Here is a 56,542-nt window from a genome sequence, read left to right on the forward strand (position 1 = left end):
GACGGTGATCACCGAGCCGCTCGCCGCGACCGGCTACGACTGCGGCCTGGTCGGCAAGCTGCACCTGGCCGCCTGCATGAAGGGCCGGACCGAGTACGCCCCGGCGGGGATGCGGGTTTTCCGTTGGGCCCACGACCCGTACCGCGGATCGTCGGAGAACGCGTACCACCGCTATCTGAAGGCCGTGCATCCCGAGCTCTACCGCCGGGCGGTCGACCGGGACGACCCACTGGGGTTCGACGCGATGCCGACCGAGGCGCACTACAGCCATTGGATCGCCGAGGAGACGATCGACTTCCTCACCGAGAGCCGCCGGCCGGACCAGCCGTTCTTCTTCATCGCCAACTTCTTCGATCCGCACCACGGGTTCGGCGCTCCGCCGGAGTACCTGGACCGCTACGACCCGGAGCAGCTGAGCCGCCCGGTCGGCAGCCCCGAGGAACTGGCGACCAAACCCGACATCTACACCGACGCGTCCAAGGAGTCCTACGGCGGTCACGCCCGCGGCTTCGCCGACTACAGCGCCGAGGAACTGCAGCAGGTGAAGGCCGCCTACTACGCGATGGTGACCCTGATCGACGACGAGGTCGGCCGGATCCTGGATTCCCTGGAGGCCGAGGGCCTGGCCGACGACACGATCGTGATCTTCACCTCCGATCACGGGGAGATGCTCGGTGATCATCAGCTGATGCTCAAGGGCCCGATGATGTACGACTGCTCGGTCCGGGTCCCGCTGCTGATCCGCTATCCCGGCCGGATCGCGGAGGGCACCGTGATCGACGACCTGGTGCAGTGGATCGACCTGTCCGCGACGATCCTCGACGCGGCCGGTGCGCCGGCGTTGCCGGAGGCGCAGGGGAGCAGCCTGCTGCCGCGCGCGACCGGGCGGACCGAGACGCCGATCCGGGACTGGGCCATCAGCGAGTACCGGAACTCCGGGCATCCGTACGATCCGCCGGTGCACACCACGATGCTGCGGCACGGCGTCCACAAGCTCGTGGTCCACCACGGCGGGCCGGCGACGAACCGGAGCCGGCAGGGGGAGTTGTACGACCTCGCCGCCGACCCCGACGAACTGATCAACCTCTACGACGACCCGGCCCACGCCGCAACTCGGCTGGCCCTGGTCGAACTCCTCCTCGACATCGGTGTCGCGACCGAGGACCGGAATCAGCCACGACTGGACTTCTGGTGAGGGCGCTCGATCTCTGAGCCGCTCTCGTACCCACCGACTATCACGACGGAGCACATCACACCATGATCGAGAACCAGGACCACCGCGCCGAGGCCGCCTACCCGCGGCCGCAGCTGCGCCGGGACGACTGGACCGACCTGAACGGCGTCTGGGACTTCGACCTCGACGACGCCGACCGTGGCCTGGCCGACGGCTGGCTCGCCGATGATCACGAGTTCGGCCGCCGGATCACGGTGCCGTTCCCGCCGGAGTCCCCGGCGTCCGGCATCGGCGATCCGGCCTACCATCCGGTGGTCTGGTACCGCCGCACGCTGGAGCTCGACCCGCCCGCCGACGGCGAGTTGATCAAGCTCCACTTCGGTGCCGTCGACTACGCCGCCGCGGTCTACCTGGACGGCGAACTGGTCGGTGATCATGTCGGCGGCATGACGCCGTTCTCGGTCGACGTGACCCGGCAGCTGCGCCGGCCAGGTCCGCACCGGCTCACCCTGCGAGTGCACGACGACCCGCTCGACGTGGCTCAGCCGCGCGGCAAGCAGGACTGGCGGACCGAGACGCACGGGATCTTCTACCACCGCACGACCGGCATCTGGCAGCAGGTGTGGGCGGAACGGGTCGGTGTCGATCATGTGGCGGACGTGGCCTGGACCAACGACCTGGACGCCGAGACGGTCACCGCCGAGCTCGACCTGGCCAGCGCCGCTGATCAGCGGGAGGCCGAAGTCACGGTGCGGGTGCGACTGTCGTACGACGGCGAGCTGCTGGCCGACCAGACCGCGACGGCCACCCGGGGCGAGCGGTCGCTGGTCCGGCTGCATCTGCCCCGGCTGGCGATGCCGATGGAACGGGAGCGGCTGCTCTGGTCGCCGGAGCGGCCGCGGCTGATCGACGCCGAGATCACGCTGACCGTCGACGGCACCGAGACCGACCGGCTGAGCAGCTACCTGGGCTTGCGCGAGGTCGCGGTCCGGGACGGCCAGTTCCTGCTCAACGGCAAGCCGTACTACTCCCGCTTGGTGCTGGAGCAGGGCTACTGGCCGGAGTCGCACCTGACCGCGCCGAACCCCGAGGCGCTGGCCGAGGAGGTGCGGTTGATCAAGGAACTCGGCTTCAACGGCGCCCGGATCCACCAGAAGGTCGAGGATCCCAGGTTCCTCTACTGGTGCGACCGGCTCGGCCTGTTGGTCTGGGGCGAGATGGCCAACGCCTTCGTCTACAACGAGAAGGCCGCGACCCGGCTGACCCGGGAATGGCTCGACGTCGTACGCCGGGATCGGTCGCACCCCAGCATCGTCTGCTGGGTGCCGCTGAACGAGAGCTGGGGCGTGCCCGGGATCTCGGTGCGCGCCGACCAGCAGCACTTCGCGACCGCGCTCTACCACCTGACCAAGGCGCTCGACCCGACCCGGCCGGTGATCTCCAACGACGGCTGGGAACACACCGAGTCCGACATCTGGTCGATCCACGACTACTCGCCGGTGCCGGAGGACCTGACCGCGAAGTACGGCAGCCCCGAGGCGTTGCAGGCCAGCCTGACCGAGAAGGCGCCGAACCGGCGCCGGGTGCTGCTCGGCGAGCGGGAGTACCGCGGCCAGCCGATCATGATCACCGAGTTCGGCGGCCTGTCCTACGCACCGTCGCAGGGGGAGCGCTGGTTCGGCTACGCCACCGTGACGTCGGCCGACGAGTTCCTGGAGCACTTCGCCAGCCTGGTCACGGCGATCACCGACCTGCCCGACGTGGCCGGCTTCTGCTACACCCAGCTCACCGACACCGTGCAGGAGACCAACGGCCTGCTCGCCGAGGACCGCTCGGCCAAGTTGCCGATCGAGGAGCTGCGCAAGATCATCACCCGCCCGGCCCGTTCGATCCCGGCGGAGGTCGTCGACGGCTTCCGCCGGCGGGCCGCCGCCGCGTCGGCCGGCGGGACCAATGGAAAGGCCCCAGCTCAAGAGAAAGGCACGGGGAAGAGCCATGTCGCTCATGAATAGAAGGACCCTGCTCGGGCTGTCCGCGGCCGGTGCCGCCGGCGTCGTGGCCGGCTGCAGCACGCCGCAGGCCGAGACGCCCGGACAGCGCACGATCACCTGGTGGGACCACAACGTCAACCTGCAGAAGGCGAACGGCGCCGCGTACGAGGCGTTCACCGCCAAGTCCGGGATCGCGGTCAAGTACACGTACCACCAGACGGCCAAGATCGGCCAGGCCCTGCAGCTGGCCAAGCAGAGCAACCAGCAGCCGGACGTGCACAGCACCGCCGGGCTGGAGGCGTCGATCCCGTCCCTGATCGCGGACGGCTGGTTCGCGCCGATCGACTGGCCGGACGACGTGAAGGAGAAGTTCGCCTCGCTCGGCGGGCTGGTCGAGGGCCTGCACTCGTTCGACGGGAAGCTCTACACGTTCCCGATCTTCGCCGACCGGCAGTACGTGGCCGCCACCTGGTTCAACCGGGACATGATCGGCAAGGCCGGGCTGGACCCGGCGAACCCGCCGAAGACGTTCGACGAGTTCCGGGCCGCCTGCCGCACGGTGCAGGACACCCAGAAGGGGGCCAGCGGGATGATCCTGAGCCTGGCCCACACCGGCCGGATGGCGGAGCATCTCAACTCGCTGGCCCACGGCGCCGGCTTCGAGGGGATCAACGGGGTGAAGTTCGCCACCGGCGAGTTCGCCTACGACGACGACGCGTACGTGGCGGTGTTCGAGTTCCTGGCCTCGCTGCAGACCGACAAGTTGATCTTCCCCGGCTCGTCCAGCCTGGACGACCAGACCGCACGGGTCCGCTGGGCCGCCGGCGCGGCCGGCTTCTACCTGGACGGGCCGTGGTGCTCAGGCACCGTGCAGACCGAGGCGAAGCAGTTCCTGCCGTCGGTCGACGTCGGCCCGATGCTGCAGCCGGAGGCCGGCCGGCCGGTCGTCGCCTACCGCGGCCAGGCGGGCGGCAACTACTTCATCTCCGGCTCGTCCAAGCTGCCGGCCGAAGCCTCCGAGCTGCTGACCGGGCTGGCCACGAAGGACTACTGGACCGCGATCGCGAACGCGATGGCCCAACCGCCGTACGACCTGTCGGTGGTCGAGGGCTCGACCGCGATCGAGCCGTGGAAGCGGCTGATCGGCTGGTACGCCGACTCGGTGTTCATCGCGCCGCAGGCCGTGCTGCGCAACCCCGACGTGCAGCGGGTCAACCGCTTCAGCAAGGTGGTCAAGCCGGGCCTCGGCGAGCTGCTGCAGGGCGTCTTCTCGGGCCAGGTCACCGACATCCGGGGCGCGCTGAAGAAGCTCACCGACGACTCCGCGGCCGATCGGGAGCAGGCGATCAAGAAGGCGGTCGCCGACGGCGCGAAGGTGTCCGCCGACGACTGGGCATTCTCGGACTGGAAGCCGGCGACCGACTACAAGAGCGCCTGATCATCGTTGCCTGAGGCTGTCGAAGGGCAGGCCGCATGATCACCATGCCCTTCGACAGGCTCAGGGCACGAACCATCTCGAACCGCACGGATGAAGGATGCAGTGACTCAACCAGAACGTCCCAATGTCATGATCATCATGACCGACCAGCAGCGGGCCGGGTTCACCGCCGGCACCGGGTTCGGCCTGGACACGATGCCGTTCTGCGACGAGCTGGCGGCGTCCGGGACGACCTTCACCGGGGCGTACACGCCGATGCCGGCATGCGTCCCGGCCCGGACCAGCCTGCTGTCGGGGCGCTTCCCGTCGGCGCACCGGATCAGGCAGAACTCCAACAACCGCAAGGAGTTCCGGGGCGAGGACCTGCTCGACGTGTTCCGTGCCGCCGGCTACCGGACCGCGTTCGCCGGGAAGCCGCACGTCTATCGGGGGCCGGAGGACTACGACCACTGGGCCGGGCCCTACATGCACACCGGGGCGCCGGACGAGACCGCCGAGCAGCGCGCGTTCACCGAGTGGCTGGTCTCGATCGATCATGGTCCGGCGTTGGAGCCGACGCCGTTCCCGGTGGAGGTGCAGTATCCGGTTCGGATCGTCGACGACGCATTGGCCCAGCTGGCCGACGACGGCGGTGATCATGACCGGCCGTGGTTGAGCTGGGTGTCGTTCCCGGAGCCGCACAACCCGTATCAGGTGCCGGAGCCGTACTTCTCGCTGTTCCCCCCGGACCAGGTGCCGGACCGAGCGGCCGGGCCGGAGGCGGCGTTGGCGAAGGGCGGGCCGTACCGCTGGCTGCGTGAGCTGGTGGAGGAGAAGCGGCCGGGCTACGACGACCTGTGGCGCCGCTACCGGGCGTCGTACTGCGGCATGCTGCGCTTGATCGATGATCAGATGCGGCGGCTCGTCACGACGATCGAGGAGCGTGCGCCGGGCCGGACGCTCTATCTGTACTTGGCCGATCACGGTGACTTCGTGGGGGAGTACGGGTTGCAGCGCAAGGGCGCCGGGCTGCCGGAGGCCCTGATGCGGATTCCGTTCTTCGTCGCGGGTCCCGGCGTTCGGTCCGGCGTCGACGATGATCATCTGGTCAGCCTGGTGGACGTGCTGCCAACGCTGGCCGAGGCGATCGGCGCCGAGATCCCGGCCGGCGTGCAGGGGCGCAGCTTCTGGCCGTTGCTGGCCGGCGGCGACGACCCGGGCGACGTGTTCGGCAGCATCTACGCCGAAGGCGGCTACGGCGGCCTGTTCTATCCGCCGGACGCCCGGCCGGAGCTGCACTACCCGTACCAGGGAACGATCTACGACGAGCTGAACACCGTCACTCAGAGCGGCACCTCGGCGATGCTCCGGCGGGGGGACTGGAAGGTGATCTTCCATTCCGACGGGCGCGGCGAGCTGTACCGCCTGGATGTCGACCCGGCCGAGCTGACCGATCTCTGGGACGATCCGGACTGCGCGGCGCGGCGGGCGGAGTTGATCACCGAGCTGCTGCGCTGGCGGCTCGAGATCGCCGACGACCTGCCGACCGGTGCCTACCGACCACTGCGCGCCGACCACAACTGGTACCGCCACCCCACGCGCCCCGAGCCTGTCGAAGGGCAGGCCCCGGTATCCCTTCGACAAGCTCAGGGAACGTCATGACCCGACCCCACCTGTTGTTGATCACCACCGACCAGCTGCGCCGGGACTCCCTCGGCTGCTACGGGGGCGAGGTGATCGAGACGCCGAATCTGGACCGGCTGGCGGCGACGTCGACCGTCTACGACAACGCCTGGACGGCCAGCCCGTGGTGCCTGCCCAGCCGGAGTTCGATCATGACCGGCTGCTACCCGCACACCCACCGGGCGTACAGCAACTTCCGCGACTGCCGGCTCACCCCGGACCGGCCGAATCTCTACAACACCCTGGGCGGGCTCGGCTATCACGTCACCCACGTCGGCAAGTGCCACTACGCCCCGGTGCCGTACGGAGAGACGATGCCGGACCGGACGCTGCCGTACACGGAGTTCCGGGACTACTACCTGAGCCTCGGCATCGACGATCTCGATCTTCAGGACGACAAGCAGGTGTCGGTCTGGTTCCGCGACGACTACGCCGAGGAACTTGATCAAGCCGGGCACCTGGAGGCCTACCGGGCCAAGGTCTGGGACAAGGACGCGGCGAAGGTGTTCACCTTCCCGGCGCCCGCCGAGTGGCACCCGGACGCCTGGGTCGGCCGCAAGGCCGTCGAGCGGCTGTCGGCGGCCGACCCGGATCAGCCCCAGTTCACCTGGGTCTCGATCTCCGGCCCGCACTTCCCGTTCGACCCGCCCGCGGAATACCTGGACCGGGTCGATCCGGAGCGGATCGAGGACCCGGTGATCACCGGTGACCTGGACGATCCGGACCGGATGCACTACTGGAGTCGGCACGGCGCGCCGGGCCGGTGGATCGAGAGCGGCCGCAACGACCGCTACGACGCCGACTACTGGCGCCGGCTCCGGACCAACTACTACGCCAATGTCGCCCTGATCGACGACGTGATCGGGGACGTGATCACCGCCGCCGAGCAGCGGTTCGGCGACGACCTGGTGGTGATCTTCACCCCGGATCACGGCGAGATGCTGGGCCACCACGGCATCTGGGGCAAGGGCCACTGCTTCTACAACGACGTGCTCAACGTCCCGTTCCTGGTCCGCCGGCCCGGGGTCGCACCCGGGCGCAGCGACGACCTCGTGTCGTTGATCGACATCTTCCCGACCCTGGTCGGGCTGGCCGGCGGCGAACCGGACGGCGTCGACGGGTTCAGCCTGGCCGGCGACCAGCGGCACCGGATCCTGCTGTCCGAGGGCGAGGGGTTCGTGACCGCGACCGACGGGCGGCACAAGCTGGCCCGGGCCGAGGCGCACGGGCGTCGGTTCGCCGAGTTCTTCGACCTGACCGAGGATCCGGACGAGTTGATCAACCGGTCCGGTGATCCCGGCCACGCGGCGGCCGAGCGGGACCTGAGTGCCGCGATCGGTGCCGCCCTGCTCTCGGCCGCACTGCCGTAGGCGACCGCACACTGAGCTCATCGAAGGGCCGGGCCGGATCTGCCCTTGCCCTTCGACAGGCTCAGGGAGCGTCGTGAGCACTGCCTGTCTAGCGTCGTGAGGAGCATCTGATCATGAGTGATCGACTCAACGTGCTGGTCGTGATGAGCGACGAGCAGAGCTGGGACACCCTTGGCTGCAACGGAAACCCGGCCGCCCGGACTCCGCACGCCGATGCGCTCGCCGAGGGCGGGACCTCCTTCGACGGGCTGTTCACGCCGTTCCCGCTGTGTTGCCCGTCGCGGACCAGCCTGATCACCTCGCAGCAGCCGCGGCACCACCACGTGCTAGGCAACTGGCGCGGGATCCGGCCGGACCTCGCCGACCAGGGGATCGGTGCCGACTTCGCCGCGGCCGGCTACCACACGCTCTACTGCGGCAAGTGGCACGTGCCCGGCACCACACCACAGCGGATGGGCTTCGCCGAGTCGGTCGCGATCCCGGCGGTCATCGACGGCAAGGACCGCGGCCGCTACATCGAGCCGTACCGTGATCATGCCGCCGCGGCCGGCTACCAGCTGGTGCCGGGCAACATCGAGAACCTGACCGAGGCCGACCGGGCCGGCCTGGCCGATCCGGCGACGCCGCACCGCACGACGGCCGCGATCGAGCTTGATCATTTCCTGGAACCCTGGCAGACCGGGCAGTTCCTGGCCGCGCTGGACCGGGCGCCGGACGACCGGCCCTGGTTCGCGGTCTGCTCGTTCAACGCGCCGCACTTCCCGTTCGTGGTGCCGCGGCCGTACGACACCCTGATCGACCGGACCAGGATCACGCTGCCGCCGACCTGGGCACTCGGCCCCGAGGCCTTGCCCGACGAGGTCGCGCAGTCCCACTTCGCGAGCAAGTTCGCCGATCTCGACGAGGCCGGCTGGATCGACGTGATCGGCCACTACCACGGCCTGTGCAGCCTGGTCGATGATCAACTCGGCCGGATCCTGGCCGAGCTGGCTGCGCGGGGCGAGCTGGACCGGACGATCATCTGCTACACGTCCGACCACGGCGACATGATGGGTGCGTACCGGATGGTGGAGAAGGGTCACCTGCTGCACTACGACGAGACCATGCGGGTGCCGCTGTTGATCAAGCACCCGGACGGTGGCGCCGCCCGGACCGCCGCCCCGATGAGCATGACCGACCTGGCCCCGACGCTGGCCGAGCTGGCCGGGGTGCCGTTCGAACGGGTCACCGACGGGCTCTCGTACGCGAGCCTGGTGGGCAACCCCGGCGCCGCGGACGTCCGTGATCACGTCGTCGGCGAATCGGTGCTGTGGGACCTCGACTCGGAGAACGCGGCGGGGGAGCACCGGGACCCGGCCGGCTTCGACCCGGCGAAGGACGCGATCAACCTCTCGCTGCGCACCCGCACCCACCGCTACAACTGGCGCTCCCGGGACCGTGACGAACTGGCCGACCTGACCGCCGTCGACCCGAACCCCAAGGAGCCGACCCCCGATCAGGCCGACCTGGTCGCCACGTTCCGCCGCACCCTGGCCGGCGAGGTCGAGGACGTCTTCCCCTGGGCCGCCGAGCAACTGGTCCGGGCCTAGCCTCCTGTCTCGGTGAATTTCCGCCGGCTCGTCGCGGCAGAAACGCCCCCGAGGTGCTTTCAGTCGAAGTAGGTCCTGGTGGTCAGCAGTTCGGTCAGGTCGCGCGGCGTGTCGAGGTCGTTGATCAACTGCGAGAACCGCCAGTACGCCCGGAACGGCTCGAACCGTGGCAGCGGCAGGATCTCCTCGTAGCCGCGGCGGAAGTCGTCCGGGCGGGTCAGGCAGGTTTCGGCCATCGCCAGCTCGAGCTCATGCGGCCCGATGACGTAGGAGTCGAGATCGACGACGCCCGCGATCCGTCCGCCGCGGTAGGCGAACTGGTTGGCCGAGAGGTCCGGCATGACCGGCGACGGTGCCCCGACCAGGTGCTCCGGTGCGGTGGGGGCGATCCGCCGCTCGAAGAAGTCGATCACGTCGGGCCGGTGGGTCCAGTAGCTGTCGAGAACGGTGGCCATGCTCCGGTTCGCCCGTGCCACCAGCCGGCCGGCATCGAACGCCTGCTGCTCCAGACTCCCGAAGCGCTTCCCGCGGTGCCCGCCCGCATGGAGCGTCGCCAGGTAGCGGCCCAGCTGCGCGTGGACCTCGGGGGAGTCGGGAAAGTCGCCCGGTTCCCACATCGTGCCGTCGATCCAGGTGAAGAGGTACGCCGTCGTGCCGTCGAACGGCGCACGGGCCACCGGCCGCGGGGCGGCGACGATCCCGGCCCGGCGGATCTGTTCCGCGAGCGGGCCGACGTGGCCGAGCTGGGTGCCGTACCGGAGGCCGAAGATGTCCCGCAGCTGCTGCCAGTACGGCGACAGCCGGTCCGGCCGGAGCAACGGCACCCGCAGTGAATACCGAACGCCGGACTCCGTCGTGAGCCGGAAGACGTGATTGGAGTTCAGCGCGATCCGGACGAACTCGCCGACCGGTTCGCCGAGCATCCGTTCCGCCATCGCCCTCGCCTCGGTCTCCATGCCCCGGACGCTACGTGCCGACGAGCCGGCCGAGCCATCGGTTTTGGCTGCGGCGGCCGCCGTAACGTGCTCTTCACAAACGGGCAACGGGAACGTAAAAGCCGACTGACACCCTCGACCGGGGTCGCCAGAACAGCACTGGCCGGCCGAGACCGAGGGGGAGACCGTTGAGCTACAAGGCCGAGTACATCTGGATCGACGGCACCGAGCCGAGCGCCCGACTTCGCTCCAAGACGAAGATCCTGGCCGACGGCGCCGAACCGCCGGAGTGGGGCTTCGACGGCTCCAGCACCAACCAGGCGCCCGGTGACAACTCGGACTGCGTGCTCAAGCCGGTCTTCTCGTGCCCCGATCCGGTCCGTGGCGGCAACCATCGGCTGGTGCTCTGCGAGGTCTGTCTGGTCGACGGCACAGCCCACCCGACCAACCACCGGGCCAGGCTGCTGCCGGTCGCGGAGCGGTACGCCGAGCAGGAGGCCTGGTTCGGCATCGAACAGGAGTACACGTTCTTCCAGGACGGCCGGCCGCTCGGCTTCCCGGCTGTCGGGTTCCCGGCGCCGCAGGGTCCGTACTACTGCGGCGTCGGCGCCGACGAGGTGTTCGGCCGGGAGATCGTCGAGAAGCACCTGGACGCCTGCCTCGAGGCCGGGCTGAACATCTCCGGGATCAACGCCGAAGTGATGCCGGGGCAGTGGGAGTTCCAGATCGGCCCGGCCGGGCCGGTCGAGGTGGCTGATCACCTGTGGATCGCCCGCTGGCTGCTCTACCGCATCGCCGAGGAGTACGACGTCGCCGCGACCCTGGACGCCAAGCCGGCCAAGGGCGACTGGAACGGGGCCGGCGCGCACACCAACTTCTCCACCCGGGCGATGCGCGAGGGCTACGACGCGATCATCACCGCCTGCGAGGCGCTCGGCGCACCGGGCAAGGTGGCCGAGCACATCGCCGGCTACGGCCATGGCATCGAGGAGCGCCTGACCGGTGATCATGAAACCGCGCCGCACGACGTCTACAGCTACGGCGTCTCGAACCGCGGTGCCTCGGTCCGGATCCCCTGGCAGGTCGAGGTGGACAAGAAGGGCTACATCGAGGACCGCCGGCCCAACGCCAACATCGATCCCTACAACGTCACCCGCCTGCTGGTGAACACCTGCTGCGCAGCGCTGGAGGAGGCCGGTCAGGCCTGATCATGGTCACGCCGGTTCGATCCGATCATGAGGAACCGGCGGCCAGGTGCAGGATCAGGTCGGCGCCGTCGATCGTCTCCTGATCAAGGGGGAAGTAGCCCTGCTCCGGCCTGGCGTCGGTACGGCTTCCGGCGGCAGGCAGCTCGTCCGGGCGGAGCAGGCCCCAGTCGTCGATCCGGGTCTGCAGGAACCGCTCGAAGGTGTCCGGCTCCGGCTGGTCGAGCTCGATCTTCGGGCTGGCGCCGAGGCTGCCGGCGATGAAGCCGTACCGGTCGCCGAGGAGTGGGGCGATGATCGAGCCGGCGCCCCACCACTCCATCCGCATCGGGCCCATCTGCATGGTGCTCTGCTGGCGTTGCAGGTGCAGGTTGTTGGCGAAGACGAGGGTCGGGCCTCGACGGGCCTCCAGGGTACGGAGCTCGATCAGGTTCCGGACCATCATGGCGTCGCGGGTGGCGCACATCCGGTTCCAGCGCGGCTCGTCGGCCGGCTCTCCCTCGGTCCAGGCTCCGGCCGCCTGTCCGTGGTAGTGCAACAGCTGCCGGGCCGCGATCAGCCTGACCTCGGTGTCCCGCCACGCGGAGACCGAGGTTTTCTTGATCAACTCCGGTGCGCGGACGTGCAGGGTCGTGATCAAGTCCTCGGTCAGGTTGCGCAGCTGGTCGGCCTCGGCCGACCCGCCGGGCGAGGCCGCGCGGTTCATCAGCGCTTCGGCCGAGTCCCAGCGTTCCTCGGGGCCGATCAGCCGATCGATCCTCGGACCAAGATCAAGTTCACGATCGAGATAGGCCAGCGCGTGCGCCAGCTGGCGTCGCGGGCTCGGCACGCTCAGGGTTTCGAACGGTACGTCGAAGCCGTACCAGGCCAGCCGGTCGGCGGGAGCCTGCTCCTGGTTGTGATCGCGCATCCAGGCGACCAGTTCGCGATTCGCCGGATGCTCGCCGAAGCCATGGCTGAAGCCTTCGGCCATCACCCGATCAAGATCACCCACCCCGGTGCGGACGAAGTCGTCGACCAGGGTTCCGGCCACCCGGTCGGACTCGAGAGCGATCGAGCGGAAGCCTCGGCCGACCAGTTGCTGGAAGAGACGATTGCGGAGGAAGCCGAAGCGGGGCTCGGCGTGAGTCGGTTCACCCAGGGCGAGCAGCTCCCAGGCCGGGCTGACGAGGTGGTCAAGAGACTGAGTCATGAGGTTCAATCGTAACTTTGAAGGAACGGTTGAAACCTCTACCGGATCTGGAGCCGCAGCCATGGAGAAAAGCCTCAAACGAGGCTTACGCCCGGTCGACCTCGCGCGGCGACACGGCCTGTCCACCCAGGCGGTTCGCAACTACGAACGGGACGGCTGCCTGCCCCCGGCGGAGCGCACCCCGGCCGGCTACCGCAGCTACACCGAGCTGCACGACGCCGCCCTCGGCGCCTATCTGGCGTTGATCCGCGGGCACGGCCATGCGACCGCCGGGACGATCATGCGGGCGGCCAACGCCGGCAACCTCGACGAGGCCCTTCGGGAGATCGACGACAGCCACGCCCGGCTGCAGCGGGACCGGGCGACGCTGGACGCGGTCCGGGACGCGATCGACCTGCTGGCCGGGGCACGGCCGGAAGCCACGGTCGGTACGGCCTCGTCCAGCATCGGAGCGGTGGCCCATCGACTCGGCGTCACCGCAGCCACGGTGCGGGCCTGGGAACGAGCCGGCATCCTCGACCCGCCCAGGAACCCGGCCACCGGCCATCGTGACTTCGGTCCGGACGACCTGCGCGACGCCGAACTGGCCCGGCTGCTCCGCCGCGGCGGCGAACGGCTGGACCGGATCGCGACGGTGATCGCCCAGGTGCGCGGCGCCGGCGGCACCGACGCACTGGCCGCCTCGCTGGCCGAGTGGCAGGACCGGCTGGTCCGGCGTGGACTCGCGATGATCGCCGCCGACGGTCGGCTGGCGAACTACCTCGACACGCTCCGCCGCGCCGCCGAAAGCGCTCGCCGTCCGCGCCACTAAGGTTGCCTCATGCCGTCCATGTCGGAGATCATCGCGGAGCGCACGGGCCTCGGCGACGCCGATCATGCCTGGCTGAAGGCCGTGGTCGCGGAGTGGCAGCTGCTGGCCGACCTCTCCTTCTCCGATCTGGTGCTCTGGGTGCCCGACACGGACGAGAACGTGTTCTGGGCGGCCGCCCAGATCCGGCCCACCACCGGACCGACCGCGCTGATCGACGACGTCATCGGCGACCTGATCGCCTATTCGCCCGAGCACCTGGTCTCCGAGGCGTACCTGAGCGGCGAGATGACCCGGACCAGCGAGGGCAAGCTGCAGGCCGGCATCCCGGTCGACGTGCACGCGCTGCCGATCCGGCGCGGCGACCGGGTGATCGCGGTGATCGAGCAGCACACCAGCCAGCTCGGCGTCCGGGCCCCGAGCTCGCTGGAGCAGTCCTACCTGAAGACCGCCGACGACCTGGCCCGGATGATCGCCGAGGGCGGCTTCCCGATCCCGGACGAGGGCGACGACGCGCTCGGCCCGCGCGTGGGCGACGGGTTCATCCGGATCGACACCGAGGGCACCGTCGAGTACGCGAGCCCGAACGCCCTGAGCGCGTACCGGCGGTTCGGGCTGATCGGCGACCTCGAGGACGAGAACCTGGCCGAGCTGACCGCCGACCTGGTCCCGGTCCCGGATCGTCCGGTCGACGACTCGCTGCGGTCGGTGCTGTCCGGCCGCAGCGCCCGCCGGGCCGAGGCGGTCGCCGGTGACGCCCACATGTTGCTCCGGGCGATGCCGCTGACCCGCGGCAAGGAGCGGCTCGGCGCGATGGTGCTCTGCCGCGACGTCAGTGACCTGCGCCGGCGGGAGCGCGAACTGGTGACGAAGAACGCCACCATCCGCGAGATCCACCACCGGGTGAAGAACAACCTGCAGACCGTGGCGGCGCTGCTCCGGATGCAGGCCCGCCGGATCAACGCGCCGGAGGCCAAGGCGGCGCTCGGCGAGGCGATGTCGCGCGTGGAATCGATTGCGATCGTGCACGAGGCGCTGTCGCAGACGTTCGACGAGTCGGTCGACTTCGACCGGGTGGTGGACGGGGTGCTCAAGCTCGTCGGCGACGTCGCATCCCCGGACGGCACCGCGGTGGCCACCCGGGAGGGTTCGTTCGGGGTGATGACCGCGACGATGGCGACCAGCCTGTCGATGGTGATCACCGAGCTGTGCCAGAACGCCGTCGAACACGGGCTGGCCGGCCGGTCCGGCGTCGTGATCGTCCGGCCGACCCGGCGGCCCGCGAGCAAGAACGCCGGGGGAGAGCTTCAGATCGAGATCCTGGACGGCGGTGTCGGCCTGCCGGAGGGGTTCGACTGGCGTTCCTCGCGGAGCCTCGGCCTGTCCATCGTCAACACCCTGGTGGCCGAGTTGCGCGGGACGCTGGACCTGGGCTCGAATCCCGACGGTACGGGCACCCGCGCCTGCGTGGTCGTACCGCTGGATCAACCGGCCCGCTAGCCCCTATCACTGGCTGGGAAAGCAAAAGCGCCGGCATCGAGCCGGCGCTGTGTGCCTTGGGGCGGTCGGTCTCAGGCGGTACGGATCCGAGCCCGAGCCGCGCGACGCTTGAGCGCACGACGTTCGTCCTCGCTCAGGCCGCCCCACACTCCGTGGTCCTGTCCGGCCTCGAGGGCCCACTGCAGGCAAGCGTCCTTCACGTCGCAACGCCGGCACACCTGCTTGGCCTCCTCGATCTGCAACAGGGCAGGTCCCGTGTTGCCGATCGGGAAGAACAGCTCCGGATCCTCGTCCAGACAAGCCGCCTTGTGGCGCCAGTCCATGGCGTCCTCTCCTTACCAGGGGTCCTGCTGGACCCGCACGTCTCATTTGATTTGGGCCGGCGGTCCACGCGAAACCGTGCCGATCGTTCAGCCCGACGTCAAGACTTTCAACTTCGAAGCATCTTTACAAGGGTTTCCCCGCGTTGGCTGCCTCACATTTCACGCACGTTACAGCCGGGGAACCGGACGCTTCCCGCCGCAGCGCCTCGGAGATATGACTGTAGGGGAACACCCAGTCTAGGTAAACCCCCAAAACGCCGTAGGCCGTAGAGTTTTCCGGTGCTCGCTCACTGGTTCACCCGGGATCGCCTGACGCTCGTGGTCGCTGCGGGGCTGATCGGCGTCGAGGCGCTGGGCGCCGCGGCCTTCGCCGTCTTCGAAGCAACCCAGATCAGATTCGACCGCGTGGTCGTCGGAGCGGGCACCGCGGTGCTGCTGTTGGGGTACGCGGCTCTGCTCGGCGCCGCGGCACGCGGCGTGTTCCTCGGCCGGCGCTGGTCCCGAGGGCCGGCGGTGGCCACCCAGCTGCTGCACCTGCCGGTCGCCTGGAGCTTCCTCGGCGGGCCGACCGACTGGGTCTGCTACCTGCTGGCCGGGCTGTCGCTGGTGGCGCTGGTCTGCCTGCTGGTCCCGCCGTCGACCCGGCACTTCCTCGCCGAAGATCCGCAGCCGCCGGCCGCCTGACCGGGAGCGCGCTCAGGATTCGAGGATCTGGGACAGCGCCGCGTCGTGCGCCGCCTCCGCCTCGGCCTGTTGCTTGACCCGGCTCAGGAAGGTCCTGGTGCGTTCCTGGGTGGGCTGCAGCAGCACCTGCTCGGGCGTACCCTCCTCGACCACGACGCCGCCGTCCATGAAGACCACCCGGTCCGAGACCTCGCGGGCGAAGCCCATCTCGTGCGTGACCACGATCATGGTCGTGCCGTCCTTGGCCAGGTCGCGCATCACGGCGAGCACCTCGCCGACCAGCTCCGGGTCGAGCGCGGACGTCGGCTCGTCGAACAGCATCAGCTCCGGCTGCATGGCCAGCGCCCGGGCGATGGCGACGCGCTGCTGCTGGCCGCCGGAGAGCTGGGCCGGGTAGTAGCCGGCCCGGTCGCCCAGCCCGACCCGGTCCAGCAGGTCCATCGCGGCCTTCCGGGCCGTCGCCTTCGGCATCCGCTTCACCTGGACCGGCGCCTCGGTGATGTTCTCCAGTGCGGTCTTGTGCGGGAACAGGTTGAACCGCTGGAAGACCATGCCGATCCGGGACCGCTGCCGGGCGATGTCGCGGTCCTTGCGGACGTAGAGCCGGCCGTTGCGCTCCTCGACGCCGATCAGCTCGCCGCCGACCCAGATCCGGCCCCCGGTCAGGGTCTCCATCTGGTTGATCAGGCGCAGGAACGTGGTCTTGCCCGACCCGCTCGGGCCGAGCAGACAGACCACCTCGCCGGGGTCGACGGTGAGGTCGACGCCCTGCAGGACGACGTTGTTGCCGAAGGCCTTGGTGACGTTGACGGCCTCGACCAGATGCCCGGTCCCGTTCTGCCCGGTCCCGTTCTGTTCGGTCACAGTCCGCCTCCCGCCATCCCGGCCGCGGGCCGCGGCGCCGAGGACGTACCGAAGCCGCGGCCGAACCGCTTCTCCAGGTACGACTGGCCGATCATCAGCACACTGGTCGTGACCAGGTAGTAGAGCGTGGCGGCGACCAGCACCGGAAAGGTCTGGTACGTCCTGGTGCCGATCGCCTGCAACTGGAAGAACAGCTCGGTGCCGACCGGGATGGCCAGCAGCAGCGAGGTGTCCTTGAGCATGGCGATCGTCTCGTTGCCGGTCGGCGGCACGATCACCCGCATCGCCTGCGGCAGGACGATCCGGCGCATCGCCTTGGCCCGGCTCATGCCCAGGGCCTGGGCGGCCTCGAGCTGGCCGCGGTCGACGCTGAGGATGCCGGCCCGGGCGATCTCGGCCATGTACGCGGCCTCGGAGGCGGCCATGCCGATCACGCCGCCGAACAGTCCGACGAAGAGCACGTTCGCGTCCAGCGTGACGAACCGCCAGCTGCCCTCCAGGCCGAGCCAGTCGATGATCAGCCAGTCGAACGGCACACCGAGCGAAAGCCCTTGCTGGAAAAGGATTCCGAGCGCTCCCATGATCGTCAGCAGGACGTAGCGGGGGATCGCGCGGAAGAACCAGGTGTAGGCCCAGGACACCGCCTTGAGCACCGGGTTGTCGGACAGCCGCATCACGGCCAGCAGCACGCCGAGCGCGATCCCGATGATCATGGCCAGCACCGTGACCAGGATGGTGCCCTTCCAGAATCCCTCGATGACAGGGTTCTGGTTCATCGCCTCGAACACGAACGGCCAGTTGAATGCCGGGTTCGTGATCACCATGTGCAGGAACATCGCCACCAGGACGGCGATCACGGCGATCGCCACCCAGCGCCACGGATGCCGGACCGGTACGGCCTTGATCAGGCCGGGCCGGTCCGCGGACGTCTTCGCCTCGGCCGGGGTCGCGGTCATGTCGGGGCCCCCGCGAAGTTGTTCGGGGGAGCGCAGCGGAGGAGAAGAACTTCGCGGGGTGACTTCATGATCGGCTCCCGCTCAGGGGTTGACGGCGAAGTCGTCGATGGCGCCGCCCTCGACACCCCAGGTGCTCAGCGCCGCCTCGTACTGGCCGCTCTCCTTGAGCTGCTTGAGCGCCTCGACGATCGCCTCGCCGAACTCGGCCTGGTCCTTCGGCAGAACGTAGCCGTAGGGCGCCGACTCGTACACGTCGCCGAGCGGGTCGAGCTTGCCGGCCGCCTGCTTCACCGCGTACGCCGTCACCGGCGAATCGGCCAGCATCGCCTCGGCGCGACCGGTCACGACGGCGTTGGTGGCCTGGTCCTGACCCTTGAAGGACAGGATGTTGATCTTGTTGCCACCGCACTTGGCCTGACGGGCGGGCAGATCGTCGGTCTCCTGGACCGTGCCGGTCTGCACCGCGACCGTCCGGCCGCACGGGTTGTTCAGGTCGAAGCCCTTCGGGTTGCCGGCCAGGGTCGCCCACTGGGTGCCGGCCGAGAAGTAGCTGACCATCGTGACCTGCTTCTTGCGCTCGTCGTTGATCGTGAAGGACGAGATGCCGATGTCGTACTTCTTGCCCTGGACACCGGTGATGATCGAGGTGAAGTCGGCGGGCTGCCAGTCGGTCTTCAGGCCGAGCTTCGCGGCCACCGCGTTGAACAGGTCGACGTCCATGCCCTGGATCGTCTTGCCGTCGGCGGCCAGGAACTCGTTCGGGGCATAGCTGGCGTCGGTGCCGATGACGATCTTGCCGGCGGACTTGATCTTCTCCGGGACCTTCTCGGCCAGCGCCGGATCGGCGGCGATCTCGGACGACGACTGCGAGGGCGGTTGTCCTTCGACCGGCGGCTGGTCCAGTGAGCTCGATCCGCAGGCTGTGGCGGCCAGCATCGCCAGCGATGCGGCCACGACGAGCAACTTTCCTCGGGTCAACACGAGATGTCCTTTCGCTTGTCCCGGTTTGTCCTTGAGAATCACTCGCGGACCGGGGTGTTCCGCATCCTGCCACGCCGACCGGAGTTCCGTGGCCAGGCACTGCGAGTGGAATGTAATCGCAACACCGTGGCCGGCGCGGCTGCGGCGGTCAGGTCAGGCGACGGGCGCCGGCCGAGGGGACACCCACGAAATGCTCCGGAGCGGCGTAGCCGGCGTCGGCGAACGCGGCCCCGATCCGCTCGGCCACGGCGTCGGAGGTGCCCTCCGGGACCAGCGCGATGATGCAGCCGCCGAAGCCGCCGCCGGTCATCCGGGCACCCAGCGCGCCGGCCTTCCGGGCGGTCTCGACCGCCAGGTCGACGGTGGGCACGGTGATCTCGAAGTCGTCGCGCATCGACACGTGCCCGGCGTCGAGGATCGGCCCGAGGTCGGCCAGCCGGCCCTGGTCCAGGACCGCGACGGCCTCCAGCACCCGGGCGTCCTCGGTCACCACATGCCGGACCCGGCGGCGCAGCAGGTCGTCGTCCAACCGGGACAGGGCCTGGTCGAGATCGGTCACGTCCCGCAGGGCCGGCACGCCGAGCAGCCGCGCCGCCTCCTCGCAGCTGGCCCGGCGCTCCGCGTACTCGCCGTCGACATGGGCGTGCGGTGTGTTGGTGTTGAGGACCAGGATCTCCAGCGAAGGATCGGCCAGTGGCACCTGGCGTACGGCATGGTCGCGGCAGTCGAAGAACAGGGCGTGGTCGGCGACGCACAGGGTCGAGGCGGCCTGGTCCATCAGCCCGGTCGGCGCGCCGACGAACTCGTTCTCGGCCTTGCGGGCCAGGATCGCCCGCTGCAGCGGCTCGATCTCGAGGTCGTTCAGGTCGGCCAGCGCGGTCAGCATCGCGCACTCCAGCGCGGCCGACGAGGACAGCCCGGAGCCGAGCGGGACGTCGGACCCGAGCGTGAGATCGGTGCCGGTCACCCGGTGGCCGGCCTCGCGGAGCGCCCAGACGACGCCGGCCAGGTAGGCCTGCCAGCCCTTCATCCCCGGCTGCAGGTCGGCGGCCTCGAACACGGCGGTGTCACCGGTGTTGATCGAGGTGACCGACCAGGTGTCGTCGGTCCGCGGACGGGCCGCGATCGTGACGTGCTGGTCCAGCGCGAACGGCATCACATAGCCATCGTTGTAGTCGGTGTGTTCGCCGATCAGATTGACCCGTCCCGGCGCCACCCAGACCCCGGCGGGTTCGGCGGAGTAACCGGTCCGGAAGGCGTTGACCACAGCTTCGTCGCGTTGCTCGAGCACGGGACGCAACCTTACAAGTCCCGGGCCGGCCGGGCCGGAGTGACCTCGTCCGGCGGCTACGCTGGCGCCGCGCGCCCGGCCAGGACGGCGGGTGGCGCCGGCGGCGGCCACCGTGCTTCGGGGACGCCGGACCGACCACCACTGACCTCGGGGGAGAAGCCGGTGATCGCGGAGCAGACGGCAGTCTCAGTGCTGCCATGGCAGGCACAGTCAGGGACCGGAGCGGTGGTCGGACGGCTGTGGCTCTCCGGCGGAACGGCCTTGGCCGGGGTGCCGATCCTGGCCCGGAACCCGGCGACCGGTGAACGGGTGACCGGCGCGACGACGGATCCGACCGGCTGGTTCGGTGTCGCGGATCTTCGGCCCGGCCTCTGGCTGATCGAGGCCGACCTCCCGAAGGAGGTCGTCGGCAAGCGCCAGGACGCGGTGGAGGTGACCGAGGACGGGGTCGTCGAAGCCTCGCTCTCGCCGCTGCTCCAGCGGCGCTGAGCCGGCGTCGGGCCCCAGCGGCCCGGAACTACGCTGAGGGGATGCTCGCCGCCTACGCCGCCCAGCTCGATCCGGCCGACCCGCTCGCGGCACTCCGCGTCGATGAGCTCGAGCCGCCGGCGCCGCCAGCCGGCTGGGTCCCGGTGGACGTACGGGCCGCGGCGCTGAATCACCACGACGTCTGGTCGTTGCGCGGGGTCGGGCTGCCGGCCGAGCGGCTGCCGATGATCTTGGGCTGCGACGCCGCCGGGACGACCGAGGACGGCCGCGAAGTGATCGTGCACGCGGTGATCAGGGATCCGGCGTTCACCGGTCCCGACGAGACCCTCGACCCGCGGCGGTCGCTGCTCTCCGAACGGCACCAGGGCACGCTGGCGGAGCGGGTCTGGGTGCCGGCGGCGAACCTGATCGACAAGCCGGCCGAGCTGACCTTTGCCGAGGCGGCGTGCCTCCCGACGGCCTGGCTGACGGCGTACCGGATGCTGTTCACCAGCTCGGGGCTGCGGCCGGGGGAGACCGTGCTGGTGCAGGGCGCGGGCGGTGGAGTGGCGACGGCGTTGATCATGCTCGGCCGGCACGCCGGGTTGCGGGTCTGGGTCACCTCGCGCGATCCCGAGCGCGGCGAGCGGGCGGTGGCGCTTGGTGCCGACCGCGCTTTTCCTTCCGGAGAACGGCTTCCGGAACGTGTGGATGCGGTGATGGAGACCGTCGGAGCGGCCACCTGGTCGCATTCGATCAACGCGCTGCGGCCGGGTGGCACCGTGGTGATCTGCGGTACCACCTCGGGCGCCGAGCCGGAGTCGGCGGAGTTGACCAAGATCTTCTTCCGGCCGCTGCGGGTGCAGGGATCGACCATGGGCACCCTGGCTGAACTGCGCCGGCTGACCGCGATGCTGGTGGCCACCGGCCTCCGGCCGCCGATCGACCGGGTCCTCCCGCTCCGCGAGGCGAGGGAAGGATTCGCGGCCATGGTCGACGGAGCCGTGTTCGGCAAGATCGTGATCGAGCCCTGACCCGGACGTCAACTCCGCCCGGTGGCAGCCTCGGCGAAATGCCGTCGCATCGACCGGGGCAGCCAGAGCAGGGCGAGTACGGCGAGCTGGAGCAGGCCGGTCGCGATGATCACCGGGGCGAACTCGGGCACCGCACTCCAGGACGCGAGGCTGCCCACGGTGGCCATGATCAGGACCACCGTGAACAGTCGGCGGGCCCAGAGCCGCGGTCGGCGGATCATGATCGCGAGCCAGACCTCGAGCCCGAGGAACCCGGCGTGCACCACGGCGATGAAGAGGATCACCGCCGCCCGCGCCGTACCGAGTTCGCTCGGGCCGAGGCCGGGCCGCTCGCGCAGCACGTACCGCTCGAGTTGGCCGCGGTCGACGAGCAGGACGACCGGCAGCGCGGCATAGAGCAGCGCCAGCAGGGCGACGCCGATGCCGATCCACCGCAGTTCCCGGACCGCGATCACTCCTCGCCGGCGGACTCGGCTGCCGGGACCGAGCCCAGGACGATCTTGGTCCCGTACGGGGCCGTCTGGACCATCCGCAGCATCGCCAGGGCCGGGTGATCGTCGAGCAGCTTCGCGCCGTTCGCCATCGACCGGAGCGCGGCGGTCTCGGCCCGCGCCGCCTCCAGCTGAGCCTGCGCCCGCTGCCGGGTGGTGATCACCTCGGCGTACGCGGTGCGCAGCTCGGCCGGGACGACCACGTCCTTGATCACCACGTCGGCGACGGCGATGCCGAGCGGCTGCCCGGCCGCGACCGCGCCGGCGGTGAGAGCGTCGGTGATCCCGGCGCGGGCCGTACCGAGCAGGTCGGCGACCTCGACGCCGGCCAACTGCTCGCGCAGCGCGACCTGGACGGCGAGGTAGACGAACGAGAACGGCTCGTTCGCCGCCTGCAGGTAGGCCGCGGCGTCGTCGACCGCCCAGCGGACCGTCGCGCTGACCTTGACCGAGACGCCGTCGGAGGTGAGCACCTCCTGCGGCGCGGTCTGGGTCAGCCGCTGCCGTACGTCGACCGGCACGTAGCGGGACCGCCGGGTGCGCCGGTACCGTCCCGGCTCGAGAACGCCGACCAGCCGCCCGTCGCGGTAGTGGACGACGCGCTGATCCGGTTCAACCGTGATCATGAACATGGGTGTCACCTCCCGGGTGCCTGCTGTTGATCTTCGTCGTGTCGTGGGGCCTCGGCGGTGCCGGCGGGGCGGGGCGGCCGGCTGCGGGGACGGCACCGGTCCGGCTTTCGCCGGCGAAGGGGCTCGCGCCCGACCCGGTCCGCCCGCAGAGCAGCCGTCCGCCTGGTCCGCCGCGCCGACACCTGTGGAGGAGTCGAACCTCAGCATTTTGAGTGCTGTACCAGGAAAGTGCTCGGGTACGACACGCGGAATCTTGATCGGCACACCGATCCGTCACCGCTGATCCGAGCCGCCGATCACTGTACGGCCTCGCCCGGTCTCGAGCGAGCGCATTTAGGTTGGTGTCCATGACGGACATCCGGTTGGCCGGTGCGGGGGAGATCGCCGCCCTGGTCGACTGCCACCTCGCCTGCTGGCAGGAGGCCTACCGGGACCACGCCTCCAGGGCGTACCTCGCGGACGTGGCGCGCGGCCGGCTGGCCCGGATCGCGTACTGGACGACCAAGATCGACAGCGGCAACGCCCCGTGGCTGGCCGTCGACGACGGCGAGGTGATCGGGCTCGCCGACGCGGTTCCGACCGAGGACAGCGACCTGCAACCCGGTCTCGAGCTGTTCATGATCTACGTCCGGGCCGCCCACTGGGGCACCGGCGTCGGTCACCGCCTGCTGGAGGCCGCGATCGGCGACAGCCCCGCCTCGCTCTGGGTCCTCGACGGCAACGAACGCGCAGTCGGCTTCTACCGCAGGCACGGTTTCCGCCCCGACGGCGCCGAGAAGCTGCACGCCGGCTTCCAGCGCCCGATCATCCGGATGATCCGGGCGGGCTCATGATCGAGATCCGCGGAGCCCGCGCGCTGCCAGGCCCGCCGCATGCGGGAGGGGCTACGGATCCGGTGAACGTCGAGGCGTCGGGCCCGGACGACCGGTGACCTGCCGCGACGCGGCGGCGATGATCGCGAGCGACCTGCTCGCTCTCGACGGGAAAACGGAGCGAACGCGCGCGCCCGCCCGACCAGCTACGCCGGCCTCCACTACCCCTCCGCAGAATCACATCGACGGGACAGTTTGACCTCGATCTGGCGCCTGATCGAGGTCAAAGTGTCCACTCGACGGGTGGAGGGGACGTGGGGAGGCGTCCGGAACAGGAGCGAGAAAACACCGACCGGCGGCCCAGGGGAGGGCGGCCGGTCGGTGCTTCGACGATCTCGGGTCAGTGCGAGGTGCTCAGGGCCGCCTCGAAGAGGGCCTTCTGCTGCACGTCGTGCTCCTTCGCCGACCCGACGGACGGGGCGGAGGAGGCGGGGCGGGCGACCGAGGTGAGCCGGACCGGGCGGTCCGGGGTGGCCTCGGCGATCGCGCCCGGGAGGTTCATCGCCATGTAGAACCAGGCGCCCTGGTTCTCCGGCTCCTCCTGCACCCAGCGAACATCGTTCGCGTTCGGGTAGCCGGCCAGCGCTCGGGCGACCTCGTCGCCCGGCAGCGGGTAGAACCGCTCGACCGACACCACGGCGATCGAATCCGTCAGTCCGCGCTTGTCCCGCTCGGCCATCAGCTCCCAGCGCAGCCGGCCGGAGCACAGCAGCACCGTACGGACGCTCGCCGCGTCACTGATCGACGGATCGGAGAGCACCGGCTGGAACGTGCCGCTGGTGAAGTCGGCCGGGTCCGAGGTGGCCGACTTCATCCGGAGCATCCGCTTCGGGGTGAACACGACCAGCGGACGGTGCCGTTCGCTGAGCGCCTGCTGCCGGAGCAGATGGAAGTAGCTTGCCGGCGACGACGGGTAGGAGACGGTGATCGCGTCCTCGGCGGCCAGCTGCAGGTAGCGCTCGATCCGGGCCGACGAGTGGTCCGGGCCCTGACCCTCGTAGCCGTGCGGCAGCAGCAGCACCACGCCGGACTTCTGGGTCCACTTGGCCTGGCCGGAGGTGATGAACTCGTCGATGATCGTCTGTGCGCCGTTGGCGAAGTCGCCGAACTGGGCCTCCCAGAGGACCAGCGCCTCGGGCCGGGCCACCGAGTAGCCGTACTCGAAGCCCATCGACGCGTACTCGCTGAGCAGCGAGTCGAAGACGGCGAACTTTCCTTGATCATCATCGAGGTTGCGCAGCGGCACCCAGGACTCGCCGGTCTTGCGGTCGATCACCGCGGCGAACCGCTGCACGAACGTGCCACGCCGGGTGTCCTGCCCGGTCAGCCGGACCGGCCGGCCCTCCAGCAGCAGCGAGCCGAGGGCCAGGATCTCGCCGGTGGCCCAGTCGATCGGACCCTGGGTGATCGCGGCCGCGCGGCGCTGCAACTGCGGCAGCACCTTGGGATGCACGGTGAAGCCATCCGGCACGTTGGTGTGCGCGTCGGCGATCTTCTTCAGCGTCTCCAGGGTGACCGCGGTGCCGTGCTTGGCCGCCGACTTGTTCGGGTACACCGGCACCCGGCGGTACGGCTCGTCGTGCGGCGCCTCGGCTCCGGCGTTGCGGACCTCGGCGAACACGCTCTCCAGCCGCTCCTGGAACCGGGTCATCACCTGCTCGGCGTCCTCGACGGAGATGTCGCCGCGGCCGATCAGGGCCTCGGTGTACAGCTTCCGCACCGAACGCTTCTTCTCGATCAGGTCGTACATCTTCGGCTGCGTGAAGCTCGGGTCGTCGCCCTCGTTGTGGCCGCGGCGCCGGTAGCAGATCAGGTCGATCACGACGTCCTTGTTGAACGCCTGCCGGAACTCGAACGCGAGCCGGGCGACCCGGATGCACGCCTCGGGATCGTCGCCGTTCACGTGGAAGATCGGCGCCTGGATCATCCGGGCCACGTCGGTGCAGTACATCGACGAGCGGGACTCGGTCGGCGAGGTGGTGAAGCCGACCTGGTTGTTCACGATGATGTGGATCGTGCCGCCGGTCCGGTAGCCGCGCAGCTGGGACAGGTTCAGTGTCTCGGCCACTACGCCCTGGCCGGCGAACGCCGCGTCGCCGTGCAGCAGCACCGGCAGCACCGGGAACTCGCTGCCGCGGTCCAGGATGTCCTGCTTGGCCCGCGCAATCCCTTCCAGGACAGGGTTCACGGCCTCCAGGTGGGACGGGTTCGCGGCGACCGAGGTCTTGATCTTGGCCCCGCTCAGCGCGGTGAACTCGCCCTCGGCGCCCAGGTGGTACTTCACGTCGCCGGAGCCCTGCACGGTCCGCGGGTCGATGTTGCCCTCGAACTCGCGGAAGATCTGTGCGTACGACTTCCCGACCACGTTGGCCAGCACGTTGAGCCGGCCGCGGTGCGGCATGCCGACGCAGACCTCGACCAGGCCGCTGTTCGCCGCCTGCTCGCAGACCTCGTCCAGCAGCGCGATCGTGGACTCGCCGCCCTCGAGGCTGAACCGCTTCTGCCCGACGAACTTCGTCTGCAGGAACGTCTCGAAGATCTCGGCCTCGTTGAGCTTGTCCAGGATCCGCAGGTGCTCCTCGCGGGGCAGCGACTCGTGCGGCCGCTCCACCCGCTCCTGGATCCAGCGCCGCTGGGACGGCTCCTGGATGTGCATGTACTCGATGCCGATGGTGCGGCAGTACGCGTCGCGGAGGATGCCGAGGATCTTGCGCATCTTCATCCGGCTCTGCCCGCCGCCGAACGACCCGGTGGCGAACTCGCGGTCCAGGTCCCACAGGGTCAGGTCGTGGCTCTGGACATCAAGATCATGATGCGATCGCAGCCGGTACTCCAGCGGGTCGGTGTCGGCCATCAGGTGGCCGCGTACCCGGTAGGCGTTGATCATCTCCAGGATCCGGGCCTGCTTGGAGACCTGGTCCTCGTGGGCCGCGCTGATGTCGTTGGCCCACCGGATCGGCGCGTACGGGATCCGCAACGACCGGAAGATGTCGTCGTAGAAGTCGTCCTCACCGAGCAGCAGCGCGTGCATCCGGCCCAGGAACTCACCCGACTGGGCGCCCTGGATGACCCGGTGGTCGTACGTCGAGGTCAGCGTCATGACCTTCGACACGGCGTTCTCGTTGAGCCGCTCCGGATCCGCGCCCTGGAACTCCGGCGGGTAGTCCATCGACCCGACGCCGATGATCGCGCCCTGACCCCGCATCAGCCGCGGCACCGAGTTGTTGGTGCCGAGGGTGCCCGGGTTGGTCAGCGTGATCGTGGTGCCGGCGAAGTCGTCCAGGGTCAGCGAGTTGGACCGCGCCTTCTTGACGACCTCCTCGTAGGCCGCCCAGAACTGGGCGAAGTCGAGGTTCTCGCAGTTCTTGATGCTCGGCACCAGCAGCTGCCGAGTACCGTCCGGCTTCGGCATGTCGATGGCCAGGCCGAGGTTGACGTGGGCCGGGACGATCAGGGTCGGCTTGCCGTCGACCTCGTCGTAGGCGTTGTTCATCGACGGCAGGCTCTGCAGGGCACGGACGATCGCGTACCCGATCAGATGGGTGTACGAGACCTTGCCGCCGCGGGCCCGGCGCAGGTGGTTGTTGATCACCACGCGCTGGTCGATCAGCAGCTTCACCGGCAGCGAGCGGACGCTGGTCGCGGTCGGCACGGACAGCGACAGGTCCATGTTCTTCGCGGTCCGGGCCGGCGCACCGCGCAGGGTGGTCCGGGTCGGCTCGGTCGCGGCCACGTCGGGCCGGTTGGACGGGTTCGGCGGATCCGCCGGCAGACCGCCCTGGCTGCCCGGCTTGCTCGGCCGGGCTTCCTTGGTCTGGTTCGGCGGCTCGACCTGGGCCGCCCGGGCCCGGGGTGCCGCCGCGGCCGGCTGGGCCGCCGGGGCGGGAGTCGCCGGCACCGTCGGCACGGCGGGCGCGTTGTTCACCGGCGCCGACGGCGCGGGGCTGGTGTCAGCCCGGCGCGGGGCCGGCTGCTGCGGAGCGGCCTGCTGGGGCTGGTGCCCGTTCGACCGCGACGCGAAATACTCTTTCCAACTCGGGGCGACCGAATTCGGATCCTCGCGATACTGCTCGTACATCTCCTCCAGCAGCCATTCGTTGGCTCCCACGTCTTCTGCCGGGGCCTCGACGTCGAGGTCGGCTGACTGGCTGCGGCTGGAGCCGCCCGCAGCGGGCGATCCGGTGGATGATTGGTCTGGCCTGGTGGCCACTGTCGCCTTCTTCCGTTGCAAACTGTCCCGCGGCCATCGTCTACCGCGGTGTCGTCCCTAAGGCTACCCAAGAATATGGACCAGGGAGACGGGTGGTACGCACGTGTTGCGCGGCGGGCCGGGAGCGGCTCTCCGGAGCCTTCAGACGGACCGGTCGCGGGCCGACGCGAGCAGCCGTCCGTGCAGGTCTCGATCGCCCCGGAGCTCGGCCGGTACGGCGAGCCAGGCCGCTCCGACGACCCCAGGTCCGGCCTCGTGCAGCGGGTTCGGGTGGCGCTCGGCCAGCAGGGCCCGCAGCCGGCTCCCGACCGGCGTCGGCCGCCCGGCCCGGTTCGGCTGCAGCACCGACCCGGCCAGCACGATCGGCAGCTCCGGTCCCGGCTCGAGCCGGCCCAGGGTCGCGGCCAGCACCTCGGCGGCCCGGTCGGCGATCCGGGCGGCCACCGGGTCGGCGTCGGCGAGCTCGGCGACCAGCGTCGCGTACTCCGACAGTTCCCGCGGCGGCCGGGCGTAGCCGGACTGGATCAGCTCCGCGGCCCCGCACCCGCCGCCCGGGCCGGGTTCGATCTGGGTCCGGACCCGGTCCAGGATCGCCTCGCCCAGCGGGCCGAGGGCGCGGCCGGCCTCGAGATCGGCCAGCGTCGCCCGGACCGCCTCCCGGCCGAGCCAGAACCCGGAACCGTCGTCGCCGAGCAGCCAGCCCCAGCCGTCCCGCCGCTCGTCCAGGACGCCGGACCGGATGATGCCCGCCATCGCTCCGGTCCCGGCGATCAGCACGCAGCCGTCCGGCTCGGGGGAGCCGGAGGCGTACGCGACGGCCAGGTCGGTCACGACGCCGATCGGCGGCCGGTCGGGCAGCAGCGGGTCCAGCGACGAGCGGGCGAAGCCCTCGGGGTCGGCGATCCCGGAGATCCCGGCCAGGCCGATCACGACGCCGGCGACGGCCGGCGGGCTGCCGGGTTCGGCGGCGGCCGCCAGGGCGGCGCCGGTCACCCGTCGGATCTCCGCGCTCGCCGGGTCCGGCCCGACGGCGTTCGGGTTGGCCGGCCCGCCCGTCTCGACGGCCAGGAACCGGCCGGTCAGGTCGGCCACCCCGACCCTGCTGGACGTTCCGCCGATGTCGGCGCCGATGATCACCGCGGTCACGGTCGAATCCTTGCCGACCGGACTGCGCCGGAAGTCACCGGGGTGCTCCGGTGCGTCGCCGTGACCGTAAGGATGCGCTCGGGTAACTTCCAGCCCGGATCACGAGAATCTCTGCGGTGAGTGTGCTTAGGTAGCGGAAATACCCGTCTGAGAGCCGGACGACAGGGGAAACAGCCATGGCCGACAGCGGCAATCAGGTCGCGGTGCAAGCGGACGGCAACGCGGCCGTCGCGCGCGCCGGCCGGCCTGCTGTCGATCCGGTCGGGCGGGCCCGGCAGCGCCGGCTGAAGCTCGTGCAGAAGTACGTCTTCGTCGGCTCGTTCCTGATCCTGCCCATGATCATCTTCCTGATCTTCGTCGTGTCGCCGTACGTGCAGGCGTTCTACCTGGCGCTGACCGACTGGACCGGCTACTCGCCGGCGTTCGAGTTCGTCGGGCTGCAGAACTTCGCCGCCCTGTTCGGGCTCGGCGACTTCAATCCGGACCGGGTGTTCTGGGCCGGCCTGCGGAACAACCTGATCCTGCTGCTGGTGGTCCCGTTCATCTCGATCGCCATCGCCCTGTTCTTCGCGTCCATGCTCAACCTGTCCGGCAGTACCAAGGCCGGCCAGCTGCGCGGCGTCACCGGCGCCTCCTTCTACCGGGTGCTGTTCTTCGTTCCGCAGGTCGTCTCCGTGGCGGCGTTGGCGATCATGTTCCAGCAGGTCTTCCACCCGGGCGGCCTGCTCAACTCGCTGCTCCGGCTGATCGGCGTCCCGAACCCGCCGTCCTGGCTGGCCGATCCGAACACGGCGCTGCTGACCGTGATCATCGTCATGGTCTGGATGAACGTCGGCTTCTACATGGTCTACTTCTCGGCCGCGATGTCCGGCATCCCGCGGGAGCTGCTCGAGGCCGCCGCGATCGACAAGGCCAGCCGGGTGCAGACCTTCCTGCGGATCACGCTGCCGCTGCTGCGGTCGTCCATCGTGACCGCCTACATCTATCTCGGCGTGCTCTGCCTGGACGCGTTCGCGATCGTCCAACTGATGACGATCGGTCCGGGCGGGCCGAACGAGACGACGACCGTGATGGCGTTGTCGATCTACAAGAGCTTCAAGGAGCAGGGCCAGTTCGGGTACGCGACGGCCCAGGGCGTGGTGCTGTTCCTGATCACGATGGTGCTGGCGGCGCTCACCCTGCGGGTGACCCGGCGAGAGCAGGGTGAACTGTGACCACACAGGTGACGCAGTTGCGGACCGAGACCGCCCCCAAGATCAAGGGCGAGCGCGGCCTGACCGCGGTGACCCAGGTGATCCTGATCATCTGGTCGGTGATCATCGGGCTGCCGATCATCTGGGTGCTGATGTCGTCGGTGAAGACCGACGCCGAGATCTTCGTGGACTCCTGGCGGCCGCCGGCGGCGCTGCAGTTCGAGAACTACGTCCGGGCCTGGAACGAGGCCCAGTTCGGCAGCTACTTCCTCAACTCGCTGATCGTCGTCGGCCTGTCGACCGTGATCGTCATGGTGCTCGGCGCGATGGTCTCCTACGTGCTGGCCCGCTATCAGTTCGTCGGCCGGCGGGCGCTCAACCTCACCTTCATCGGGGCGATGGCGCTGCCGATCTTCCTGGCCGTGATCCCGCTGTTCGGGGTGATGAAGCAGCTCGGCACGAGCATGCAGGCCTCCGGGCTGCCGTTCGGGTTGCTCGGCACCTATCACGGCCTGATCGCGGTCTACGTGGCGTACGCGATGCCGTTCACGGTCTTCTTCCTGACCGGCTTCTTCAGCAGCCTGCCCAGCGAACTGAGCGAGGCGGCCTTCATCGACGGCTGCGGGCACTTCAGGACGTACTTCTTCGTCATGCTGCCGCTGGCCCGGCCGGGCATCGTCAGCATCACGATCTTCAACGCGGTGGGGCTGTGGAACCAGTACCTGCTGCCGCTCTTCCTCAACAACGACAATCCCGGCCTGTACGTGGTGACCCAGGGACTGGCCAAGCTCGCGGGGGATTCGCAGTACGGATCGGACTTCTCCGGTCTGTTCGCCGGTCTGGTGATCAGCATGGCGCCGGTGCTGATCCTGTACGTGATCTTCCAGAAGCAGATCCAGGCCGGAATGACGGCCGGCGCGCTCAAGTAACTTTCTCCGACACCGAAGGGAACCGTTCATGGCTCCGGAGTTCGACAAGCAGATCCCGCCGATCACCCGGCGGTCGTTGATCAAGACCGCCGCGGCGGGAGCGGCACTCGCCGGCACCGGCGGCCTGAGCGCGTGTGTGGCCAGCGGCGGCGCGCCCACGCCCGGGTCCTCCTCGTCGGCGGGCGAGCAGACCGCGGACAACCCGCTCGGCGCGGACAAGAAGGCACCGCTGGAGGTGGTGATCTTCAACGGCGGGTACGGAGACCAGTACGGCAAGGAGCACGTCGCGCTCTACAACACCTGGGCCGGCGGCGAGGTCGGCAAGATGTCGTCGACGGTCAAGATCGCCAGCACGCTGCAGTCCCGGTTCGCCGGCGGCACCCCGCCGGAGGTGATCGACAACTCCGGCGCCGACGCGATGCCGACCGCGACGCTGGTGGCGGACAACCAGCTGGCCGACCTGACGCCGCTGCTGGATGCGCCGTCGGTGGACGACCCGAACACGAAGATCCGCGACCTGCTGATGCCGGCGGCGATCGTCTCCGGCTCCTACGACGGCGTGATGCGCCAGCTGCCGTACGTCTTCGCGATGTGGGGGTTCTGGTACAGCGGACCGCTGTTCGCGGAGAAGGGCTGGGAACCGGCCAAGACCTGGGACGACTTCCTGGCGCTCTGCGACAAGATCAAGTCCACCGGGCTGGCCCCGTTCATCCACACCGGCGTGCACACGCAGTACATGGACACGATCCTCGACACGATGGCGATCAAGCACGGCGGGATCGACATCATGCTCAACATCGACAACCTGCGGCCGAACGCGTTCGACAACGAGTCGGTGCTGGCGGCGGCGAAGGCGGTCCGGCAGCTGCACGACGAGGGCTACATCATGGAGGGCTCCGAGGGCCTCGACCACACGACCTCGCAGGCGCAGTGGCTGCAGGGCCGGGCCGCGATCATCCCGTGCGGCTCGTGGCTGGAGAACGAGATGCGCAAGCAGGTCAAGCCCGGCTTCGACATGGTGGTGCAGCCGGTGCCGTCGCTGACCGCGAGCGACAAGCTGCCGTACGAATCGTTGAACGGCGGTCCGGGTGAGCCGTTCATCGTCGCCGAGAACGCCAAGAACAAGCTCGGCGGCATGCAGTACCTGCGGCTGATGCTGAGCAAGGAGGCCGGGGCCAAGTTCGCCGAGCTGACCGGGTCGCTGATCGCGACCAAGACCGCGCCGGAGAACCTGACCAACCCGACCACCGCGCTGAAGTCGGTGGCCGAGGCGACCAAGGCGGCCGGCGAGAACATCTTCAGCCTCAACTTCGCCGGCTGGTACGCGCCGATGAACGACGCCCGCAAGCGCGAGATGGCGAACCTGATCAACGGCCGGTCGACGCCCGATCAGTACTGCGCCGCGATGCAGAAGGCGGCCGACGAGGTGGCTCAGGACCCGAAGATCAAGAAGTTCACCCGGGAGGCCTGACCGGAGCGGGAGCGAGGGCGATCCAGGCCTGGCGGCAGACCGCCACGGTGAAGGCCAGGATCGCCACGTTCCGGACCGCCAGGACGACCGTGCCGGCGATCAGGCCGGAGGACACCTGCGGGTCCAGCAGGCCCTGGTAGTACAGCACCGGGTAGATCAGATGGGTCAGCACGGCGAGCACCAGCACGGAGATGCCCAGTCGGTTCAGCAGGGACCGGTCGCCGCGGTGGAGCACGCCCAGCGCGGCCACCGGGCCGCCGAGCCAGAGCAGGTACTGCGGGCTGAACGTCTTGTTGGTGATGATCATCAGCGCGACGATGGCGGTGAGCAGCAGGCCGATGCCGAGGAGGCTCGGTTCGGAGGCGCGGTAGGCGCGGACACACAGGGCCACGATCACCGCGAGACCGGCCACGGTGGCCAGGTTGCTGATCACGACCATGATCTCGTTGCCGGGTCCGTACACCTCGAAGGCCTGGTACGGCGACATGTCGATGACCCACGTCGTCGGGTCGCCGATCCGCGCCAGCATCAGCGGCGTGGCCCAGACGGACTCGATCTGCAGGCCGCGGCCGGACTGCCAGGCCAGCGGTGAGATCAGCCGCTGCCAGCCACCCGCGATCAGGCTGATCAGGGCGAGCCCGAACCCGGCCGCGGCGAAGCCGATCAGAGCCGGCCGACGGCCCGCCTTCGGCGCGGCGAGGGCCGCGATCAGCAGCGCCGGCCAGAGCTTGATCGCGGCGCCGATCCCGGTCAGCACGCCGCTCAGCGCGGGCACCCGGCGCAGCGCCAGCAGCGCGCCGCCGGCCAGGACGGCCGGGATCAGGTCGAACCGCAGGTACGCCAGCGGGCCGACGCAGACGATGAAGATCAACCAGAAGTAGACCGCCCGGCCGGGCCGGTCGCCACCCGCCCGCCAGAGCGCGATGGTGAACGCCGCGTCGATGATGATCATGAAGCCGACGTACCCGGCGATGTAGCCGGACTGGTCGCCGCCGGAGAGCAGGTAGGGGATCGAGAGGATCCAGGTCACCGGCGTCGGGTATTCCAGGAAGGTCTGGTCCAGCCCGACCCGGCCCAGGTTGGCGATCTTGCCGAAGTAGTAGCCGACGTCGCCGGTGGCGATGTACTCGGCGCTCAGCCAGACCCCGAGCACCAGGAGCCGGCTGCCCAGCCAGAACGCCGCCAGTCCGATCGACGGGAGGCGGTCGATCAGGTGCCGCGGGGCCGGCCGGGTTGCGGGTGCTGGTTCGGGCACGGCGTGGGGACTCCTGCTGGCTCGAGAACGGACCCGCCGACGGCGGTACGGACGGCGGCGAATCTACCAGGGGCTCCGACGCGTCACCGGATCTTCGCGGTGTGGTCACGGGAAGGTGGGCCGGCCGTTCGCTGGCAAATGTCAACGTCAAGTCATGATCAAGGGTCGCTTTTCCACCATGACAGCCCTGCTCGGGGGGACCCTCCTCACTCTGGCGCTGGCCGCCGTTCCGGCCACCGCCCGCCCACCGGCGCTGCCGCTCGGCGACGCCGATCTGCCGGAGACCCGGTCGACCTCCACGCTCGCGCCGGGCGTCACGCTCACCACGATCGTCCGCGGCGACCAGCCGGCCGATCCGGCCGAGATCCTGACCACGACCAGGGGTCCGTGGCGCGTCTTCGTGCTCACCATCGATCCGCGCAAGGCCACCGGCGGGATCCGCGCCGTCAAGGGCCCGGACCTGGCCGGGGTCGAGACCACGTCGCAGTTGACGGCCGACGCCGGTGCGCTGGCCGGGGTGAACGCGAGCTTCTTCACCTTCACCGCCTCGCAGCAATATCCGGGCGACCCGGTCGGCCTGGGCGTCTACGACGGCCGCCTGCTCAGCGAGCCGACCACCGACCCGGCCGAGGTCTCGGTGCTGTTCGACCGGGACGGCTTGCGCCCGTCGTACGGGCCGTTCAGTTGGTCCGGCCACGTCCAGGGCCGTGATCTGCGGGTCGGCCTGGAGTTCATCAACCATCCGCCGGTGCTGCCCGCCGGCTGCGAGACGATGACCGACCAGGCGGCCTGTCCGACCGATGGCGACACCGTGCTGTTCACGCCCGAGTTCGCGGCCGCCACGCCCGCCGGACCCGGCACTGAGGTCGTCCTGGATTCGCGCGGCTGCGTGAAGCGCCGGGCCGACCAGCGCGGCACCGCCCTGGCCAAGGGCGAACGGTCCCTGCAGGGCACCGGTTCCGACGTCGTCGCCGTGCGCCGGCTGAAGGGCTGTGTCGAGATCGAGAGCACCCTGCGCGACCAGGCCGGCCGCGAGGTCAGGCTCGGCCGGGACAGCCAGGCAGTCAACGGCCGCTACCAGTTGCTCCGCGACGGCGAGAACGTCCTGCCGCCGATCGACAACAGCTTCTTCGCCCGCAACCCGCGCACCTTCATCGGCACCAAGCCGACCGGCGAGTTGGTGATCGGCGTGATCGACGGCCGGCAGACCACCAGCGTCGGCACCACCCTGCCGGAGACCGCGGCCGTCGCGAAGTCCCTCGGCCTCCGCGACGCGATCAACCTCGACGGCGGCGGCTCGTCCACCATGGTCGCCAAGGGCGGCTTGATCAACAAGCCCTCCGGCAGCGCCGAGCGCAAGGTCGGCGACGCCCTCGTCTACACCCCCTGACCAAGATCCGCCGACCGGTCACAAAAGCAGGCAGAACCGCTGCTTTGGTGACCGGTCGGCGGCATTTTCAGTGGGCGAGGCGGCGGGGGAAGAGCCAGCGGCCCCAGAGGTAGCCGGCGATCAGGATGGCCAGGCACCAACCGAGGGCCCACCACGGCTGCGTGCCCAGCGGGGTGTCCATCAGCAGGCCGCGGATGGTCTCGTTGATCGGGGTCAGCGGCTGGTGCTCGGCGAACGCGCGGAGCCAGGCCGGCATCGTCTCGACCGGGACGAACGCGCTGGAGACGTACGGCAGGAAGAGCAGGCCGAAGCCGTAGCCGCTGGCGGCGCCGGAGCTGCGGGCGAGCAGGCCGAGGACGGCGAAGATCCAGGTGATCGCGAGGATGTAGAGGGCGATCATGCCGAAGGCGGCGAGCCAGCCGAGCGGGCCGGCGGCGGGCCGGAAGCCGATCAGCAGACCGACGACGAAGACGACCCCGGTCGCCACCAGATTGCGCAGCAGGCTGGCGATCGCGTGGCCGGTGATCACCGCGGAGGCGCGCAGCGGCATGGTCCGGAACCGGTTGATGATGCCCTCGGTCATGTCGGTGTTCACGCTGACCGCGGTACTGCTGGCCCCGAAGCCGGCGCAGGTCAGGATGATCCCCGGCACCACGTAGTTGATGTAGTCGCCGCCGGTCTCGATCGCGCCGCCGAAGACGTACGTGAAGACCAACATCAACATCACCGGCAGGGCGATCGCCATCAGCAGGGCGTCCACCTCGCGCAGCGAGTGCTTCACGCTGCGGCCGATGAAGGCCAGGTTCGTCGTCAGCGGGGAGGGCACCGCGCGCGGCGCCGGTACGGTCAGGGTGGTCATCGGACGAGCTCCCGTCGGTTCTGGTCGGCCGTCGCGTCCCCGGTGAGGGCCAGGAACACGTCGTCCATGGTGGGTTTGCGGAGGGTGATCTGGGCGTCCGGGTACGCCGAGCGGTCCAGCCCGGCCAGGACCGACTGCAGGCCGTCGATCGTGCCGTCGGTCTGGTGCTCGGCGAGCAGCCGGCCGGCGGTGTCGCGCAGCTCGACCAACTCGGTGCCGACCTGGGCCTTCAACTCGGCGGCCGATCCCTGGGCGACCACCTGGCCGTTGTTGATCACCGCGATCCGGTCGGCCAGCTGATCGGCCTCCTCGAGGTACTGCGTGGTCAGGAAGATCGTCGTCCCGGCCGCGAGCAGACCGCGGATGGCCTGCCAGAGCGCCTGCCGGCTGCGGGTGTCCAGGCCGGTGGTCGGCTCGTCGAGGAACAGCACCGGCGGCGTGACGATCAAGCTGATGGCCAGGTCCAGCCGCCGGCGCATGCCGCCGGAGTAGGTCTTCACCCGGCGGCTGCCGGCATCGACGAGATCGAAGTCGGCCAGCAGCTCGGCACTGCGGCGGCGGGCGTCCGCCGGACCGAGCCCGGACAGCCGGCCCATCAGCTGCAGGTTCTCGGTGCCGGTGAGGAACTCGTCGACCGCGGCGTACTGCCCGGTCAGGCTGATCGAACGGCGGACCAGGTCGGCCTCGGCGACGACGTCGTGGCCGAGGATCGTCGCCCGGCCGCGGTCCGGCGGGATCAGGGTGCTGAGGATGTTGATCAAGGTCGTCTTGCCGGCGCCGTTCGGGCCGAGCAGGGCGAAGATCGTCCCGGTCGGGACGCTGAGGTCGATCCCGGCGAGGACCGTGGTCTTCCCGTACGACTTCGCGAGACCGGAGATCTCGACGGCGGGTGTCATCGCGGCTCCTAACTGTGTATTGGATACGCAGCGTATCACGTAAACAGTATGCGCTACACACAGAACTGTCGCGGGGCACTATCCTGGCCCGATGAGCGACCCGGTGGAGCAGGAACTGCCGCGTGCCGTGGCGATGGCCTGGGGGATCGCGGCCAATCCGCAGCGCGGCCCGAAGCGGGAGTTGAGCCACGAGCTGATCGTCGAGGCCGCGATGGGCATCGCCGACGCCGAAGGACTCGGAGCCGTGACGATGAGCCGGGTCGCGTCGTCGCTGGGGTTCACGACGATGTCGCTCTACCGCTACGTCACCAGCAAGGACGACCTGCTGGTCCTGATGGCCGATGCGGCCAGCGAGATCTCGTACCCGGAGGACGGTTGGGGTGACGACTGGCGCGCGAACATGTGGGACTGGGCGGCGCTGCTGCGCGGCTGCTACCGCGATCACACCTGGCTGCTGGAGATCAACCGCACCCCATCGCTGCTGATGACGCCGAACAACATGGCGGTTGTCGATCTTGGTCTGCGCGCGCTCCGGCCGGCCCGGCTGGAGCTGCCGGAGAAGATCGCGTTGATCATGGTCGTCAGCATGTACGTGCGCAGCTTCTGCGAGCTGGAGCAGGAGGTCGCCGACGAACAGATCGACCTGGCCCGGGACGCCTGGGCCGCCGAGGCACAGGCCGGGGCGCTCCGGGAGTTGGTCACGGCTGATCGTTTCCCGGACCTCTATCCGATGGTGGTGACCGGCGAATACTTCGGCACCTCCGAGTCCCAGCTCGAGGACGCCGACTTCCGGTTCGGTCTGGACCGGCTGCTGGACGGGTTCGAGCGCTACCTGGAACGGGTCGGGGACCGGATGGCGCCGGACGCGCCGGCCGCTCCGGAGCCACCCGAGATCGGCGAGTTCGCCCGCGACGAGGTGCGCCGCGACAAGGCGGTCCGGGCTGCGGCGGCGAAACGCCGCGAGGCCGAGGCGAAGCGGCGCGACGCCGACCTCAAGGTGCGCGAGGCGGTCCAGCGGGAGCGCGAGGCGATCGCGAAGGCCGTCGAACGGGCCGCCAAGATCAAACCGGCCTGAGAACTGTCCTAGTCGAACTTCCCAGAGCGGTGATCATCGCTGTCAGACTGGTGTCATGGCCCAGGGGAGTGCAGAGATCACCTATCAGTTCGAGTACGAGCAGCGGGTCCGATGTGCGTTCATCGGCGCCGGCGGGCACTCGTACCGCAACGTCTATCCGACCTTCCAGTACGCACCGGTCGACCTGGTCGCGGTCTGCGACCGGGCCCCGGACCGGGCGGCGGCGTACGCGCGGACGTTCGGCGCGGCGCAGTCCTACGATGATCATCGCAAGATGCTGGAGCAGGAGCGGCCGGACGCCGTCTTCATCGTGACCAGCTACGACGAGGACGGGCGGGTGCAGGCGACCGACCTGGCCCTGGAGTGCCTGGCTGCCGGCAGCCACGTCTGGATGGAGAAGCCGACCGCGGCCTCGGCGGTCGAGGTGCTGGAACTGAAGGCGGCCGCCGAATCGGCCGGTCGGTTCGTGATGACCGGGCTGAAGAAGATCTTCACGCCGGCGATGGAGAAGGCGAAGTCGATCATCGAGTCCGACGAGTTCGGGCCGGTCGCGTCGATCACCGTACGGTATCCGCAGGGGCTGCCCGACGAGGAACGCAAGCGAGACCCGCGGGAGCTGATCGGGTTCCTCGATCACATCTACCATCCCGGTGCGGTGCTCGGCTATCTCGGCGGCAAGATCACCAGGTTCGGCTACGAGCGGGAGCCCGCGGGCGGCTCGGTGGCGATGCTGCGGTTCGAGTCCGGAGCGGTCGGCTCGCTGCACCTGGCCTCCGGGGCTGCGGCGACCAGTCCGCTGGAACGGGTCGAGGTGGTCGGCCGGGACGCCAATCTGGTGATCGACAACGGGGTTCGGCTGACCTACTACCGGCCGGGCGCCCGGCTCGGCTACGGCCGCAACCCGAGCTACGTCGTCGACGACGAGGTGGCGCCGCTGGTCTGGCAGCCCGAGTTCTCGCTCGGCCAGCTCTACAACAAGAACCTGTTCTACCTCGGCTACGTGCCGGAGGTGCGGCACTTCTGCGACAGCGTGCTGGTCGGGACCCCGCCCACCAAGGGCACCCTGGACGAGTCGCTGGCGATCATGCACCTGTTCGACGCCTACCGGCTGACCCCGCCGGGGCGGACCGTGGACCTGCCGCTGACCTCCTGAGTTCAGCGGCCGGTGCTGCCGTCGATCAACTCGCGCAGGATGTCCGCATGGCCCGCGTGCCGGCCGGTCTCCTCGATCAGATGGGTGAGCGCCCAGCGCACGCTCGGGCCGCGCTGGCTTCCCGGCCGGGGCAGGGTCGCGGCGAGATCGCTGTGGTCGTCCAGCACCTCGTTGGCCCGGGCGACCGTCTCGCGGTACCGGGCGACCACGTCGGCGACGCTGTCGTCGGGTGCGGCGCGGAAGGTCGCCGGCCAGTCGGTGATCTTGGCGCCGAGCAGGGTGGCCCGCTCGACGAAGGTCAGGTGGTTGAGCAGGCCGAGCAGGTTCGTGCCGGACGGGACCAGGGCGGTCCGCACCTCGGGTTCGGGAGCGCCGTCGACCTTCGCCGCGATCGAGGTCCGGAGGTAGTCGAGGAACCCGCGCAGCACCTCGGCCTCACTGCTTCCGGTACGGGGAGGCGGCGTGTCCCGGCGACGGGCGCGGCGGGTGGCGGCGGGCACGATGAACTCCTTCGACGACCGGACGGTGCTGCCGCCAGTCTCGCCGCGAGCGACCGATCGGGCACGGCCGTTTGCAGAATCGGCAACGAGAGGCGCGGTCGCCGACTACGCGGGGGCGATCAGGTCGACCGTCGGGAAGTAGGTCCGGTACCGGCGGGTGTCCCTGGTCAGCAGGCGGTGGTCGGCGACGGCCGCGTGGGCGCCGATGTAGAAGTCGGGCAGCGGCGTGGACTTGGAGCCGCGGCGACGCCGGTAGGTCAGAAACGCCTTGCCGGCAAGGAATCCGGCGGAATAGGGCAGCGCTTCCCGGCGGAAGATCGTCTCGGGCAGCGCTTCGTCGATCTCCTCGATCCGTTCGAACCCGACCGACACCTCGGCGTAGATCAGGGGATTGATGATCACCGTGCCACCGTCGAGAGCGTTGGCGAGTTCGTTGCCCGACCACTCGGACCAGGTCGGGTCGTCGGTCAGGATGTCGAGCAGCACATTCGAATCGACCAGGGTCGTCCGGCCGCGCTCATTCGCCACGCAACAGTTCCATCAACTCGTCGGTGCTCAGGTTGGTGGTCGCCCGGCCGCGCATCCGACGGACGGTTCGGGATCCGCGGCTCCGGCCCGGATCTCGGTGGACGATCCGCAGGGAGTTGCCGTCCTCGACCACGTCGACCTCGTCGCCCTCGGCGAATCCGTGCTTGGCGCGGAGTTCTGCCGGGATGGTGACCTGTCCCTTGCTGTTGAGCTTCATCAGGCCTCCTGACACGTATCACTTGTATTACATGATACGCGCTGAGCACGCCGAAGCGGCAGTAGGTGACTGACGGTGAATTCGGCGCTGCCTCACACCTGAACAGGTGTGGTGCTGGCGCCCCCGGCAGGATTCGAACCTGCGCACCCGCCTCCGGAGGGCGGTGCTCTATCCCCTGAGCTACGGGGGCCGGATGGCCGAAGAGAAATGTATCAGTGATCGCGCGCGGATGCGCACTCGGCTCCGGCGGGTCGGTCCACGACGTGAAAAGGCGGGGCATCGGCGGACCGGTTCTGGCAGAGTTCCGCCGTGATCTCGTGCCCTTCCGGACCGTCCCGCTCCGGGTCCCACCGATGATGGCGTCGCATATCGCCGGCGCGATCCACGCCGACGCCGCCGGGCCGCACCCGCGCTGGCTGGACGTACCCGAGGACGTCAACGCGCTGCTGCCCGGCCTCTGGAGCCGGCACGTGGCCAAGGACGAGGAGGGCGTCCTGACGATCACCGGCCGCCCGGTCACGGAGATCGCGGACGAGGTCGGTACGCCCGCGTACCTGCTGGACGAGGACGACCTGCGGGCCCGGGCCACGGCCTTCCGGACGGCGTTCGACGGCTGGGACGTCTACTACGCCGGCAAGTCCTTCCTCTGTACGGCGGTCGCCCGCTGGGTCGCCGAGGAAGGGCTCGGCGTCGACGTCTGCACCGGCGGCGAACTGGCCGTGGCGCTGCGGGCGGGGGTGGACCCGGGCCGGATCGGCCTGCACGGCAACAACAAGAGCGTCGTCGAGCTCCGGGCCGCGATCGAGGCCGGGGTGGGCCGGATCATCGTCGACTCCTTCGACGAGATCGCCCGGCTCGGCGAGCTGGCCGAGCAGCTGGACGCACGGCCCCGGGTGATGGTCCGGGTGACCACCGGCGTCGAGGCGCACACCCACGAATACATCGCCACCGCGCACGAAGATCAGAAGTTCGGCTTCTCGATCGCCGGCGGTGCCGCCCTGCGGGCGCTGCATGCATGTCATGATCATCCGCGGTTCGAGTTGATCGGCATCCACTCCCACATCGGGTCGCAGATCTTCGAGCCGGACGGGTTCGAGGTGGCGGCTCGCCGTACCCTCCGGCTGCGGGCCGAGGCGGCCAAGATCATCGGTGTCGAACTTCCCGAACTCGATCTTGGTGGCGGCTTCGGAATCGCTTACACGTCTGAGGATTCGCCGGCCACACCGGCTCAGCTCGCGGACGCCATGACCAAGATCATCAGCTCCGAGTGCGAGGCGCTCGGGGCGACCGTGCCGCACCTGTCGATCGAGCCCGGCCGGGCGATCAGCGGCCCGACCACCTTCGCGCTCTACCGCGTCGGCACGGTCAAGCCGGTGGAGCTGGACGGCGGCCACACCCGGCTGTACGTCTCGGTCGACGGCGGCATGAGCGACAACATCAGGACCGCCCTCTACGGCGCCGACTACTCGGCCACGCTGGCCTCTCGGAGGTCCGACGCCGACCCGGTGCTGGCCCGGGTCGTCGGCCTGCACTGCGAGGGCGGCGACATCCTGGTCCGGGACGAATTCCTGCCCGCCGACATCCGGCCGGGCGACCTGATCGCGGTGCCGGCGGCCGGTGCGTACAGCCGGTCGATGGCCAGCAACTACAACCACGTGCCGCGGCCGCCGGTGATCGGGGTCCGGGACGGCCGGCTGTCCACGCTGGTCCGGCGGGAGACGATCGAGGACCTGCTGCGGCTCGACGTCGGGTGAGCCGCAGCGGTCCAGGTAGGACAGAATGAACCGCCAGGACCGGCCGCGGCCGCACCGCGTCGGACGGTCCGCGACAACCACCAGAATTCAGGCCCATCAGAGTTCACGAGGTATCGATGAGCACAGCCGAGACGCAGACCACCACGCCGCTGAAGGTCGCCGTGCTGGGTTGTGGCACCGTCGGCACCGAGGTGGTACGCCTGCTCACCGACTCGGCCGATGACCTGCGGGCCAGGATCGGCCGGCCGCTGGAGTTGATCGGCATCGCGGTCCGGCGGGCCGGCCGGGAGCGTCCGGGGATCGACCCGGCGCTGCTCACCACGGACGCCGAGAAGCTGGTCAGTTCCGGTGCCGACCTGGTGATCGAGGTGATCGGCGGGATCGAACCGGCGCGGAACCTGATCCTGACCGCGCTGAAGAACGGCGCCTCGGTGGTCACCGCCAACAAGGCCCTGCTCGCCCAGGACGGCTCGACCCTGTTCGCCGCGGCGGAGGAGGCCGGCGTCGACCTCTACTTCGAAGCGGCGGTGGCCGGGGCGATCCCGATCATCCGGCCGCTGCGGGAATCGCTGGTGGGCGACGAGATCACCGCGGTGATCGGCATCGTCAACGGCACCACGAACTTCATCCTGGACAAGATGGACACCAGCGGTGCCGGCTTCGCCGAGACGCTGGCCGAGGCCCAGGACCTCGGGTACGCCGAGCCGGACCCGACCGCGGACATCGAAGGCTTCGACGCCGCCGCCAAGGCCGCGATCCTGTCCAGCCTGGCCTTCCACACCCGGGTCACCAGCGCCGACGTGTACCGGGAGGGGATCACCGAGGTCACCTCGACCGACATCGCCTCGGCCAAGGCCATGGGCTGCGTGGTCAAGGCGGTCGCGATCTGCCAGTTGACGGCGCCGGGCCCGGACGGCGAGCGGTCCGTCTCGGTCCGGACCCACCCGGCGATGATCCCGCGCAACCACCCGCTGGCCTCGGTCGGCGGCGCGTACAACGCGGTCTTCGTCGAGTCGACCTCGGCCGGCCGGCTGATGTTCTACGGGCCGGGCGCGGGCGGCGCGCCGACCGCGAGCGCGGTGCTGGGGGACGTCGTGACGGTCGCCCGGAACCGGCTCCGCGGCGCGGCCGGGCCGGGGGAGTCGAGCTATGCGGCCCGGCCGATCTCGACGATCGACACGGTGATCACCCGCTATCACCTGTCGCTCGAGGTGACCGACGTCGCGGGCGTGCTGGCCACGATCGCCAACTGTTTCGCCGATCACGGCGTCTCCATCCAGACCGTACGGCAGCAGGGGCGGGGCGCCGACGCCCAGCTGGTGATCGTCACCCACCCGGCGCCGGATGCGGCCTTGAGTGCCACTGTGGAATCGTTGCGGGAGTTGGACGTCGTGGTCGAGGTGACCAGCGTGATGAGAGTCGAGGGTGAGTGATGACGGTGTCTGCTGACAAGGTGCAGGCGACAGCCTCGGGGATCATCGCGCGCTACCGCGAGTGGCTGCCGATCGATCCCGCCGCGAAGGTGATCACACTCGGCGAGGGCAACACGCCGCTGGTCGCGGCGGAGAACCTGGCCGACCGACTCGGCGGCGAGGTCTGGCTCAAGGTCGAGGGAGCCAATCCGACCGGTTCCTTCAAGGACCGCGGGATGACGGTCGCCGTCACCGCCGCCGCCCACGAGGGCGCCGAAGCGGTGGTCTGCGCCTCCACCGGCAACACCTCCGCCTCGGCCGCCGCGTACGCCGCGAAGGCGGGACTGCTGCCGATCGTGCTGCTGCCGGCCGGCCGGATCGCCGCCGGCAAGCTGGCCCAGGCCGTCGTCCACGGTGCCAAGGTGGTGCAGCTGGACGGCAACTTCGACAGCTGCCTGAAGCTGGCCCGCGAGCTCGCCGAGCACTACCCGGTGTCGCTGGTCAACTCGGTCAACCGGATCCGGCTGGAGGGTCAGAAGACCGCCGCGTTCGAGATCGTCGACCTGCTCGGCGACGCGCCGGACGTGCACGCGATGCCGGTCGGGAACGGCGGCAACCTGCCCGCTTACTGGCGCGGCTACGTGGAGTACGCCGATGCCGGCCGGACCACCCGGAAGCCCCGGATGTGGGGCTTCCAGGCCGCCGGCGCCGCGCCGCTGGTGCTCGGCCACCCGGTGCTCAAGCCGGAGACCCGGGCCACCGCGATCCGGGTCGGCAACCCGGCGTCGACCGAGCTCGCGCTGGCTGCGCGGGCCGAGTCCGGCGGGCTGTTCGAGGCCGTACCGGACGAGCAGATCCTGGCCGCCCAGCAGTTCCTGGCCGCCCGGGAGGGCGTGTTCGTCGAGCCGGCCTCCGCGGCGGGCGTGGCCGGCCTGCTCGCGAAGGCGGAGCGCGGCGAGCTGGAGCCCGGCCTGCGCTACGTCGTCACCGTGACCGGTCACGGGCTCAAGGACATCGACACCGCGCTGTCCGGCCACGAGATCGGCGGCGACCCCGTCCTGCCGGCCGAGCTCGGGGCGATCGCCGCCGCCTGCGGGCTGGACTGACCCCGTGCCGTCGGACCTGGTGGTGGGCCGCACGGTCACCGTCTCCGCGCCGGCGACCAGTGCGAACCTCGGGCCCGGCTTCGACCATCTCGGGCTCGCCTTCGACCTGCGCCAGGCGGCGACGCTGCGGGTGACCGAGACCGGGTTCACCGCCGAGGTGACCGGTGAGGGCGCCGCGGCGGTGCCGAAGGACGGTTCGCACCTGATCCTGCGGTCCGCGGTCGCGGCCCTGGCCGATCTCGGCCGGGAGGTGCCCGGCCTGGCGCTGACCGCCGACAACGTCATTCCGCACGGTCGCGGCCTCGGCTCGTCGGCGGCCGCGATCGTCGCCGGCCTGCTCGCCGGTACCGTGCTCGCCGGCGAGGCCCCGGAGCCGGAGCGGCTGCTCGGCCTGGCCGACGAGATCGAGGGCCACGCCGACAACGTCGCGGCGGCGCTGCTGGGCGGGCTGGTGATCGCCTATCCGCAGCCGGACCGGGTGGGCGCCGTGCAGGTGCCCGTACACCCCGAGCTCGGTGCGGTCGTCTACCTGCCCGACACGTCGGTACCGACCAGCGAGGCGCGCGGACTCCTGCCGGCCCAGGTGCCGCACGGCGACGCGGCGGCGAACGCGGGCCGGGCGGCGCTGCTCGTCGAGGCCCTGTCCCGGACCCCGGAGCTGCTGCTGCCGGCGACCGAGGACCGGCTCCACCAGAGCTATCGCAGGACCGCCATGCCGGAGTCGTACGAACTGCTGGAATCCCTGCGAAACAAGGGATTTGCGGCCGTGGTCAGTGGTGCCGGACCGTCCGTCCTGGTGCTCGGCCGGGCGTCGTCCCTGGCCGGTCTGCCGGACCGTCCGGGCTTCCGGCGGAGGACCCTGGCGATCGGCTCCGGAGCCCGCGTCGACCCACGGCCAGCCGCGGTGTGACGAACACGACTTTCGGTGTCGGACCGCGGAAAATCACCCTTTCCGGCCTGATGGTGCTAGCCTGATTGTGCCGACGGTGAAGAGAGCACGCGGTTTGGCTTGCGGGTCTTTTCCCCGGCAGCGCCCCCGGGTCTGGCGCTACGGCGATCACCCAGAGGTCGATGCCCAAGCAGAGAATGTTTCGGCCGACCTGATCGCTGTCGATGACCCAACTGATGAAGCCCGCGTCCACAGCCTTGGCATAGGCGGAGTTGGCGAGGGCAATCAAAGAAACGTTCCCCCAGGCGAATCCTGTGGGGTCAGGAAGGGTGACGAACACCCGAACCGAGAAGGAAACTCGTGACAGATACCGCCGAAGTGACGAGCGCGCCCGCAGAGGGCGATGCTCCCCGCAAGCGCAAGGGTTCTGGTCTGGAGGCGATGGTCCTCCCGGAGCTGAAGCAGCTTGCCGGCTCACTCGGAATCAAGGGCCTCGGCGCCATGCGCAAGGGCCAGCTGATCGACGCCATCAAGGCCGCGCAGGGCGGCTCAAGCCGTCCCGCGTCCGCGGCCCAGGCGCCGGCCACCGACTCCGCGGCGGAGCGGCCGCGGAACGGGAGTCGCCGGGAGGGCCGCCAGTCGGCCCCGGCCGATCAGCCGACGCTGGACGCGTCAATCGAACAGCCGAGCAGCAACGGCACCCATGAGCCCGTACGTGAGCAGAGCCAGCCGCGCCGCGAGCGGCCTGCCCGCGAGCAGAACCAGCCGCGCGAGCAGCGCGAGCAGGGCCAGTCCGGCGACGGCCAGGCCGAGCGACCCTCCGTCGACCCCGAGGTGCAGGCCCGGGTCGAGCAGGAGATCAAGGCCCAGGTCGAGCGTCGCGCCCAGCGCGACAACGACGGCGACCGGGAACCGCGCCAGCGCGGCGGTGACGCCGACGGCCGGTCCGACAACAACGCCGAAGGCGACCGCAACGACGGCGACGACGGCCGCCGCAGCCGCCGCCAGGGCAACCAGAACAACAACAACAACAATCAACATCGCGGTGGCGGTGACTTCGAGGAGGAGCAGGGCGGCCGGCGTGGCCGGCGGCGGCGCAGCCGGGACCGGCAGAGCCGGCGTCGCGGCGGCTCCGGTCAGCTCGGTGGCGCGGAACGGTTCGACGAGCCGGTGGTCTCCGAGGACGACGTCCTGGTCGACACCAAGGGCATCCTCGACGTGCTGGACAACTACGCCTTCGTCCGGACCACGGGTTACCTGCCCGGGCCCGACGACGCGTACGTCTCGCTCTCCATGGTGAAGCGGTTCGGCCTGCGCAAGGGCGACATCATCACCGGCCAGATTCGTACCCCCAAGGAGGGGGAGCGGAAGGAGAAGTTCAATCCGCTGGTCAAGCTGACCACGGTGAACGGGGCCGACCCGGAGGCCAGCAAGGGCCGGGTCGAGTTCAGCAAGCTGACCCCGCTGTACCCGCAGGAGCGGCTGCGGCTGGAGACCACGGCCACCAAGCTGTCCACCCGCTTGATCGACATCGTCTCGCCGATCGGCAAGGGCCAGCGCGGTCTGATCGTGTCGCCGCCGAAGGCCGGCAAGACGTTGATCATGCAGGCCATCGCCAACGCGATCACCACCAACAATCCGGAAGTGCACCTGATGGTGGTGCTGGTGGACGAGCGTCCGGAAGAGGTCACCGACTTCGAACGTACGGTTCAGGGCGAGGTCATCTCCTCGACGTTCGACCGGCCGGCCGAGGATCACACCACGGTCGCCGAGCTGGCGATCGAGCGGGCCAAGCGGCTGGTGGAGCTGGGCAAGGACGTCGTGATCCTGCTCGACGGCATCACCCGGCTCGGCCGGGCGTACAACCTGGCGGCGCCGGCGTCCGGCCGGATCCTGTCCGGTGGTGTCGACTCGGCTGCGCTCTACCCGCCGAAGAAGTTCTTCGGTGCGGCGCGGAACATCGAGAACGGCGGCTCGCTGACCATCCTGGCCACGGCGCTGATCGAGACCGGCTCGAAGATGGACGAAGTGATCTTCGAGGAGTTCAAGGGCACCGGCAACATGGAGCTGCGGCTGCGCCGCGAGTTCGCCGACAAGCGGATCTTCCCCGCGATCGACGTCGACGCCTCCAGCACCCGCCGCGAAGAGCTGTTGATGAGCAAGGAAGAGCTCAACGTCATCTGGCGGCTGCGCCGCGTGCTGTCCGGGCTCGAGGGCGTCCAGGGTCTGGAGATGCTGCTGGACCGGATGCGCAAGACGCAGAGCAACAACGAGTTCCTGGTGGCGATCACCCGGACCGTGCCCGGCGCCGGCGCCCGGACCGGTGTCACCACCGGCGCCGACGACGACTGACCTGAGGCGAGAACACTCGATCCCCGGACCTGGTGAGGTCCGGGGATCGAGTTGTTTCTACGGTCTGATCCGAGATCAGGCGTTGCGGGCGATCAGGCGAAGCCGACCGAACCGGCGCGGCCGACGGGCGCGCGCTGCGCGCCGCCCCTCGAGTGCCTGCAGGATCAGGGCCTCCTCGCTCGGACGGCCGAAGCGGCCCACGGCCGGACGGTTGACCGTCACGGAACCAGGGGTCCAGAGCGCTACATCTCGCGGATCGTACTGGGAAAAGCTGGTCATGTTTCCCTCCCTTCGAGGGGTCTTGCTGGGGTGTGGCGGCCCGGGCCGGCCTGCGGGCAGACGAATCCACCGGACAGGCTGGTCCGGTCACTGCACTGTGAGAGTGGGGGTGCCCAGCGCACAGCCCGTCCCGTTCGGGACTGGCAGCGTCATTGGGCTGGCTACCGGATGAGGCTCCGGCGCCGCTTGGTCCGGGCATCTCTCATCCCGGCCAACAGCACCAACGAGCGAACCTCACGAGGTATTCCGCGCGTCGCGGTCTTTCTCAGTCGGTGAGGCTGGCAACACCGAGCCGACGGGCGGCGAGCAGTCGGAGCCGGGCCAACGGCCGGGCACGGCGGCGCCGGTTCGCTTGCACCTGCTCCAGCGTGCGCAGGAACAGTGCCTGCTCGGCGGCCAGCCCGTGCTGGCACTGCTCGGTACGCGTGAATACCAGCGATCCGGGGATCCAGACGGCGGTCTCGCGCGGATCGTGGTCGTGCGTGATCATGTGTCCTCCTTCCGAAGGGCGTGAGTGGACAGAGAAGTCGTACGGACTTCGAGGGCATCGCAGGAATCGAGCGCGCCGGGACCCGGCGGATCAGCGAGGGTGGGCCGCGCGCTCGCGGCGGACGATCAGGGCGACGGCCGGATCAACAGACGGATGCGGCGGAGGCACCACGGGTCGCGCCGATCTCAGCCGGCGCGGGGCAGCCGGGATCGGCCGACCAGCGAGTCGAGGGAATGTCCAGGTTCGACAAGGTGTGTGCACCTCCTTCTTCGTCGCCGACGAGTCTAGGGACGACCACCGACAGCGTGCCAATGGTTTTCCGGGCGACCCGGCTCAGCGCCACGGCGGGTCGGCGCAGGCGGTCCGGGCAGGTGTCGTCATTCCTCCACGGGCGGAGCACTCGAGGCCGATTCCGGGATGTAGCGGCCGACCTGTGGAGGTTTGGCGACACCGCCCTCACGAGAGTTCGCGTGGTGACACGAAGTGAACTGGGATCGACCTGGGCCTCCGCGAGGCGGGTGATCCCTTCATCCGCCGTGAGCCTGACGTGATGAACCGAGGCGCTTCCTCCCCGAACAGGTTGTCGCTCAGGATCGTCGAAGCCGGCGGCGCGGTTGAGATCGGCGACCGTGAGCGCTGCAGCGAATCTCAGCCGAAACGCGCCCGATTCGCGGCCCGGATGCGGTCGGATCTCGACTTCGGTGGCGCAACGCGCGCCGGGCGGGGAGGAGGGAATATCTGCGGGGCGTGGCGCATTTGGCGGGTGGAGGCAAGTACGGCAAACTTGCCCGGTGGTGCCGGTTCACGGCCGCGAAATCGCGGGCGACCCGGTGCCGAGAGACCGAGGAGAGAAATGAAGGCTGACATCCATCCCGCGTACGGGGTGACCCAGGTGACCTGTACCTGTGGCAACACGTTCACCACCCGCAGCACCGCGTCGGAGGGTGCGATCCGCGCCGAGGTCTGCTCGGCGTGCCACCCGTTCTACACCGGCAAGCAGAAGATCCTCGACACCGGCGGCCGCGTGGCCCGGTTCGAGAAGCGGTACGCGAAGAAGAAGTAGCTTCGACTGGGCGCCGGGAGGCGGGGGAGACCCGCCTTCCCGGCGCCCGTTTGCGTGTCTGCCCCCAGACTCGTCCGCCCAGTCCGTCAGCTCCCGTGGAGGGTCCATGTTCGAGTCAGCCCAGCCGTTGCGGGAGGAGCACGCCGAGTTGGAAGGCCGGCTTGCGGATCCGGCGACCCACACCGATCCCGCCCTGGCCCGCCGGCTCGGCCGCCGGTACGCGGAGCTGACCCCCATCGTGACCGCGCTCGCCGAGCACGACCGGCTCACCGAGGATCGCGAGGCGGCGCTCGAACTGGCCGCCGACGACCCGGCGTTCGCCGCCGAGGCCGAGCAGTTGGACGGGAAGCTGACCGAGCTGACCGAGCGGCTGACCCGGCTGCTCGCACCGCGCGACCCGAACGACTCGTCCGACGCGCTGATCGAGATCAAGTCCGGCGAGGGCGGCGAGGAGTCGGCGCTGTTCGCCGGCGACCTGCTGAAGATGTACAGCCGCTACGCCGAGTTGCGCGGCTGGAAGGTGGAGGTGCTGGACAGCCAGGAGACCGACCTCGGCGGCTACAAGTCGGTGACCGTCGCGGTGAAGGCGGCGAAGGTCGGATCGCCCGACGACATGCCGTACGGAGTGCTCAAGTTCGAGGGCGGCGTGCACCGGGTGCAGCGCGTCCCGGTGACCGAGTCCCAGGGCCGGGTGCACACGTCCGCGGCCGGCGTGCTGGTGATGCCGGAGGTCGAGGAGACCGAGATCGAGATCAACGACGATGATCTTCGGATCGACGTCTATCGCTCGTCCGGGCCCGGCGGCCAGGGCGTCAACACCACCGACTCCGCGGTCCGGATCACCCACCTGCCGACCGGCACCGTCGTCTCCTGCCAGAACGAGCGATCCCAGCTGCAGAACCGGGAACAGGCGATGCGGATGCTGCGGGCCCGACTGACCGCGCTGGCCGAGGAGCAGGCCGCGGATGCCGCCTCCGCGGCGCGGCGGAGCCAGGTTCGCACCGTGGACCGCTCGGAACGGATCCGGACCTACAACTTCCCGGAGAACCGGATCGCCGACCACCGGATCGGCTTCAAGGCCTACAACCTGGACCAGGTGCTGAACGGCCAGCTGGACGCGGTGATCACCGCGCTGCAGGAGGCCGACACCGCGGAGCGGCTCGCCCTGGCCGGCCCCGCGTGATGATCATGGACGCCTCCGTGCGTACGGTGCTCGCCGAGGCGACTGCCGGCCTGCGGGCGGCCGGCGTGCCGAGCCCGGACACCGATGCCCGGCTGCTGCTGGCCCACGTGGCCGACGTGGAGCCGAGCCGGCTGTTGATCATGGACCGGATCGACGATGATCAACTCCGGCGCTATCGGGAGTTGATCATCCGGCGGGAGCGGCGGGAGCCGCTGCAACACCTGACCGGCAAGGCGTTCTTCCGGCACGTCGAGCTGGCCGTCGGGCCGGGCGTGTTCGTACCGCGGCCGGAAACCGAGGTGATGACCGGCTGGGCCGTCGACCGGCTGCGGCAGTCGATCACGGAGGGCAACCGGCCGCTGGTGATCGAACTGGGCACCGGGTCCGGTGCCATCGCGAAGGCGATCGCCGACGAGGCGCCGGGCTGCACCGTGATCGCCGTCGAACGTGATCATCGAGCGGCCGAGTGGGCTGCCGGCAACCTGGCCGGGACCGGGGTCGAGCTGATCGAGTCCGACATGGCCGAGCTGCCGGGGGACTGGGACGGCCGCTGCGACCTGGTGATCAGCAACCCGCCGTACATTCCCCTCGAGGCGTACGAGTCCGTCGCGCCGGAGGCTCGTGATCATGATCCGGACCTGGCCCTGTATTCCGGGGCCGACGGCCTGGACGCGATCCGGGTGCTGGCCGGCCTCGCCGCCCGGCTGCTCAGGTCCGGCGGGCTGGTGGCCACCGAGCACTCCGACCTGCAGGGCGAGGCCGTCGTCGCGATCCTCGCCGGGCACGGCGGATTCGGGTCGGTCCGCGACCACCGCGACCTGACCGGACGGTCTCGGTTCACCACCGCCGTGCGGGACGGCTCCACCGGCGGGCCTCTGGCAGGATGGGCCGGGTGAACGAAGTACGCCGTGAGCAGGGCACCGGCGCCGCGGCCGAGGAGTCGCTGAACCCGACGGAGCCCGATACGTCCGCAGAGCCGGCCGACGCCGCCGCGGACCCCCGACCCGAGCCGACCGAGGAAGAGCGCCGGGCGGAGACCGAGCAGTGGATCCAGGACCAGCTGGCCGGCCGGGCCGCCGTCTCGGAGGTGACGTCGGCCAAGGCCGAGGAGCCGGCCGGGGCGGAGCCGGATGAGCCGTCCCCGGAGGCGGGATCGGACCAGGCCCTTCGACAGGCTCAGGGCACGGAGGGGGCGGACTCGGCTTCGGGCACTGTCGAGGCGGGTGCCGCGGTTCCCGCCGACGGCGAGGTGGCCGAGAGCAACGAGGCTGGCGCGGCGGGCGAGGACGACGAGCCCGCCGACGGCGAGGCGGCCGAGGCCGAGGCCAAGGAGCCGCCGCTGCCGGCCTACCAACGGTTCGACATCACGGGTTCGGATCCGGCGCTGCTGGCCGAGGCGGCCGAGGCCGCCCGGATCGCGATCGAGAACGGCGAATGCGTCGTGCTGCCGACCGACACCGTGTACGGGATCGGCGCCGACGCGTTCGACGCGGACGCGGTGCAGCGGCTGCTGGACACCAAGGAGCGCGGCCGGGACATGCCACCGCCGGTGCTGATCGGCGACGCGTCGCTGATCCGGGCGCTGGCCGACGAGGTGCCCGAACTGGTCGGGCCGCTGACCGAGAAGCACTGGCCCGGACCGCTGACGGTGATCGTCAAGGCGCGGGACTCGCTGCGGATCGACCTGGGGGAGACCCGGGGCACGATCGGGTTGCGGGTGCCGGACTACGGGCTGACCCGGGACCTGCTCCGGCAGACCGGCCCGATGGCGGTCAGCTCGGCCAACCTGAGCGGCCGGCCGTCGGCCCTGACCTGCGACCAGGCGATCGAGTACTTCGGCAACAAGGTCGCGGTCTACCTGGACGGCGGCCCGGTCGCGAGCCCGGACGGCGCGCCGTCGTCGATGGTCGACTTCTCCCAGAACGATCACGGCGATCTGCTCCGGGCCGGCGCGCTCAGCGTCGGGGTGCTCCGCGAGACCCTGCCCGACCTGGAGGACCTGACGGCCCCCGCCGAGGAGCCCGCGGAGGCCGAGCCGGCCGAAGCGGCGGAGGCCACCGATCCGGAGCCGACCGACGTCGGCCCGGCCGCCGAGGCCGCCGCCGGTTCGCCGGAGGAGTCGGCGACCTCGGACGAGTCCGAGACGCCGGCTGAGCCTGCAGCCGCGGAGGACTCGGCCGGGTCGGAGGAACCGGTCGCCGCAGCGGAGCCGGCGGCCTCTCCGGACCCGTCGACGGCCGACGAGCCGGACAGCAGCGAGGACATCGAGCGGCTGATCGAGCAGCATGCCGGCGAGCCGGTACCCGCGGATGATCAAGCGGAGGATGATCATGTCGCGGCGTCGCCGAGCGAGGCGAGCCCGAAGACCTAGTCCCGCCCTCCATCCGGAAGACCGAGCGTGCGCGAATACCTGCTGGTGCTGCTGATCGCGGCGGCCGCGACCTTTCTGGTCAGCGGCCTGTGTCGCAAGCTCGCGCTGCGGTTCGGGGCGCTGGCCAAGGTCCGGGACCGGGACGTGCACACGATCGAGATGCCGTACTTCGGCGGCCTGGCCATGCTGTGCGGGCTGGCGGTCGCGGTGGTCGTGGCCTGGCAGTTGCCGTTCCTCGGCGCCCAGGAGCTGGTCAGCCAGGACTCCCGGGCGATCTTGATCGCGGCGGCGATCATCTGCCTGGTCGGCGTCCTGGACGACCTGTTCGAGCTGTCCGCGCTGGCCAAGTTCGCCGGGCAGATCGTGGCGGCCGGGGTCGTCGTCGCGCTCGGCGTGAAGATGCTCTGGATCCCGCTGCCCGGCCAGACCATCGCCCTGGACAGTTCCGCGTCGATCGCGATCACGGTGTTCTTCATCGTGCTCTGCTCCAACGCGGTCAACTTCGTCGACGGGCTGGACGGCCTGGCCACCGGCGTGGTCGGGATCGGCGCGTTCGCCTTCTTCGCGTACTGCTACCTGCTCACGGTCACCCAGGAACTGACCCGGGCCACCACGGCGAGTCTGATCACGGTCGCGATCGCCGGTGCCTGCCTCGGCTTCCTGCCGCACAACTTCTTCCCGGCGAAGATGTTCATGGGCGACTCCGGCGCGCTGCTGCTCGGCTTCCTGCTGGCCACCTCGGGGGTCAGCCTGACCGGACAGATCGACCCGTCGCAGATGCCGAGCGACCGCGGCCTGCTGCCGACCGTGCTCCCGCTGGTGCTGCCGGTGGCGATCCTCGCGTTACCGCTGCTGGACCTGGTGATGGCCTACATCCGCCGTACCTACCAGGGGAAGTGGTGGTTCGCCGCGGACAAGCAGCACCTGCACCACCGGCTGCTGGAGCGCGGGCACAGCCAGCGCGGCGCGGTGATGCTGATGTACGGCTGGTCGGCCCTGGTCTCCTTCGGCATGATCGGACTCGGGCTGGTCCAGGACCGGATCTCGGTCCTGGTCGCGGTCGCGCTGCTCGGGCTCGCGCTGGTGCTGCTGGTCGCGACCCTCGGCCGGCCGCTCAACGGGCGTTCCCGCGCGAAGGCTCGCAGAGTCGCGAAGTAGCCCCCGATTGGAGCTCAGGGGAGACCTTGTGCTATTTTTCACAAGCATCGAAACGCCGAGTAGATCGGCCGGCCGGAGAGACACCCCAAGGCCGGGGATCGCCCGACTAGGGCCCAGGACGTTGTCCGTGGGCCGCAGATTAGGACAGCCGCCGTCATGACGACTGAACACTCTCCCTCAACAGCCGAGACCGCTGTTGCCACCGGGCCGAGCATTCATGTCGTCCGGGCGCGCAAGCTGCTGGTCGGTGGCCTGATCGGCGGTTCCGCCGCGACCCTGATCTGCCTGGTCGTCTTCGGCCTGCTGAACGGTGTCTCCGGTCTGCTCTCGGCGGCCGTCGGCGGCGGCATCGTGCTGGCCTTCTACACGGTGGGGCAGTACGTCATGGTGCGGACCGCGGACGCCGGGGCCCGCACGTTGATGATCGTTTCGATGACCAGCTACTTCGCCCGGTTCTGCGTGGTCGGCCTGTTCCTGCTGCTGGTCGCGAGGAAGGGGGCCGGATGGGCCGCACTGACGCCGCAGGCGGTGACCGCAACCGCGGTGGCCGTCGTGGTCGGCTGGCTGGCCGTGGAGATCTTCGTCTTCTCCCGGCTCCGGATCGGCGCCTACGACCGCGAGTACGTCGCCCCGGCGGTGAGCGGTGATCAGCCATGACACGCTATCGTCTGTGTCGCCATGACGGATCGGAACGACGGCAGCGGCGAGCCGCCGGCGGGCACCCCGCCGGAACAGCCGCCCGAGGACCGCTCGACCTCAGCGAAGGATCGGCAGCGGTCCGACAAGGCGACGGGGACGGACCAGGGGCTTCGGGTGCTGTCGTACCTGATCGCCGGGATGCTCTTCTACGGCGGACTGGGCTGGATCGGCGACCAGTTGCTGAAGACGCGGTTCCTGTTGCCGATCGGCATCATCCTCGGCATGGCCGGGGCCATTTTCTTGATCATCAGGCGGTACGGCGGCTCGCCGGATCCGCGGAACAAACGCTGACCGTCTCTGACCGGTCGGTTCATAGGACCTTGGGAGAGGAGGGTCGGTGGGTTCACTGATTCCCGTTCTGGTTCCGCTCGAGACGGGCGGCGAAGGCGGATTCGTACCGCCGGGTCTGGAGGACTTCGAGTTCAACGGCGGGTTCATCCCGGGCGTCGACTGGTTCAACAAGCCGTTGGTCCAGGCGCTGATCTCGGTGATCGTCATTCTGGCGTTCTGGCTGATCGCCTCCCGGCGGCTGAAGGTGGTGCCGGGCAAGGGTCAGTTCGTCAGTGAGTTCTTGTACTCGTTCATTCGCAACGGGGTCGCCCGGGACACCATCGGGCACAACTGGAAGCCCTACTTCCCGTACCTGCTGGGCTTGTTCTGCTTCATCTGGGTGAACAACCTGTTCGGCCTGTTCCCGCTGTTCATGTTCCCGACGTTCTCCAACATCGGGTACGCGTGGGGCCTGGCGCTGCTCAGCTGGATCATCTACAACGCGGCCGGCGTCAAGAAGCACGGCCTGATGTACTTCAAGAACAGCGTGCTGCCGGCCGGCGTCCCGCTGTGGCTGGCGCCGGTGATCATTCCGGTGGAAGCCCTGTCGAACTTCATCATCCGGCCGATCACGCTGGCCCTTCGACTCTTCGGCAACCTGCTCGGCGGCCACCTCGTCGTGCTGGTGTTCGTGGTCGGCGGCACCTACCTGCTGACCCAGGCCGACGGGATCCTGCTCAACGCGGCCGGCGGCTTCACCCTGCTGTTCACCTTCGCGATCTTCGCGCTGGAACTCCTGGTGGTTTCCCTCCAGGCCTACATCTTCACCGTCCTGACCGCCTCGTACGTGGCCTCGGCCACGGCGGACGAACACTGACCTGCCCGGCAACGGCAACAGGAAACCGAAAGGAACCGACAAGCATGACCCCGATGGAAATCAACGGCTCGATCAACCTGGTCGGCTATGGCCTCGCCGTCATCGGCTCCGGTATCGGCGTGGGGCTGATCTTCGCCTCCGTCATCCAGGGCACCGCTCGGCAGCCCGAGGCTCGCGGCGCCATGATGGGCACCGCCTGGATCGGCTTCGCCGTGGTCGAGGCGCTCGCCATCCTGGGCCTCGCGTTCGCGCTGTTCCTCACCTGATCCCAGAAACGAGAACATGATCATGGTGCCGATGGAGGGAATCGATCTCGGCCCGCTGCTGCCGCACCACCTGTCGGAGTTGATCATGGGG

53 protein-coding genes and 1 tRNA gene (2 of these 54 only partly in view) are annotated in these 56,542 nt (G+C 69.8%); 34 read left to right on the forward strand and 20 right to left on the reverse strand.

Annotated features, from left to right (window positions below; translation table 11 throughout):
- The 6 genes from AC6CCG_RS25135 to AC6CCG_RS25160 all read left to right on the forward strand — a co-directional run.
- Nucleotides 1-1,195, forward strand: the 3' portion of a protein-coding gene (locus AC6CCG_RS25135; RefSeq protein WP_496657499.1) for a sulfatase family protein. It extends 257 nt beyond the left edge of the window; the window shows 1,195 of its 1,452 coding nt (coding positions 258-1,452); its start codon lies beyond the left edge, outside the window; its stop codon occupies nt 1,193-1,195.
- 62 nt (nt 1,196-1,257) lie between these two features.
- Nucleotides 1,258-3,186: a glycoside hydrolase family 2 protein gene (locus AC6CCG_RS25140; protein WP_496657500.1), complete on the forward strand. Its 1,929-nt coding sequence runs from the start codon at nt 1,258-1,260 to the stop codon at nt 3,184-3,186.
- Nucleotides 3,170-4,603 carry an ABC transporter substrate-binding protein gene (locus AC6CCG_RS25145; protein WP_496657501.1) on the forward strand — a complete coding sequence of 478 codons (1,434 nt, stop codon included), beginning with the start codon at nt 3,170-3,172 and terminating at the stop codon, nt 4,601-4,603. The genes AC6CCG_RS25140 and AC6CCG_RS25145 overlap by 17 nt, the downstream gene beginning before the upstream one ends.
- A gap of 129 nt (nt 4,604-4,732) precedes the next feature.
- Nucleotides 4,733-6,244: a sulfatase-like hydrolase/transferase gene (locus AC6CCG_RS25150; RefSeq protein WP_496657502.1), complete on the forward strand. Its 1,512-nt coding sequence runs from the start codon at nt 4,733-4,735 to the stop codon at nt 6,242-6,244.
- Entirely contained in the window at nt 6,241-7,635 is a 1,395-nt protein-coding gene (locus AC6CCG_RS25155) for a sulfatase family protein (protein WP_496657503.1), read from the forward strand. Before AC6CCG_RS25150 ends, AC6CCG_RS25155 begins: the two co-directional genes overlap by 4 nt.
- A 113-nt stretch (nt 7,636-7,748) precedes the next feature.
- Complete coding sequence (locus AC6CCG_RS25160) at nt 7,749-9,224, forward strand: sulfatase-like hydrolase/transferase (protein ID WP_496657504.1); 1,476 nt, start codon at nt 7,749-7,751, stop codon at nt 9,222-9,224.
- A gap of 59 nt (nt 9,225-9,283) precedes the next feature.
- Here the strand turns inward: AC6CCG_RS25160 and AC6CCG_RS25165 are convergent, their stop codons facing one another.
- Entirely contained in the window at nt 9,284-10,180 is an 897-nt protein-coding gene (locus tag AC6CCG_RS25165; protein WP_496657505.1) for a phosphotransferase, read from the reverse strand.
- Between the two features lie 167 nt (nt 10,181-10,347).
- Between AC6CCG_RS25165 and glnII the strand changes: the two genes are divergently transcribed.
- Nucleotides 10,348-11,367 carry a glutamine synthetase GlnII gene (gene glnII / locus AC6CCG_RS25170; protein WP_496657506.1) on the forward strand — a complete coding sequence of 340 codons (1,020 nt, stop codon included), beginning with the start codon at nt 10,348-10,350 and terminating at the stop codon, nt 11,365-11,367.
- Nucleotides 11,368-11,392: 25 nt separating this feature from the next.
- On the opposite strand, the gene AC6CCG_RS25175 is transcribed toward glnII, so the two are convergent.
- Complete coding sequence (locus AC6CCG_RS25175; protein ID WP_496657507.1) at nt 11,393-12,556, reverse strand: erythromycin esterase family protein; 1,164 nt, start codon at nt 12,554-12,556, stop codon at nt 11,393-11,395.
- 61 nt (nt 12,557-12,617) lie between these two features.
- Here AC6CCG_RS25175 and AC6CCG_RS25180 point away from each other — a divergent pair, with 61 nt between their 5' ends.
- On the forward strand, nt 12,618-13,367 hold the full coding sequence (locus tag AC6CCG_RS25180; protein WP_496657508.1) for a MerR family DNA-binding transcriptional regulator: 750 nt from the start codon (nt 12,618-12,620) through the stop codon (nt 13,365-13,367).
- Between the two features lie 9 nt (nt 13,368-13,376).
- On the forward strand, nt 13,377-14,864 hold the full coding sequence (locus tag AC6CCG_RS25185) for a sensor histidine kinase (protein ID WP_496657509.1): 1,488 nt from the start codon (nt 13,377-13,379) through the stop codon (nt 14,862-14,864).
- A 71-nt stretch (nt 14,865-14,935) separates the two neighbouring features.
- Here the strand turns inward: AC6CCG_RS25185 and AC6CCG_RS25190 are convergent, their stop codons facing one another.
- Nucleotides 14,936-15,187, reverse strand: coding sequence for a WhiB family transcriptional regulator (locus tag AC6CCG_RS25190; RefSeq protein WP_179757867.1), 252 nt, complete (start codon nt 15,185-15,187; stop codon nt 14,936-14,938).
- A 279-nt stretch (nt 15,188-15,466) separates the two neighbouring features.
- Between AC6CCG_RS25190 and AC6CCG_RS25195 the strand changes: the two genes are divergently transcribed.
- Nucleotides 15,467-15,871 carry a hypothetical protein gene (locus AC6CCG_RS25195; protein WP_496657510.1) on the forward strand — a complete coding sequence of 135 codons (405 nt, stop codon included), beginning with the start codon at nt 15,467-15,469 and terminating at the stop codon, nt 15,869-15,871.
- A gap of 12 nt (nt 15,872-15,883) precedes the next feature.
- Here AC6CCG_RS25195 and AC6CCG_RS25200 read toward each other — a convergent pair whose 3' ends face one another.
- The 4 genes from AC6CCG_RS25200 to galK form a co-directional block, all read right to left on the reverse strand.
- Complete coding sequence (locus tag AC6CCG_RS25200; protein ID WP_496657719.1) at nt 15,884-16,693, reverse strand: amino acid ABC transporter ATP-binding protein; 810 nt, start codon at nt 16,691-16,693, stop codon at nt 15,884-15,886.
- Nucleotides 16,694-16,731: 38 nt separating this feature from the next.
- Complete coding sequence (locus tag AC6CCG_RS25205) at nt 16,732-17,691, reverse strand: amino acid ABC transporter permease (RefSeq protein ID WP_496657511.1); 960 nt, start codon at nt 17,689-17,691, stop codon at nt 16,732-16,734.
- 81 nt (nt 17,692-17,772) lie between these two features.
- The gene (locus AC6CCG_RS25210; RefSeq protein ID WP_496657512.1) at nt 17,773-18,672 is read right to left on the reverse strand and encodes an ABC transporter substrate-binding protein; all 900 of its coding nucleotides are present in this window, start codon (nt 18,670-18,672) and stop codon (nt 17,773-17,775) included.
- A gap of 148 nt (nt 18,673-18,820) precedes the next feature.
- Nucleotides 18,821-19,963 (reverse strand): galactokinase, encoded by a 1,143-nt coding sequence (gene galK / locus AC6CCG_RS25215; RefSeq protein WP_496657513.1) that lies wholly within the window; start codon nt 19,961-19,963, stop codon nt 18,821-18,823.
- A 225-nt stretch (nt 19,964-20,188) separates the two neighbouring features.
- Between galK and AC6CCG_RS25220 the strand changes: the two genes are divergently transcribed.
- Nucleotides 20,189-20,452 carry a peptidase associated/transthyretin-like domain-containing protein gene (locus AC6CCG_RS25220; RefSeq protein WP_496657514.1) on the forward strand — a complete coding sequence of 88 codons (264 nt, stop codon included), beginning with the start codon at nt 20,189-20,191 and terminating at the stop codon, nt 20,450-20,452.
- Between the two features lie 41 nt (nt 20,453-20,493).
- On the forward strand, nt 20,494-21,465 hold the full coding sequence (locus tag AC6CCG_RS25225; RefSeq protein WP_496657515.1) for a zinc-binding dehydrogenase: 972 nt from the start codon (nt 20,494-20,496) through the stop codon (nt 21,463-21,465).
- A gap of 8 nt (nt 21,466-21,473) precedes the next feature.
- On the opposite strand, the gene AC6CCG_RS25230 is transcribed toward AC6CCG_RS25225, so the two are convergent.
- Nucleotides 21,474-21,920 carry a hypothetical protein gene (locus tag AC6CCG_RS25230; protein WP_496657516.1) on the reverse strand — a complete coding sequence of 149 codons (447 nt, stop codon included), beginning with the start codon at nt 21,918-21,920 and terminating at the stop codon, nt 21,474-21,476.
- Complete coding sequence (locus AC6CCG_RS25235; RefSeq protein ID WP_496657517.1) at nt 21,917-22,582, reverse strand: slipin family protein; 666 nt, start codon at nt 22,580-22,582, stop codon at nt 21,917-21,919. The genes AC6CCG_RS25230 and AC6CCG_RS25235 overlap by 4 nt, the downstream gene beginning before the upstream one ends.
- A 353-nt stretch (nt 22,583-22,935) precedes the next feature.
- Here AC6CCG_RS25235 and AC6CCG_RS25240 point away from each other — a divergent pair, with 353 nt between their 5' ends.
- Nucleotides 22,936-23,421, forward strand: coding sequence for a GNAT family N-acetyltransferase (locus AC6CCG_RS25240; protein WP_496657518.1), 486 nt, complete (start codon nt 22,936-22,938; stop codon nt 23,419-23,421).
- Between the two features lie 379 nt (nt 23,422-23,800).
- On the opposite strand, the gene AC6CCG_RS25245 is transcribed toward AC6CCG_RS25240, so the two are convergent.
- Nucleotides 23,801-27,538, reverse strand: coding sequence for a multifunctional oxoglutarate decarboxylase/oxoglutarate dehydrogenase thiamine pyrophosphate-binding subunit/dihydrolipoyllysine-residue succinyltransferase subunit (locus AC6CCG_RS25245; protein WP_496657720.1), 3,738 nt, complete (start codon nt 27,536-27,538; stop codon nt 23,801-23,803).
- Between the two features lie 273 nt (nt 27,539-27,811).
- A complete protein-coding gene (locus AC6CCG_RS25250) occupies nt 27,812-28,816 on the reverse strand; it encodes an N-acetylglucosamine kinase (protein WP_496657519.1) in 1,005 nt (334 codons plus the stop codon).
- A gap of 176 nt (nt 28,817-28,992) precedes the next feature.
- Between AC6CCG_RS25250 and AC6CCG_RS25255 the strand changes: the two genes are divergently transcribed.
- From AC6CCG_RS25255 to ngcE, 3 genes are read left to right on the forward strand one after another with little or no spacing between them, the layout of a single operon-like run.
- On the forward strand, nt 28,993-30,030 hold the full coding sequence (locus tag AC6CCG_RS25255; protein ID WP_496657520.1) for a carbohydrate ABC transporter permease: 1,038 nt from the start codon (nt 28,993-28,995) through the stop codon (nt 30,028-30,030).
- Nucleotides 30,027-30,938 (forward strand): carbohydrate ABC transporter permease, encoded by a 912-nt coding sequence (locus tag AC6CCG_RS25260; protein ID WP_496657521.1) that lies wholly within the window; start codon nt 30,027-30,029, stop codon nt 30,936-30,938. The genes AC6CCG_RS25255 and AC6CCG_RS25260 overlap by 4 nt, the downstream gene beginning before the upstream one ends.
- A gap of 28 nt (nt 30,939-30,966) precedes the next feature.
- The gene (gene ngcE, locus AC6CCG_RS25265; protein ID WP_496657522.1) at nt 30,967-32,409 is read left to right on the forward strand and encodes an N-acetylglucosamine/diacetylchitobiose ABC transporter substrate-binding protein; all 1,443 of its coding nucleotides are present in this window, start codon (nt 30,967-30,969) and stop codon (nt 32,407-32,409) included.
- Here the strand turns inward: ngcE and AC6CCG_RS25270 are convergent.
- Nucleotides 32,393-33,664, reverse strand: coding sequence for a glycosyltransferase 87 family protein (locus AC6CCG_RS25270; protein WP_496657523.1), 1,272 nt, complete (start codon nt 33,662-33,664; stop codon nt 32,393-32,395). The genes ngcE and AC6CCG_RS25270 overlap by 17 nt on opposite strands.
- Before the next feature lie 154 nt (nt 33,665-33,818).
- Between AC6CCG_RS25270 and AC6CCG_RS25275 the strand changes: the two genes are divergently transcribed.
- Entirely contained in the window at nt 33,819-35,054 is a 1,236-nt protein-coding gene (locus AC6CCG_RS25275) for a phosphodiester glycosidase family protein (protein ID WP_496657524.1), read from the forward strand.
- Nucleotides 35,055-35,121: 67 nt separating this feature from the next.
- On the opposite strand, the gene AC6CCG_RS25280 is transcribed toward AC6CCG_RS25275, so the two are convergent.
- Both AC6CCG_RS25280 and AC6CCG_RS25285 read right to left on the reverse strand, forming a co-directional pair.
- Nucleotides 35,122-35,913, reverse strand: coding sequence for an ABC transporter permease (locus AC6CCG_RS25280; RefSeq protein WP_496657525.1), 792 nt, complete (start codon nt 35,911-35,913; stop codon nt 35,122-35,124).
- A complete protein-coding gene (locus tag AC6CCG_RS25285; RefSeq protein WP_496657526.1) occupies nt 35,910-36,809 on the reverse strand; it encodes an ATP-binding cassette domain-containing protein in 900 nt (299 codons plus the stop codon). The genes AC6CCG_RS25280 and AC6CCG_RS25285 overlap by 4 nt, the downstream gene beginning before the upstream one ends.
- Before the next feature lie 91 nt (nt 36,810-36,900).
- Here AC6CCG_RS25285 and AC6CCG_RS25290 point away from each other — a divergent pair, with 91 nt between their 5' ends.
- Both AC6CCG_RS25290 and AC6CCG_RS25295 read left to right on the forward strand, forming a co-directional pair.
- A complete protein-coding gene (locus AC6CCG_RS25290; protein WP_496657527.1) occupies nt 36,901-37,884 on the forward strand; it encodes a TetR/AcrR family transcriptional regulator in 984 nt (327 codons plus the stop codon).
- A 55-nt stretch (nt 37,885-37,939) separates the two neighbouring features.
- The gene (locus AC6CCG_RS25295; protein WP_496657528.1) at nt 37,940-39,037 is read left to right on the forward strand and encodes a Gfo/Idh/MocA family protein; all 1,098 of its coding nucleotides are present in this window, start codon (nt 37,940-37,942) and stop codon (nt 39,035-39,037) included.
- 2 nt (nt 39,038-39,039) lie between these two features.
- On the opposite strand, the gene AC6CCG_RS25300 is transcribed toward AC6CCG_RS25295, so the two are convergent.
- The 4 genes from AC6CCG_RS25300 to AC6CCG_RS25315 form a co-directional block, all read right to left on the reverse strand.
- Entirely contained in the window at nt 39,040-39,537 is a 498-nt protein-coding gene (locus tag AC6CCG_RS25300; RefSeq protein WP_496657529.1) for a DinB family protein, read from the reverse strand.
- A gap of 105 nt (nt 39,538-39,642) precedes the next feature.
- Complete coding sequence (locus AC6CCG_RS25305) at nt 39,643-40,065, reverse strand: type II toxin-antitoxin system VapC family toxin (protein WP_496657530.1); 423 nt, start codon at nt 40,063-40,065, stop codon at nt 39,643-39,645.
- Nucleotides 40,055-40,282, reverse strand: a complete 228-nt coding sequence (locus AC6CCG_RS25310; RefSeq protein ID WP_496657531.1) for an AbrB/MazE/SpoVT family DNA-binding domain-containing protein — start codon at nt 40,280-40,282, stop codon at nt 40,055-40,057. Before AC6CCG_RS25310 ends, AC6CCG_RS25305 begins: the two co-directional genes overlap by 11 nt.
- A gap of 115 nt (nt 40,283-40,397) precedes the next feature.
- Nucleotides 40,398-40,472: transfer RNA gene (locus AC6CCG_RS25315), tRNA-Arg, on the reverse strand.
- Between the two features lie 163 nt (nt 40,473-40,635).
- Between AC6CCG_RS25315 and lysA the strand changes: the two genes are divergently transcribed.
- From lysA to rho, 5 genes are all read left to right on the forward strand, one after another.
- Nucleotides 40,636-42,036, forward strand: a complete 1,401-nt coding sequence (gene lysA, locus AC6CCG_RS25320; protein ID WP_496657532.1) for a diaminopimelate decarboxylase — start codon at nt 40,636-40,638, stop codon at nt 42,034-42,036.
- 116 nt (nt 42,037-42,152) lie between these two features.
- Complete coding sequence (locus AC6CCG_RS25325) at nt 42,153-43,469, forward strand: homoserine dehydrogenase (protein WP_496657533.1); 1,317 nt, start codon at nt 42,153-42,155, stop codon at nt 43,467-43,469.
- The gene (gene thrC / locus AC6CCG_RS25330) at nt 43,469-44,554 is read left to right on the forward strand and encodes a threonine synthase (RefSeq protein ID WP_496657534.1); all 1,086 of its coding nucleotides are present in this window, start codon (nt 43,469-43,471) and stop codon (nt 44,552-44,554) included. Before AC6CCG_RS25325 ends, thrC begins: the two co-directional genes overlap by 1 nt.
- Before the next feature lie 4 nt (nt 44,555-44,558).
- Nucleotides 44,559-45,464, forward strand: a complete 906-nt coding sequence (gene thrB, locus AC6CCG_RS25335) for a homoserine kinase (RefSeq protein WP_496657535.1) — start codon at nt 44,559-44,561, stop codon at nt 45,462-45,464.
- 339 nt (nt 45,465-45,803) lie between these two features.
- Entirely contained in the window at nt 45,804-47,795 is a 1,992-nt protein-coding gene (rho, locus tag AC6CCG_RS25340; RefSeq protein ID WP_496657536.1) for a transcription termination factor Rho, read from the forward strand.
- 75 nt (nt 47,796-47,870) lie between these two features.
- Here rho and AC6CCG_RS25345 read toward each other — a convergent pair whose 3' ends face one another.
- Together AC6CCG_RS25345 and AC6CCG_RS25350 are read right to left on the reverse strand one after the other, a co-directional pair.
- On the reverse strand, nt 47,871-48,074 hold the full coding sequence (locus AC6CCG_RS25345) for a hypothetical protein (RefSeq protein ID WP_496657537.1): 204 nt from the start codon (nt 48,072-48,074) through the stop codon (nt 47,871-47,873).
- Nucleotides 48,075-48,339: 265 nt separating this feature from the next.
- Nucleotides 48,340-48,564, reverse strand: a complete 225-nt coding sequence (locus AC6CCG_RS25350; RefSeq protein WP_496657538.1) for a hypothetical protein — start codon at nt 48,562-48,564, stop codon at nt 48,340-48,342.
- Between the two features lie 853 nt (nt 48,565-49,417).
- Here AC6CCG_RS25350 and rpmE point away from each other — a divergent pair.
- From rpmE to AC6CCG_RS25400, 10 genes are all read left to right on the forward strand, one after another.
- Entirely contained in the window at nt 49,418-49,627 is a 210-nt protein-coding gene (gene rpmE, locus AC6CCG_RS25355) for a 50S ribosomal protein L31 (RefSeq protein WP_496657539.1), read from the forward strand.
- A gap of 106 nt (nt 49,628-49,733) precedes the next feature.
- Nucleotides 49,734-50,810 carry a peptide chain release factor 1 gene (gene prfA, locus AC6CCG_RS25360; protein ID WP_496657540.1) on the forward strand — a complete coding sequence of 359 codons (1,077 nt, stop codon included), beginning with the start codon at nt 49,734-49,736 and terminating at the stop codon, nt 50,808-50,810.
- Nucleotides 50,811-50,815: 5 nt separating this feature from the next.
- Entirely contained in the window at nt 50,816-51,706 is an 891-nt protein-coding gene (prmC, locus tag AC6CCG_RS25365; RefSeq protein ID WP_496657541.1) for a peptide chain release factor N(5)-glutamine methyltransferase, read from the forward strand.
- Nucleotides 51,703-53,181 carry an L-threonylcarbamoyladenylate synthase gene (locus AC6CCG_RS25370; protein WP_496657542.1) on the forward strand — a complete coding sequence of 493 codons (1,479 nt, stop codon included), beginning with the start codon at nt 51,703-51,705 and terminating at the stop codon, nt 53,179-53,181. The genes prmC and AC6CCG_RS25370 overlap by 4 nt, the downstream gene beginning before the upstream one ends.
- 27 nt (nt 53,182-53,208) lie before the next feature.
- Nucleotides 53,209-54,339, forward strand: coding sequence for an MraY family glycosyltransferase (locus tag AC6CCG_RS25375; RefSeq protein ID WP_496657543.1), 1,131 nt, complete (start codon nt 53,209-53,211; stop codon nt 54,337-54,339).
- A 156-nt stretch (nt 54,340-54,495) separates the two neighbouring features.
- Nucleotides 54,496-54,996, forward strand: coding sequence for a Cg1360 family ATP-synthase-associated protein (locus tag AC6CCG_RS25380; RefSeq protein WP_496657544.1), 501 nt, complete (start codon nt 54,496-54,498; stop codon nt 54,994-54,996).
- Between the two features lie 21 nt (nt 54,997-55,017).
- Nucleotides 55,018-55,329, forward strand: coding sequence for an AtpZ/AtpI family protein (locus AC6CCG_RS25385; RefSeq protein WP_496657545.1), 312 nt, complete (start codon nt 55,018-55,020; stop codon nt 55,327-55,329).
- Between the two features lie 55 nt (nt 55,330-55,384).
- On the forward strand, nt 55,385-56,185 hold the full coding sequence (gene atpB / locus AC6CCG_RS25390; protein ID WP_496657721.1) for a F0F1 ATP synthase subunit A: 801 nt from the start codon (nt 55,385-55,387) through the stop codon (nt 56,183-56,185).
- A gap of 44 nt (nt 56,186-56,229) precedes the next feature.
- Complete coding sequence (locus tag AC6CCG_RS25395; RefSeq protein WP_179757907.1) at nt 56,230-56,451, forward strand: ATP synthase F0 subunit C; 222 nt, start codon at nt 56,230-56,232, stop codon at nt 56,449-56,451.
- A gap of 22 nt (nt 56,452-56,473) precedes the next feature.
- A protein-coding gene (locus AC6CCG_RS25400; RefSeq protein ID WP_496657722.1) for a F0F1 ATP synthase subunit B crosses the window boundary here: on the forward strand, nt 56,474-56,542 show its 5' end (the start). Its footprint extends 486 nt past the window's final position; 69 of the gene's 555 nt are visible here — the first part of the coding sequence; its start codon is at nt 56,474-56,476; its stop codon lies off the right edge, out of view.

This window comes from Microlunatus sp. YIM B11417, from assembly GCF_059617205.1.

Coding starts and splice junctions, on each gene's coding strand:
- AC6CCG_RS25140 (WP_496657500.1), top strand. CDS start 1,258: ATGATCGAGAACCAGGACCACCGCGCCGAGGCCGCCTACCCGCGGCCG.
- AC6CCG_RS25145 (WP_496657501.1), top strand. CDS start 3,170: ATGTCGCTCATGAATAGAAGGACCCTGCTCGGGCTGTCCGCGGCCGGT.
- AC6CCG_RS25150 (WP_496657502.1), top strand. CDS start 4,733: ATGATCATCATGACCGACCAGCAGCGGGCCGGGTTCACCGCCGGCACC.
- AC6CCG_RS25155 (WP_496657503.1), top strand. CDS start 6,241: ATGACCCGACCCCACCTGTTGTTGATCACCACCGACCAGCTGCGCCGG.
- AC6CCG_RS25160 (WP_496657504.1), top strand. CDS start 7,749: ATGAGTGATCGACTCAACGTGCTGGTCGTGATGAGCGACGAGCAGAGC.
- AC6CCG_RS25165 (WP_496657505.1), bottom strand. CDS start 10,180: ATGGAGACCGAGGCGAGGGCGATGGCGGAACGGATGCTCGGCGAACCG.
- AC6CCG_RS25175 (WP_496657507.1), bottom strand. CDS start 12,556: ATGACTCAGTCTCTTGACCACCTCGTCAGCCCGGCCTGGGAGCTGCTC.
- AC6CCG_RS25180 (WP_496657508.1), top strand. CDS start 12,618: ATGGAGAAAAGCCTCAAACGAGGCTTACGCCCGGTCGACCTCGCGCGG.
- AC6CCG_RS25185 (WP_496657509.1), top strand. CDS start 13,377: ATGCCGTCCATGTCGGAGATCATCGCGGAGCGCACGGGCCTCGGCGAC.
- AC6CCG_RS25190 (WP_179757867.1), bottom strand. CDS start 15,187: ATGGACTGGCGCCACAAGGCGGCTTGTCTGGACGAGGATCCGGAGCTG.
- AC6CCG_RS25205 (WP_496657511.1), bottom strand. CDS start 17,691: ATGACCGCGACCCCGGCCGAGGCGAAGACGTCCGCGGACCGGCCCGGC.
- AC6CCG_RS25225 (WP_496657515.1), top strand. CDS start 20,494: ATGCTCGCCGCCTACGCCGCCCAGCTCGATCCGGCCGACCCGCTCGCG.
- AC6CCG_RS25235 (WP_496657517.1), bottom strand. CDS start 22,582: ATGATCACGGTTGAACCGGATCAGCGCGTCGTCCACTACCGCGACGGG.
- AC6CCG_RS25240 (WP_496657518.1), top strand. CDS start 22,936: ATGACGGACATCCGGTTGGCCGGTGCGGGGGAGATCGCCGCCCTGGTC.
- AC6CCG_RS25245 (WP_496657720.1), bottom strand. CDS start 27,538: ATGTACGAGCAGTATCGCGAGGATCCGAATTCGGTCGCCCCGAGTTGG.
- AC6CCG_RS25255 (WP_496657520.1), top strand. CDS start 28,993: ATGGCCGACAGCGGCAATCAGGTCGCGGTGCAAGCGGACGGCAACGCG.
- ngcE (WP_496657522.1), top strand. CDS start 30,967: ATGGCTCCGGAGTTCGACAAGCAGATCCCGCCGATCACCCGGCGGTCG.
- AC6CCG_RS25275 (WP_496657524.1), top strand. CDS start 33,819: ATGATCAAGGGTCGCTTTTCCACCATGACAGCCCTGCTCGGGGGGACC.
- AC6CCG_RS25280 (WP_496657525.1), bottom strand. CDS start 35,913: ATGACCACCCTGACCGTACCGGCGCCGCGCGCGGTGCCCTCCCCGCTG.
- AC6CCG_RS25285 (WP_496657526.1), bottom strand. CDS start 36,809: ATGACACCCGCCGTCGAGATCTCCGGTCTCGCGAAGTCGTACGGGAAG.
- AC6CCG_RS25290 (WP_496657527.1), top strand. CDS start 36,901: ATGAGCGACCCGGTGGAGCAGGAACTGCCGCGTGCCGTGGCGATGGCC.
- AC6CCG_RS25295 (WP_496657528.1), top strand. CDS start 37,940: ATGGCCCAGGGGAGTGCAGAGATCACCTATCAGTTCGAGTACGAGCAG.
- AC6CCG_RS25310 (WP_496657531.1), bottom strand. CDS start 40,282: ATGAAGCTCAACAGCAAGGGACAGGTCACCATCCCGGCAGAACTCCGC.
- lysA (WP_496657532.1), top strand. CDS start 40,636: ATGATGGCGTCGCATATCGCCGGCGCGATCCACGCCGACGCCGCCGGG.
- AC6CCG_RS25325 (WP_496657533.1), top strand. CDS start 42,153: ATGAGCACAGCCGAGACGCAGACCACCACGCCGCTGAAGGTCGCCGTG.
- thrC (WP_496657534.1), top strand. CDS start 43,469: ATGACGGTGTCTGCTGACAAGGTGCAGGCGACAGCCTCGGGGATCATC.
- AC6CCG_RS25345 (WP_496657537.1), bottom strand. CDS start 48,074: ATGACCAGCTTTTCCCAGTACGATCCGCGAGATGTAGCGCTCTGGACC.
- AC6CCG_RS25350 (WP_496657538.1), bottom strand. CDS start 48,564: ATGATCACGCACGACCACGATCCGCGCGAGACCGCCGTCTGGATCCCC.
- rpmE (WP_496657539.1), top strand. CDS start 49,418: ATGAAGGCTGACATCCATCCCGCGTACGGGGTGACCCAGGTGACCTGT.
- prfA (WP_496657540.1), top strand. CDS start 49,734: ATGTTCGAGTCAGCCCAGCCGTTGCGGGAGGAGCACGCCGAGTTGGAA.
- prmC (WP_496657541.1), top strand. CDS start 50,816: ATGGACGCCTCCGTGCGTACGGTGCTCGCCGAGGCGACTGCCGGCCTG.
- AC6CCG_RS25380 (WP_496657544.1), top strand. CDS start 54,496: ATGACGACTGAACACTCTCCCTCAACAGCCGAGACCGCTGTTGCCACC.
- AC6CCG_RS25385 (WP_496657545.1), top strand. CDS start 55,018: ATGACGGATCGGAACGACGGCAGCGGCGAGCCGCCGGCGGGCACCCCG.
- AC6CCG_RS25395 (WP_179757907.1), top strand. CDS start 56,230: ATGACCCCGATGGAAATCAACGGCTCGATCAACCTGGTCGGCTATGGC.